Source organism: Flavobacterium sp. W20_MBD1_R3 (genome assembly GCF_052119725.1).
Lineage (GTDB): Bacteria > Bacteroidota > Bacteroidia > Flavobacteriales > Flavobacteriaceae > Flavobacterium.
The window spans coordinates 1-57,671 of sequence record NZ_JBGQOR010000006.1 but is presented as its reverse complement, the minus strand read 5'-3'; the positions used below and the strand labels follow the sequence as shown (position 1 = coordinate 57,671).

The following is a 57,671-nucleotide window of genomic DNA, read 5'->3' as shown; positions in this document are numbered from 1 at the left end:
AGTCTTTACTTTTACATTGATAGTAACAAAAAATACCATCAATACAGAGATGCTTACAAAAGCAGGTTAGAAGGATATACAACAGATGATTTAGCCTTTTTAGACAATAATCGATTGATTGCCGGTCAAAAATTTTACCAAAGAAATCGTGATTTATCTGCTCTAATTACTATTGCTTTTTATGCGTTGAATATTCTTGATGCCAATGTAGATGCCGCTTTATTACAATTTAATGTAGATGAGAACTTATCGCTAAGACCAGTACTTTATCCGAATAATGTAACATTAAAGACGAATGTGGGACTAACCTTTAACTATAGTTTTTAGTGTCTAAAGCTAGTTTGAAATATTAAATAAAGAAAATAAAGCAGTATGTCATTAATAAACAGAATTGGGAAGAAAAATTTTTTTATTGGAATTACAGTTTTATTGCTTATCACTTTAGTAAATTATTCCGAAAATAAGACATTAGATCCAATCCGAATGAATTCCTTCTTTTCAGGATTCTTTGCTGGATTTTTAATCGCACTATTAGTTGCAGGTCTAATTAATTATTCAAAATTCAAAAAATAATACAAATGAAAATTGCGCTTCTAGGATACGGAAAAATGGGACAGGTAATTGAACGAATTGCACTAGAAAGAGGGCATCAAATCGTTTTAAAAAAAGAAGAAAAGAATACTTTTGAAGGCCTTGCAACTGCTGACGTAGCTATTGATTTTAGTGTTCCCACCGCGGCCGTTGCTAATATATCAAGCTGCTTTCATGCTAATGTCCCCGTAATTTCGGGAACAACAGGATGGCTAGAACATTATGATGAAATGGTTGCTCTTTGCAATCAACAAAAAGGAGCTTTTATTTCGAGTTCTAACTTTAGTTTAGGGGTAAATATTTTCTTTGAGCTGAATGAATATCTGTCTAAAATCATGTCAAAATTTGACACGTACACCGTTGCAATCGAAGAAATTCATCACACTCAAAAACTGGACGCACCAAGTGGAACTGCTATTTCATTAGCTGACGGAATACTTGCAAATAGTTTCTATACCGGCTGGACTTTAGAAAAACAGGAGAAAGAGCATTTGATCGCCAGCACATCATCAACACAAATTCCAATTGAAGCTAAAAGAATTGGATCCGTTCCGGGAACACATACCGTCACTTATAATTCAGCTGTAGATGCCATCGAAATTAAGCACACCGCACACAATCGCGAAGGTTTTGCATTAGGTGCAGTAATTGCAGCGGAATGGATTGTAGGAAAGCAAGGCGTTTTTACGATGAAAGATGTATTAGAATTAAAATAAAATTATTAGTCTGCTTAAGGATATAATTTCAAACGAGATGACCTTAAACTAAAAACTTTAAACAAAAAAAAATGTCAGTAATTCAATGGTTTGTGTTTTTTATGCTTGTCCAAATAGTTCACTTTTTAGGAACTTGGAAATTATACGAGAGCGCCGGTAGAAAACGCTGGGAAGCCGCTATTCCTGTATATAATGCGATTGTTTTAATGAAAATTACAGGTCGGCCTACATGGTGGACTATTTTATTATTTATACCAATTATCAATTTGATTATTTTTCCAGTACTCTGGGTAGAAACACTTCGAAGTTTTGGAAAACGATCCGGTTTAGATACTTTTTTAGCTATAATTACTTTTGGATTCTATATTTACTACGTTAACTACACCCAAAAACTAGAGTACATTGCTGACAGAAGCCTAAGACCTGAAAACAAAACGGCAGATACGGTTAGCTCTTTACTTTTTGCGGTAATTGTAGCCACAATCGTGCATACCTATTTTATTCAACCCTACACAATTCCAACTCCTTCTTTAGAGAAATCTTTATTAGTGGGTGACTTTCTATTTGTGAGCAAAATGAATTACGGCGCCAGAGTTCCCATGACAACAGTCGCGCTTCCTATGGTTCATGACTCTATTCCTTTGACAAAAAGTAAATCATACATCAGCTGGCCACAATTGCCATATATGAGATTGCCAGGCGTTCAGAATATTGACCATACGGATATTGTTGTTTTTAACTGGCCAGTAGATACCGTCTATATGTTTTTTGACACGTCAAAAAGACGCGCATACAAGCCTGTTGACAAAAAGTCGAATTATGTAAAAAGATGTCTGGGTCTTCCAGGAGATAGCTTATCGATAAAAGAAGGATTCGTGTACATAGATGGTAAGCTGTTGCAAATGCCAGAAAGAGCCAAACCACAGTTCTCCTATAAGGTGGCATTAGACGGAAAAACACCTATTGATTTTGAATATTTATTCAAGGAAATGGACATCACTGATCCTGCAGGTTTTTTAGATCAAACAAAAAGAGATACTATTTTATTGAGTGCTTTGACACAAGCTGGAGCGGACCGATTAAAAAACGTTCCTGGTATCACGGCTGTGATCCGCCAAATATCAAAAGAAGCTGACAACACTATATTTCCACACATCAATAAATGGAACCGTGACAATTTTGGACCTGTTTACATTCCAGAAAAAGGAAAAACTGTCGCATTAACAATTGAAACGCTACCATTCTATAAAGCAATCATCACTGATTATGAGATGAATGACGACGGAAAAACAAATGATCTAAAGGTTACAGGAAACGAAATAAGATTGAATGGTGCGGTTGTACAAACATACACCTTCAAACAAAATTATTACTGGATGATGGGTGATAACCGTCACAACTCAGAGGATAGTCGCTACTGGGGATTTGTACCGGAAAATCATATCGTAGGAAAACCTGTTTTTATATGGTTGAGTATTGATCCAAACGGAAAAGGACTAAACAAGGTCCGCTGGGACAGAGTTTTTACAACAGTTAGCGGTGAAGGGCAACCACAGTCCTATTTTAAATTATTTCTACTTGGATTAGTAATTTTCTTCGTAGGAGAATATTTTTGGAAGAAAAGAAAAGAGAGTAAAGGTTAAATAAAAAATGTTTAAGGTTTAAGGTTCAAAGTCACAAGACAACCTTAAACTTTAAACTTAGAACCAAAAAACAAATGAACATTCTCCTCCATCCTACTTACTTTCCTTCAATTAGTCACTTCGCAGCGATCGTACAATCTGAAAATATTACTTTTGAAATAGAAGATAATTTTCAGAAACAAACCAATCGCAACCGAACTTATATTTACAGTCCTAACGGCATTCAGTTATTAAATATTCCGGTAAAGCATTCGAAAGAAAGTCATCAAAAAACAAAAGATATTAGGATTGAAACCGATTTTGACTGGCAAAAACAGCATTTCAAATCACTGGAAGCTGCTTATAGAAGCTCGCCATTTTTTGAATTTTTTGAAGATGACATTCGACCTATTTTCGAAAAAAAACAAGACTTTTTATTGGATTTGAATTTCGAAGTACTGGCAATTCTGTCCAAATGTTTCCGCATGAAACTGGATTACGCAACAACCACAGAATACTTTCATGAGGTCAATACAACTACAATAATCGATTTTAGAACTTTGGTCAACGGAAAAAAAGATCTTTCGGTATTTGAAAATTACACACAGGTTTTTGATGATAAACACGGTTTTATCAACAATTTGAGTGTTTTAGATTTACTATTTAATGAAGGGAAATACGCGATGGATTATCTAAAAACACAAGTTTTGATTACCAAAGAATAGCATTAATAGCCTATTAATCATAGGACAATCGTGCCATGATAGGAAAATGATCCGAATTTATAAATTCAGGAAAATTTTCAAATTTTTTAACTGACATTTTCTCATCGGCAAAAATATAATCAATTCTTGCTGGATAATATCTGAATTTATAGGTTTCTCCAAATCCAGATCCCGCCTCTTCAAAACTATCTTTCATATTTCCTTTTACGCTTCTATAAACATAGGAAAAGGCACTATTGTTCATGTCGCCACAAATAACAATAGGATAAATACACTTCATTTTGTGTTCTTTGAAAATTTCTGCTTGTTGTTGTTGTTGTTTGAATGCTTTACTGATTCTGATAAAAAGCATTTGTGATTTTTGTTGATTAATAACATCTATATTTTGATCAATCTCATTAACATCAGGAGAAATTTTAATGGATTGCAAATGCATATTATAAACCCTGATTACGTCTTTTCCCTTTTTTATATCTGCATAAATCACGTTATTGCTAGAGTTAGGAAAAATGATGTTTCCCTGATCCAATATAGGGAATTTAGAAAAAATAGCCTGGCCTGTTTTGATTTGGTCACCATTCATATAAATATAACGATATGGATATACTTTTAAATCAATATGAGCTGAAGCTGAGAATTCCTGAAGACACACTATATCAGGATTTTTGTCATTTATAAAGTTCAAAATATCAGCAGGTACGTCATCTCTATCAATCCACTTGAACACATTTAGCAACCGAACGTTGTAACTCATCACAGTAAAATCTTTTTCCTCCTTGATTGATTCTGTAGATGAAAATTTATAAAATTTATTTATAAAAGTAATCCCAATCAATAAAACTAAACCAGAAACAATTAGCTGTTTTTTAAATTGTATAGCCCAATATAGGAAAAACAAGCCATTCAAAATAAAGAAAAACGGCATAAACAAAGTTAAAACTGAAAGAAGAGGAAAAGATTTAGGTGCTAGAAAAGGCAAAACGTAAGCAATAAAAGTGACCAAAGTTAGGACAATGTTCAAAAAAAATATCCCTTTATTAAACCACGAAAGATTTTTCATTTTTATATATTTTTTTATTTTGGTAAAAGCTAAAGCGCTACAAACCTATTTACCAACTTTGAACAAAAATTCCTTTTCCTCTTTAGACAAACTATCGTAACCGGACTGACTAATCTTATCTAATATTTCATCGATCTGTTGCTGACCTTTATCTTTTTCAATAATTTTTGAAGCACTTTTTTCGACAGGCTTATGGTAAGTTTTGTGTACTTTTTTGAACGGTGTGGATGCTTTCTTTTGGAACAAATTTGTAAAAAGAGCAATAGTCTGAGACACCACCGTGCTCATATCTGATCCGCTTTGAAGCAATTTAATAAAAATAAATCCAAAAAGAGCACCCGAGAGGTGAGAAACGTGTCCCCCCATATTTCCAGAACGAAGTTGCATCAAATCAACAACAATAATTACAGCGGTGATGTACCATAATTTGACATTGCCAATAATCAAAAGCTGAACATTCATCAAAGGGTAATAGGTTGTAACGGCTACTAAAATAGCCATAATTGCTGCAGAGGCACCTATAATTGGCGCATTAATATTTAAAAAATAAAATACAAGAATATAACAAAGTCCCGCGAAAATTGCACTTAAAACATATAACCCCAGCAATTGTTTAGCATTAAAATAAGTCATAAATAATCTACCAGAGAAGTTTAAAACAATCATATTAAAAATAATATGCATGATGCCGCTATGAAAAAAAGCATACGAAAGCAATGACCACGGCTTCCATAACAAATTAGCAGGATTAGAAGACAAACTTACATATTCCATGTAATCAATATCAATACCCAACACGGATATTATAGCGAAAAACAACCACGGAAACACAAATAACGACACGTTCCAAAAGATTAATCTCAGGACGAGGCCTCCCATTTTGTATTGTAATTTCAGATCATCGATAATATTCATAAGTGATTTAGGATTTAAAATCGGTTATTGTAATTCTAACACAAAAGTGCGCATCCAGATTCTAATTCCAACGATTTTTATTGAACTGATTTTTTTTCCAGTACCACATAATTATAAAACCAAATAAAGCTCCACCTACGTGTGCAAAGTGAGCAATGCCGCCACCTCCAAAAATTGATTTTCCTGAAATCCCTAAATACAAATCGATTAGTACTAAACCGGGAACAAAATACTTTGCTTTTATTGGCACAGGAATAAACATTAAAGACAATTCAGCATTAGGAAACATGAAGGCAAAAGCCACAATTGTACCATATATAGCACCCGAAGCGCCCACTGCAGTACCTATAAAGGCGCTTGTGAAATTCTGAAAATCAGAAACAGACAAAATCTCTTGCCAGCGTGTATCAATCTTACCTTCATTTAAGATTTGTACAATTTCTTGTTTAGAAAACCCATTAGCCATCAACGTATTTAAACTATCCTGAAAATAGTAATAATTGACTCCAGTATGCAATAAAGCTGCTCCTAATCCACAAGAAAGATAAAAAAACAAAAACTTTTTGCTTCCCCAGATTTGTTCTAAAGCAGATCCAAAAGAATACAAGGCAAACATATTAAAAAAAATATGCATAAAACCACCGTGCATAAACATGTGAGTAACAGGTTGCCAAACTTGAAAACCTTCATTTTCTGGAAAATACAAAGCTAACAATCTATAAGCAGGTTCTTTTAAAATCAGTGTTCCAACAAAAAACAAAACATTGATTATAATTAATTGTTTTACGGTTTCAGTTACGTTTCTCATATTGCAAATTTTTTATCTAAATCTTCTACACGCATGGTGATGAAAGTGGGTTTATGAAATGGGGAAACATTTGGCTCCTTGCAGGCAAAAAGCCCATTGACCAAGTTTTCCTGTTCTTTTTCTGTAAGGTGTGTTCCTGTTTTTACGGCCAGACTTTTAGCCATTGATTTAGCTATAGTGTCGTTTTGACTAAAACTACTCTCTGGAATACCGTTATGCAAATCACTTAATAATTGTTCTAAAACCAATGAAACTTCACTCTCTGTTACATTCACAGGAATACCGGAAATAACAATGTGATCCGTACTATTTTCTTCAAAAACAAATCCAGTATTCCTTAATGACAATTGTAATTCACCGATAAGTTCCATTTCGCTTGACGAAAAAAACAAATTAAGAGGGAATAATAATTGTTGACTTGAAGCCTGACGAACGGTCATATTGACTAAAAATTGCTCGTATAATACACGTTGATGTGCCCGCTGCTGATCTACAATTACCATTCCTGATTTTATCGCTGAAACAATATATTTTTTATGTATTTGATAGGTTTTTTGCACAGAATGCTCCACTTCTTCATCATTAAATAAAGAGGAAGTGACCTCTTCATTTTCAAAAGTCAAGTTTCCTATTTCATCTGTATCTTGTTTTAAACCTACATATAAACTTTCCCAATTAGCAGTTGGTTCCGGTTTTCTATAACTGGAAAACTGTTTGCTGGGTTTTTCTTCAGAGAAAGGATTAAAGTTACCATTAACCTGAATTGTTGGCGTTGCACCTTCTAAATCCTTATAATGATACGGCGTATCTAAATTAGAATCGCGATCAAAATCTAAAACTGGAGCCACATTGAACTGACCCAAACTATGCTTTATAGATGCCCTTAAAATGGCGTATAATGCATGCTCGTCATCAAACTTAATTTCTGTTTTAGTAGGATGAATATTGATGTCAATAGTATTTGGCGGCACTGATAAATATAAAAAATAACTGGGCTGGGCACCATCCTTCAGGATTCCGTCATAAGCAGCCATAACCGCATGATGCAGATATCCGCTTTTTATAAATCGGTCGTTGACAAAGAAAAATTGTTCGCCCCGATTTTTTTTGGCAAATTCTGGTTTGCAAACAAATCCCTGAATTGTCACAATTTCAGTTTCCTCTTGAACTGGAACTAATTTTTCATTTGTTTTACCTGAAAAAATATTCACAATTCGCTGTCGAGAAGTAGCTGGTGGCAAATTAAACATTTCACTGCCATTGTGATACAAAGTAAAATGTATTTTGGGATGAGCCAAAGCCACACGCTGAAATTCATCCATGACATGGCGATATTCTACCGTATCTGATTTTAGAAAATTACGTCGCGCTGGAATATTAAAAAACAAATTTTTGACTGCAAAGGAAGTTCCTTTAGGTAAAACTGCCACATCTTGCGATACAAATTTGCTACCCTCAACTACAATATGCGTCCCCAAATCTTGTTGATCCTGCTTGGTTTTCATTTCCACATGAGCAATCGCTGCAATAGAGGCTAATGCTTCGCCACGAAAACCTTTAGTATGCAGTGAAAATAGATCTTCGGCCTGACGGATTTTAGATGTAGCGTGACGTTCAAAACACAAACGAGCATCAGTAATACTCATACCCAGACCATTATCAATCACTTGTACTAATACTTTTCCAGCATCTTTAATAATTAATTTAATATCTGTTGCCCTAGCATCAACGGCATTTTCAAGCAATTCTTTGACAACCGAAGCTGGTCTTTGAACGACTTCTCCAGCAGCAATTTGATTGGCAACATGATCAGGAAGTAATTGAATTATACTCGACATTAAAAAGTTTAGGTTTGAAGTTTAGCCCTTCGACTGCGCTCAGGGTGATAATAGTTTATTGTAAAACCAAAAGGTACAAATTTAATGAATTTCTACGGGGAATGGTAGTGCCTTTAATCATAAAAAAAACAAAAAACCTATACTATTTGTAGAACAGTATAGGTTTTAAAATAATAAATCTTATTTCTTATTCTTCTAATCCTAAAGGTAGGTTTTCAATTTTTAAAGCCCCGGAAGACAGTAATTGTTGGTTGCTAAACTGATGACTTAAAGAAGATTGTTGTCGGATATAAGCCATTTTTATTGCAGCAATTGCGGCTTCAATACCTTTGTTTCCGTGAATCCCTCCACTTCTATCAATGGATTGTTGCATCGTATTATCAGTAAGCACACAAAAAATAACTGGAATATCCGTTTGCACGTTCAAATCTTTAATTCCTTGCGTAACCCCTTCACATACAAAATCAAAATGCTTGGTTTGCCCTTGAATGACGCAACCTATAACGATTACTGCATCCACATTTTGAGTTTGTAACATTTTCTTAGCTCCATAAATAAGTTCAAAACTTCCTGGAACATTCCAGCGAATGATTTGACCAAAAGGAACCTCGTTTTCTAACAATGTCTTGAATGCCCCGTCAAAGAGACCTTCTGTGATGGTGTCATTCCATTCTGCAACAACAATTCCAAAACGAAACTTTTTCGCATCAGGAACAGAACTTTTATCGTAATCAGATAAATTTTTATTTTCGGTAGCCATTTGATTTTAAAATTTTGATTTTCAGATATTAAAGATAGCATTTTGAACTCAAAATTCTACACTATTAAATATCCAATCTTATATCATTTTTTACTATTGCGCTAATCCTATCAAAACATCAACAGAAGCAGCTTCTGGAACACCTTCATAATTTTCTTTGATATCAGTAAAATATTTCAAGGCATCTGCTTTATTTCCTAAAGCTAATGCTGTTTTTCCAGCCTTTAACAAAAAACGTGGAGTTGTAAAATCATTTTTATTTGATCCTGCCGCTTTTACATAATTCTCTAAAGCTTCTTTGGGTTGATTTTTTTGAGAATAAGCATCGCCTATTGCTCCTTTAGCCAAAGCACTTAAAACAATATCGTCTGAATTAAATTTGTTTAGATAATCAATTGCTTCTGTATATTTTCCAGTATTCAAAAATGCAATTCCAGCGTAATAATTCGCTAAATTCCCTGCATCAGTTCCAGAATATTCATCTGCAATTTTCAAAAAACCAAATTTCCCTTCTGAACCATTCAAAGATAATTTGTACAATGAGTCAGTAGCTACGCCATCTGTTGCTTTTTGAAAATTTTGTTGGGCTACAAACATTTCATTTGCGGCTTCATCTTCTAACGGAGCGGCAACAAATCTTTGATACGCTAAATATCCAATGGTAAATAAGGCTGCAAAGGCAACAAACCCAATAATAATTTTCTGATTTTTAGCAACCCAATCCTCTGTTATTGTTGCAGTTTCATCTAATTTAGAAAAAACTTCAGCAGTAGTACTGTCTTTTTCGTCAACGATAACTGTTTCAACTCCATCTTTTACTTCTTTTTCTTTGGGTGCTTTATATCCTCTTTTATTGTAAGTAGCCATTTAAATTTAATTTAGTGAATCGCAAAAATAAAATTTTTATTCAAACCCACACAAGAAATATGATTTTATATTCAAAAAAAATATGCAATGCGGCCCATTGTTTCTTTAACCAAAATAATTCTCAGAGAAAAAACAGAAAAGATGATTTTATCGATATTTTTCAATAATTTGCACCCACTTTGAAAAACCCGTTCAAAAACAGCAAAGATCTCAATACCAGCAAGCCTTACTCATGTATTTAAAAAAGATTTCATTATTCAATTATAAGAATTTCTCCGAAGCCAATTTCGATTTTGATACAAAAATAAATTGCTTTGTAGGCAGGAATGGCATTGGAAAAACAAATGTGCTTGATGCAATTTATCATTTATCCTACGGAAAAAGCTATTTCAATCCGTTAGCGGTTCAAAACATCAAACATGGTGAGGAATTTTTTGTCATTGATGCTGAATTTGAAAAGAACGACCGAACAGAACAAATTGTTTGCAGTCTTAAAAAAGGACAAAAAAAAATCTTAAAACGCAACGGCAAAGCCTATGATAAATTTTCAGATCATATTGGGTTTATTCCTTTAGTAATTATCTCGCCTGCAGATAGGGATTTAATTGTGGAAGGTAGCGAAACCAGACGAAAATTCATGGACAGCGTGATTTCGCAACTGGATTCCCATTACTTGCAGCAACTCATTCAATACCAAAAAGTAATGAACCAGCGCAATGCTTTGCTGAAATACTTTGCTTTGAACCATGTTTTTGAAACTGATACGTTATCAATATATAATGAGCAACTAGACGGTTTTGGCTGCTATATTTTTGAAAAAAGAAAAGAATTCATAAAGCAGTTCATTCCTATTTTTAATACGCACCATCAAGCAATAACGGGCTCACAAGAAACGGTGCAACTCGAGTATGAAAGTCATCTATTTCAAAAAGATCTACTCACTTTACTACAGGAAAACATCAACAAAGACCGAGCACTACACTATACGAGCGTTGGGATTCACAAAGACGATTTGGCTTTTAATATTGACGGACATCCGATTAAGAAATTTGGCTCACAAGGCCAACAAAAATCATATTTAATCGCTTTAAAATTAGCACAATTTGAATTTTTAAAAAACCAAAGTGGCGTAAAACCAATCCTTTTATTTGATGATATTTTTGACAAATTAGACGAAAGTCGCGTTGCCAAAATAATAGAAATGGTCAATAGCGATACTTTTGGTCAGCTCTTTATTTCGGACACGCATCCGGAGCGCACGGAAATTATTGTAAAATCAACCCATCAGAGCTATCGAATTTTCAACTTATAACTTTTATTTAATAAAATTCCACGTTCGAAAATTGAAAAAATACCTAAATTAGCCTATTCAATTAAAAATCAAATTACGATGAAATTTAACTCTATAATTCTTATAATTATTGCTTTTGTTTTTATATCCTGCAATGGGCAAACTAATTCAGACAGCAATACAATCGATGCAAAAACATTTGCCGAAAAAATTGCAGCAACACCAAATCCTCAAATTCTGGATGTACGAACACCTGCAGAATTTTCGTCAGAACACATTGATGAAGCCGTAAATGTAGATTGGTTAGGAGACAGTTTTGCCGCAGGAACCGAAAAATTAGACAAAACAAAACCAATTTTTGTATACTGCAAAAGTGGCGGAAGAAGTCAGAGTGCTGTTGAAAAACTAGAAGAACTTGGCTTCAAAAACGTATATCAATTACAAGGCGGAATATTAAAATGGGATGCTGCAGGACTATCTAAACCAAGTAACAAAGTATCTGGAATGACTGTGCAGGACTACAATAAATTAGTAGATTCAGATAAAAAAGTAATGGTTAGTTTTTACGCAGAATGGTGTGCCCCTTGCAAAAAAATGACTCCTTACATCACAAAAATGCAAACTGAACTTGCAGATAACGTAACCATCATACGATTAGATGCCGATAAAAATAAAACCTTAATGTCCGAGATGAAAATCAGCGAACTTCCTACCGTATTAGTGTATGAAAAAGCAGCAGTAAAATGGCGAAAATCCGGTTTTATTAGTGAAGAGGAATTAAGAAAACAAATACAATAATTCAAGCATGCTTTCAAAAGATACCTTACAATTTCTAGATGATTTAAAAGCCAACAACAACCGAGATTGGTTTCTGGAAAACAAAAAACGTTACGAAATTTTCAAGAAAGACTATCAACAATTAGTTGCTGATTTGCTAGACGCCATGAAACCGATGGATCCTTCGCTGGAAATGCTCGAAGTCAAAAATTGTACGTTCAGAATCAATCGTGACATTCGGTTTTCTAAAGACAAAACCCCGTACAAATCGCACTTGGGAATTTGGCTTTCGGCCGGAGCCAAAGGACTGAATCGTTCTGGATATTACATTCATTTAGAAAAAGGAGCCAGCTTCATTGCCGGTGGGTTGTATTGCCCCGAGTCAGAAGATTTAAAAAAAATGCGTAAGGAAATTGCTTTTTTCTACGAAGATCTGGAAGCTATTCTTGTGGAAAAAAATTTCAAAAACGAATTTAATGACTTTGATCGGAATGAAAAAAACACTTTAAAAAACCCACCACGAGGTTATGAAAAAGAACATCCGGCTATTGATTTATTAAAACTAAAAAGTTTTGAGTCATCACAGAAAATTGAGTTTTCAGCTGCTGCAAAAAAAGATTTTGTTGCCGTAATGAGTAAAAAACTGATTGCGCTAAAACCTTTGAACGATTTCATCAACCGCGCCTTAACGTCGGAGTAATACAATGAAAAAAAGGAAAATACTTTTTCTTGGAGAATCCTACAGAGCCGATGCCATCACTTGGATGAACGGGCTCAAGGAATTTGGTAATTTTGACATCATCACTTGGGAATTAAAAACACCCAGCGATTGTTTGAAAAACCGAATTATGAGGGTTTTCGAATTTGAATTGGCTATTTTCAAAATTAGAAAACTAATCCAGTTGCAGAAACCAGATATGGTTATAGCGGAACGAACCACCAGTTATGGTTTTCTTGCTGCGTTGTCTGGCGTAAAACCAGTTGCAATTGCGCAACAGGGAAGAACTGATTTGTGGCCGGAAAAATCTATTACATTACCACTAAAAAAAATAATTCAACATTATGCTTTCAAAAAAGCCGATTTAATTCATGCTTGGGGTCCCGTAATGACGGTTTCTATGAAAGAAAATAAAGTTGACATGAATAAGGTTTTGGTATTGTCAAAGGGAATTGATTTGGTGAAATTTGGCAATCAAAACACTGCTAATCCCACAAAAATTAGCGCTATCGTCACCCGTTCTTTATCGCCTGAATACCGCCATGATATTATTTTAAAAGCATTTGCTATTTTAAATCAAAACGGGATAGATTTTGATCTTACGATCGTAGGAGACGGATCACAACTTGCAAAATTGAAGAATTTAGCAAAAAATTTAGGTGTCGCAAATAAAGTTAATTTTACCGGACGTATTCTGAATACGGCATTACCAAAGCTATTGCAAGAAGCTAATATTTATATCGCTATGCCAATAACAGAAGGTGTTTCGGCATCCCTATTTGAAGCTATGGCTACAAATTGTTATCCTATAGTAAGTGATATTCCGGGAAATCAAAGTTGGATTACACATCTAAAAAATGGTCAATTAGTTCCCGTTGACGATTTTGAAAAATTAGCTGCCGAAATAATTTGGTCCTTTGAAAACAAAGAATATCGAGCAGAAGCCGTTTCTAAAAATCGCGTTTTTGTTACTAAAAACATGGACTACGCCACTAATATGAAGCTCATTGCTAGTAAATATCATGATTTAATTAACAAATCAAAAGCAGAACACCCTTTAGTTTAGCCTGCAGCATTTGCATGATAGTCTGGAATCACAAATAATTAATGTGTACTTTTGATGCAGCGTAAAAAAATTCAAAAAGCACTTTCTTTTATGGACATAGTATCTGATTTCTCTTTAAAAAAATACAATACTTTTGGCATTGAAGCCACAGCAAAACAGTTTGTAGCGGTTCATTCTACAAAGGAATTAAAAACTATTTTACTAGAAAATAAAGCACAGAAAAAATTTATTCTGGGTGGCGGAAGTAATATGCTTTTGACAAAAGACATCGATGCGCTTGTGATTCATATCGATTTGAAAGGCAAGAAAATTATTGACGAAAATGATGATTTTGTATGGGTAGAAAGTCAGGCTGGTGAAAACTGGCATGAATTTGTGCTTTGGACTATTGATCAAAATTTTGGCGGATTAGAAAACATGTCACTTATTCCGGGAAATGTTGGTACGACTCCCGTACAAAATATTGGAGCGTATGGAACCGAAATTAAAGACACTTTTGTTTCCTGTGAAGCCATGACGATAGAAAATCAGCAAATAAAAAATTTTATAAAAGAAGATTGTAATTTTGGATATAGAGAAAGCGTTTTCAAGAACGAAGCCAAAGATCAATATATTATTACTTCGGTAGTTTTTAAATTGACAAAAACGAATCATAAGATCAACACTTCTTACGGAGATATTTTGGCCGAATTAGAAAAAAACAACATCTCAAATCCAACTTTAAGAGATATCAGTACTGCTGTAGTTGCTATTCGCAAAAGCAAATTACCCGATCCGAAAGTACTGGGTAATAGCGGAAGTTTTTTTAAAAATCCAATTTTATTAAAAACCGATTTTGAAAAAATACAGCAAAAATTTCCTGAAATGAAATACTTTGATATTTCTAAAACCGAAGTAAAAGTTCCCGCTGGCTGGCTGATTGAGCAAGCTGGTTTCAAAGGAAAACGTTTTGGTGATGCTGGAATTCATAAAAACCAAGCATTAGTTTTAGTGAATTACGGCAATGCAACCGGTCAAGAAATTTTGAATGTTTCTAAAAATATTCAGGAAACTATTTATAAAATGTTTGGTATTCATATTGAGGCTGAGGTAAATGTGATTTAGGTTTTGGGTATTTGACAACTACAATATCTCAACATCAAGATGGTAAAAATGAGCGAATCATTAGCGCTAAACTAGAAAACCAGAAAAATTAAGGCCATTATTTCGCAGATAAAAACAAGAAATGCACGAGATAAATTCTTTTGAAATTTAAAATTAAAATTTTATAATTCTATCCTTACCTTTGCCGATATTTTAAAAAGAAGAAACGCTTATATGTTGACCATTACTTTTTACTCGTTTATTGCGATAGTTGCCATTCAGCTATCGTATTACTTAGTTATTTTTGGGAAATTTGCTTTCGCCAAAGTCCAAAAAATAACGCCAAAAAAAATACCTATTTCAGTTATTGTTTGTGCTAAAAATGAGGAAGAAAACGCAACTAATTATATCCCATTACTCGCAGAACAAAACTATCCGGATTTTGAAATCGTCCTGATTGATGACGCATCAAGTGATGCCACACTAGCTATTTTTGAAGGTTTTGAAAAACAATATCCTAATGTTCGTTTGGTCAAAGTACAGAATAATGAAGCTTTTTGGGGCAACAAAAAATACGCTTTAACGCTGGGAATAAAAGCCGCTAAAAAAGAATATTTATTATTCACGGATGCGGATTGCTACCCAACTTCAAAAGAATGGATAACCGCAATGAGCTCTCAATTTACAATGCAAAAAACAATTGTTTTGGGTTATGGCAAATATGAAAAAATAAGCAAATCATTTTTGAATAAAATAATTCGCTTTGAAACTTTACTCACTGCAATTCAATATTTTTCTTGGGCTAAAATTGGACACCCGTATATGGGCGTTGGCAGAAATTTAGCCTATAAAAAAGAAGAGTTTTTCAATGTAAATGGATTTATTGAACACATGCAAATTCGTTCTGGTGATGACGACTTATTTATCAATCAAGCAGCAAAAGCGAAAAATACCACTATTGCCTTCACACCGGAAAGCTTTACATATTCTAAACCAAAAACAACTTATAAAGACTGGTTCATTCAAAAAAGACGACACGTTGCTACTGCCAATTATTACAAAACTTTTGACAAATTACAGTTAGGCTTGTTTTATTGTTCTCAATTGCTGTTTATTTTAGTACCAATTGTATTACTGATTTTTCAATTTCAATGGATCATAGTCCTTTGTTTAATTGCTCTTCGATATCTTGTAACTTGGATTATCATTGGGTTTTCAGCAGGCAAATTAAAAGAAAAAGATGTTGTATATTGGTATCCAATTCTTGAATTGGTATTATTATTTACGCAAATCAATATTCTTGTTACAAATACATTCTCAAAACCGGTACATTGGAAATAAACAAACAGATAGAAAAAGCAAAACAAGGTGATCAGGTTGCCTTCACTTTTCTATTGAATTATTACTGGAATGAGGTTTATGGTTTTATGTTGAAACGCACCCAAAATGAGGCAAACGCAGAAGATATTACTATAGAAACGTTCTCAAAAGCTTTTGACAAAATAGCGAGCTACAACTCAGAATTCCAGTTTAACACTTGGCTAATCGCTATTGCAAAAAATGTACATATCGATTTATTACGCAAAAAAAAATCAAGCCTTTTTGTTGAAATAACTGATGAACACGGTCACCAAGCTTATAATATTGCCGATACTACCCCATCTGCGGAAGATGAATTGATTACCGAACAAAATCTTTTTCGCTTGCTGCAATTCATCAAAGAACTGAAACCTCATTATCAAGAAGTAATTCAACTGCGTTATTTTCAAGAAATGAGTTACCAGGAAATCGCAAACAAAATTAATGAACCGTTGAGTAATGTAAAAGTCAAATTGCTTCGTGCAAAGAAATTATTAGCAGAAATTATTCAAAGCAAAAGATAAATAAGCAATAAGAATAAAACAATGTTGCATTTTTTTTTACCATATAAGTCATGTAAGTTTAAGTTTCAATTGTGTTAGCCTTATGTAACTTAAACAATCATAAGGTCATTTAAGGTTTAATTCTTATATGACTTATATGTTAAATATTATTTCACTCATTTGTTAGTATGACATTAAATAGGTCCTTCTACTTACAATGCAACTGCTTGATTGCTTTAAAACAAAAAAAGCGATCCAAAATAATTTCAGATCGCCGGATACAATTATTTTACACTAATCTACCTGCTAACTCTTTCTGGATAATTTGTGATTATTCCGTTTACTTCCAAATTTTGTAAACTCTTAATATCTGAGGGTTCATTGACTGTCCAAGGATATATTTTGAAATTATTAGCTTTCATGATCGCAACGTTTTCAGCCGTTAAAGTTTTGTAGTACGGATTTATTGCTTGTACATTAAGTTCTTTTCCTATTTTAACACTTTGCTCAATAGGCTCTTTGTAGGTAAGCAATCCTATCGCTAGTTCCTGACTTAAAGAGCGCATCGTTTGTAATTCTTCAACTCGAAAACTGGAAATAAAAAAATCTTTATTTCTCCATCCTTTGTTCTTGTATTCTTCAATTATTCGGTACGTATCTGCTGCAGTATTAGTTCCCTTTAACTCAATGTTAAGGACCAATTTTTTATCTATTGTCTCAATAACCTCCTGTAGCGTTGGAATCTGATGTTTTCCGTCAACCAATACTTTTCGTAATTCTTCAAACGTGTATTCCTCAATTTTTCCTTTTGCATTTGTGATTCGGTCTAGATTATCATCGTGAAAAACAACCATCTCACCAGTTTTAATTTTGAAAACATCAATTTCTAACATGTCAGCCTTCAACTCCATTCCCTTTTTTATAGATGCTAATGTATTTTCGGTTTCATGTCCCATTGCACCTCTGTGACCACAGACAATAAACTTATTTGAAGTACAATTTAAAAATAACAAGGCTAAAGAGGAAGCCAGCAACACTTTTGTAAATTTCATAATTTTATTTAAATTTTGATGCAAAAATAGCATCAAGTAAAGTTTCTGTGATTAAGTAAGCATTAAGGTAAGAATATTTAATCTGTTTAATTAAATATTTCAAACAATGAACTAAACTCCTGGTAAAACCATCAAAATGATTTAAAGTATTACAGCCACTTGTTAGTTATTTCTATTTAATTTTTAACCAATAAATAGATATTGCGCCATTGTTTGAAATAGTATTTTTCGGTATTTAGATTAGAAAAACAGCAATTATTGTTTCAAAAACAGAAAGCAAGGCGGCAATTTCCTTATAAAAGCAACAGTAATGCAGCTTAACTATTCATTTCTCTTTCTTTAAATAAACAAGCAAACGAATCTCCAAATAAACTCTATTCCTTATCTTTGTACTTTGAAAAATTAATTATGGAAACAGTTTTAGAAAATACTTTACCAACTGCAAAGCCAAAATGGTTGAAGGTAAAATTACCAATAGGAAAAAAATATACTGAGCTTCGAAGCTTAGTCGACAAATATAGCTTGAATACAATTTGCGCCTCTGGAAGTTGTCCAAATATGGGGGAATGTTGGGGCGAAGGAACAGCTACTTTTATGATTCTGGGAAACACTTGCACCCGTTCATGTGGTTTTTGTGGCGTAAAAACCGGAAGACCAGAAACAGTAGACTGGGATGAACCGGAGAAAGTAGCGCGTTCCATCAAAATCATGAATATCAAACACGCAGTAATTACTAGTGTAGACAGAGATGATTTGAAAGATGGAGGTTCCATAATTTGGATAGAAACCGTAAAAGCTATTCGAAGAATGAATCCCAATACAACATTAGAAACACTTATCCCTGACTTTCAAGGAATTGAAAGAAATATTGACCGTGTCGTTGAAGCTAATCCTGAAGTAGTTTCTCATAATGTAGAAACAGTTCGTAGACTGACCCGTGAGGTACGTATTCAGGCAAAATACGATCGCAGCTTGGAAGTATTGCGTTACTTAAAAGAAAAAGGAATTAAAAGAACAAAATCAGGTATTATGCTTGGTCTTGGTGAGCAAGAAGAAGAAGTTTTTCAAACCATGCGAGATTTACGGGAAGTTAATGTGGATATTGTAACCATAGGCCAATATTTACAACCCAGTAAAAAACACCTACCGGTAAAAGAATTCATAACGCCAGAGCAGTTTGCTATATACGAGGCCTTTGGTTTAGAATTAGGTTTCCGCCATGTTGAAAGTGGACCTTTAGTACGCTCGTCTTATAAAGCACAAAAACACATCTTATAAATAGGCTATTTGTTTAATCGGTTAATCGGTTAACCAAATAAACGATTAAACTAATACAATTGAAAACAAGAATTGCTATAAATGGTTTTGGAAGAATTGGCAGGAATTTATTCCGATTACTTTTAAACCATCCGTTAATAGAGGTCATAGCTATAAATGACATTGCAGATAAGAAAACAATGTCCCATTTAGTAAAATATGATAGCATACACGGCGTTTTGCCGTTCAATGTGGCCGCTGATGCAAAAGGAATTCTTGTTGATGACAAACATTACTTATTTTTCCATGAAAAGAACATTTCAAACCTAGACTGGAAATGTCTAGATATTGATTACGTAATTGAATCAACAGGTAAGTATAAAACTTTTGAAGAACTGAATTCTCATATACTTGCAGGTGCCAAAAAAGTGATTCTCTCAGCACCATCAGAAGTTGACACGATAAAAACGGTAGTACTTGGGGTGAATGATTATATACTTGATGGTACCGAAACTATTATTTCAAATGCCAGCTGTACCACAAATAATGCCGCACCGATGATCAAAGTCATCAACGAACTTTGCGGTATAGAGCAAGCTTATATCACCACAATTCACTCCTACACTACGGATCAAAGCTTACACGACCAACCCCACAAAGATTTACGTCGCGCTCGTGGTGCAGCTCAATCTATTGTTCCTACTACAACTGGTGCTGCGAAAGCTTTGACCAAAATTTTTACTGAGTTTGAAGGTAAAATTGGGGGTTGCGGTATTCGCGTTCCCGTTCCTGATGGATCTTTGACAGATATAACATTCAATGTAAAGCGTGCAGTAACAATCAATGAAATAAATACTGCCTTTAAAATTGCTTCGCAAACTACCTTAAAGGGAATTTTAGATTACACAGAAGATCCCATCGTTTCTGTTGATGTAATTGGCAATAAAAATTCTTGTATATTTGATGCGCAACTCACCTCCGTTATTGATAAAATGGTAAAAGTAGTGGGCTGGTATGATAATGAAATTGGTTATTCCTCAAGAATAATTGATTTAATCCTATTTACAAAACATAAAAAATAACCACAAAAAAAATTCAAATACAAATGAATTATTTTTTCGTTTTTATTGTTTTTTTTTACTCTTCCCTATTTTCTCAACCTGCAGAGAAAATGGACAGCATCATGTATTATAGTAGGTTAAGTAATTCAAGCATTCAAACAAACAACTATAAAGATGCCTTGTTACACACCCAAAAAGCAATACGTTTTGCTATTCAAAACAAAAGTATACAAGATCAGGCACATCAAAATTACAACCTTGGAAAAATTTATTTCGATATAAGACAATATGACGATGCCATAGAAACTTTCTCTAAAAGTGCTCTATTATTTTCTAATGTAGACCCGAATATTGATCTTGTCTCTGTTAATTATCATCTGGGTCTTTGCTACAGTGAAAAACAAGATTTTGCTACTGCAGCACTCTATTTCCAGAAAGCAGAAACCATTAACGGGGTATTAAAAATTCCTGATACGGCCGAACTATTTACATTACAAAAAGGATTAATTTACAAATCAAAAAATAACGTAGATCAAGCCTCATCCCTTTTTAAAATTATTATTGCAAAACCTGATTCTCCTGCATTATTGAATACAAAAGCGGAGGCCTTGTATCAAATAGGAACTATTGAAGCAACAAAAAACAGAAATAATTTAGCTTTAAATTATCTCAATAAAGCACTAGAATTAAATCTGCTAAATGAAAATCTCGAACAAAAATCAAAAATATTGCTCGCTTTAAGCACGGTGTATGAAAAAACATTGGACAGAAATAATGCTTATTCGTACTTAAAACAGCACCTGAATTTAAAAGAGCGTATTGCTATTTTAGATAATGAACGTCTCGGCGTTGATGATTACAAGAAATTCAAAGAATCGGAACGATTAAAAGAAATTCAACAAATTAATGATGATATTACTGAACAGGAAAAAGCTACTAAATTTTCAAAACTCATCAGTATTCTCGCCATTGCATTAATCTCTATTTTATCTTTATTGAGCTTATCCTTATATAAAAATAACATCATTAGAAATCAATCTAATTTATTACTACAAGAAAAAAATAAAGAATTAGAAATTGCAAAAGACAAAGCTGAAAAAGCATCTAAAGCCAGATCCGAATTTTTATCCACTGTAAGCCATGAGCTTCGAACTCCATTGAATGCCATCAACGGAATCACCCATTTATTATTAGTAGAGAATCCAAAGAAAACTCAAATGGATTATTTATCTTCACTAAAGTTTTCTGGAGATTATTTAACAAAATTTATCAATGAGATTTTAGAAATCAATAAAATTGATTCTCATAAAATTGATATAGAATACACCACCTTCAATCTAAAAGAACTACTGGGAAATATTCAAAATTCATTGAAAGAATTAGCAGCGGTCAACAACAATCACTTTAGCCTAGAAATTGACAATGCGATTCCCGATTATTTAATTGGTGATCCTACGAAATTATCACAGATAACACTGAATTTAATTAATAATGCCTTGAAGTTTACAAAAAATGGGGCAGTAAAGGTACTTGCTAAATTGAATTCCTTACAGCATGAAAATGCAACTTTATACTTTGAAATTACAGATACTGGAATTGGCATCCCAGAAGACAAACAAGTAAGTGTTTTTGATAGTTTTTCACAAGGTTCGATTGAAGTAAATCGTAAATATGGAGGGACTGGCTTAGGATTGACAATCGTAAAAAAACTAATTAAAATATTAGGTGGACAAATCAGACTTAAAAGTACTGTAGGCGAAGGATCTACATTTTCATTCTTGCTGGACTTTAAAATAAGCGAACAACCCCTGCTGGAGGAAATCAAACCGCAAGCAAACTATGATTTAAAATTAGCGAATAAAAAAATACTGTTGGTCGAGGACAATAAAATCAACCAAATGATTACTAAAAAAATGCTCAATAATAAAGGAATAATTTGCGAATTAATTGATAATGGCGAAGATGCCATTGATTTAGTTCGGAAAAATACCTTTGACTTAGTTCTGATGGACGTTCACCTACCGGGAATCAACGGTACAGTTGCTACAGAATTGATCCGAACATTTGATAAAAATACGCCAATCATAGCCCTTACGGCAATTTCATTACTAGAAAACCGTGAAATGCTGCTGTCTTACGGCATGAATGAAGTTATTACAAAACCATTTGTCCCAGAAGATTTTTACCGTATAATAGCAGAGTATATCTCCTAAACTAATACTTTAAAATCAATTCCTTGATAAGATTCCGCACTTGTGGCTCCGCTTTTTTTGCGGCTTCCAAGACTTCATCATGAGAAATAGTTCCAATACTTTCTTCATTTCCCATATCAGTAATTACAGAAACTCCAAAGGTTTCCAGATCCATGTGTCGCGCCACAATTACTTCGGGAACGGTTGACATTCCTACGCAATCTGCTCCCAGAATTTTGACCATTTTGTACTCAGCCAAAGTTTCAAAAGTAGGTCCTTGTAAACCCAAATAAATCCCTTCATGCACCTCAATATTCAATTCCTTAGCTAATTCAGTAGCTTTTAGAATCATTTTTCTTGAATAAGGCTCACTCATATTTACAAAACGAGGTCCAAAACGCTCATCATTTTTCCCGCGCAAAGGATGTTCCGGAGTCATATTGATGTGATCCGTAATCATGACAATAGAACCAACTTTGTACGATGGATTTACACCACCTGAAGCATTTGAAACTATTAATTTATCAATGCCTAAAAATTTCATCACACGCACCGGAAAAGTAACTTCGGTCATCGAATAGCCTTCATAAAAATGAAAACGTCCCTGCATTGCAACGACTTTCTTGTTTCCTATTGTTCCAAAAACTAGTGCGCCTTTGTGACCTTGAACCGTCGAAACAGGAAAATTTAGTATTTCGTTGTAGGGCAATGTATATTCTACTTTCATTTCATCTGTAAAACTACCTAGTCCTGATCCTAAAATCACGCCGTATTCTGGCATGAAATCAATTTTTCCTCTAATATAACTAACGGTTTCTTGTACTTGTTCCCACATAATCTATTATTGTTTTATCAAAATTTTCACTCGCAGAAATAAAGGTACTTTTTATAGGCAGATAAAAGAGTTGTTCATTGGGTAAACTTCCTTTCAATCGCATATAATCTTTTTCGGTAGTGATAATAATGTTGTTTTGAGCTGAATTTTTAATTTCTAAAATATCTTTATCTGTAAAATTATGATGGTCTGGAAAAGACAAAAAAGCATCATTACTATTTTTCAAGTACGTAAAAAACGGTTCTGGTTTTGCAATTCCTGCTACCAATAATTTAGTAGCAGCTTTAATTTCGTTTACATTTATTTTTTGGTTCTCACCGTAAATAAATTCTTCATACGCTATAAAAGTAAAATACAATTCTTGATTTTCAGCAACTTTTAATCTCTTTTTAATATCATCTTGCTCGTCGGGAGAAAGATCATAAGGACATTTAGTCACAATAATCACATTAGCTCTTTTAGCTCCACTCCCACTTTCGCGTAAATTTCCGGTTGGTAACATAAAATCATCCGAATATAAATCGCCGAATGAAGTGAGTAAAATATAGAAACCAGCCTTAACTTTTCGATGTTGATAAGCGTCATCGAGCAAAATCACTTTTGGTTTTTCTTTTTGCAAAAGCAATTGCTCAATTCCGTTTTTTCTATCGGCGTCGACCGCCACTTGTATAGAAGGAAATTTTTTAAAAAACTGAAAAGGTTCATCACCAATAATTTTTGCATTTGAATCGGCTTGCGCCAAAAGAAAACCGCTAGATTGTCTTTTATAACCGCGACTTAATGTAGCAATTTTATATTTATCAGAAAGCAGCCGTATCAAATATTCAATTTGCGGGGTTTTTCCGGTTCCACCTACACTAAGATTTCCAACAGCAATAATAGGCAAATCAAAAGAATATGATTTCAAAATACCTATATCGAAAAGAAAATTGCGAATACTTGTTATCAAACCATATAATAAGGCAAACGGAAAGAGTATTTTGCGGAGTAAATTCATTTTACGAAAGTAGAATAAATTATCTTTGAAATAAAAATCTAACACAGATTTCACAAATCTTCACAAATTAAAAATAACTTTGGAAGCTTGTGTAAAATAAAATCTGTGAAAATCAGTGTCAAAAACATGAAAATCAAAGAAATAATTTCCGTACTTGAAGAAATGGCGCCACTCGCCTATGCTGAAGATTTTGACAATGTAGGTCTATTGGTTGGAAATCAAGAAACAGAGGCAACAGGGATTTTGGTTTGCCATGATGCTTTAGAAAATATAATTGATGAGGCAATCGCTAAAAAATGTAATTTGGTGGTTTGTTTTCATCCCATTTTATTTTCTGGTTTGAAAAAAATTACTGGAAAAAACTATGTGGAACGAGCCGTTATCAAAGCCATAAAAAATGATATTGCCATTTATGCTGTTCACACCGCTTTAGACAATCACCAGGAAGGTGTTAATAAAATATTCAGTGACGCATTAGGGCTTATAAATACTAAAATCCTGATTCCGAAGCAAAACTTCATTCGGAAATTAGTGACTTTCACCATTCCAGAAAATGCGGAAGAAGTTAGAAACGCACTGTTTAATGCTGGTGCAGGAACTATTGGCAACTACGAAAACTGCAGTTTTAATTCAAAAGGAATTGGAACGTACATGGGAAATGAGCGTAGTAATCCACAAGTGGGAGAGCGATTTGAGTTTGTGCAAGCCGATGAAATCAAGATAGAAGTTACTTTTGAAAAACACTTAGAAAATAAAATCCTAAAAGCCTTATTCAAAAGTCATGCTTACGAAGAGGTGGCTTATGAAATTTATGAGTTACAAAATCAACATCAAAATATTGGTTTGGGAATGATTGGCGAATTAAAAAATCCACTTGATGAAATAGAATTTTTGCTTTTTGCAAAAGATAAAATGCAATGTGGTGGCATTCGTCATTCGAACTTTATTGGAAAAAAAATTAAAAAAGTAGCCGTCCTGGGCGGAGCGGGAAGTTTTGCAATAAAAAATGCAATTCAAGCAGGAGCCGATGCTTATTTGACTGCTGATTTAAAATACCATCAGTTTTATGAAGCCGAAAATAACTTGCTTTTGGTTGATATTGGACATTTTGAAAGCGAACGCCATACAAAAAATTATATTGTTGAGTATCTTCGGAAAAAAATCCTTAATTTTGCAGTTATTTTATCAGAAGAAAATTCAAATCCAGTTAAGTACTTATAGAATATGGCGAATACGAAAGAATTAAGTGTTGAGGACAAGTTAAGAGCAATTTACGATTTACAACTTATTGACTCTAGAATAGACGAAATTAGAAACGTAAGAGGAGAACTTCCTTTAGAGGTTGAAGATTTAGAAGATGAAGTTGCCGGTTTAAGCACTCGTTCAGAAAAGTTGAAAGGGGAACTTGAGGTTGTTGAGGATCTAATCAAAGTAAAAAAGAATGCTATTGATGAGCACAAAGAGTCCATCAAAAAATATACGAAGCAACAAGAAACGGTTCGTAACAACAGAGAATTTAATTCGTTAACTAAAGAAATTGAATTTCAAGAATTAGAAATTCAATTGTCAGAAAAACAAATTAAAGAAATGAAAGCGTCTATCGAACACAAGAAAGAAGTTATTTCTAGTTCTAAAGAAAGATTAGAAGCTAAATCAAATCATTTAAAACACAAGAAATCAGAGCTAGATGCAATCATGGCCGAAACGGCTAAAGAAGAAGCTTTCTTAACTGAGAAATCAGAAGAATATCAGGCCTTAATTGAAGAAAGATTGTTAAAAGCATATACAAGAATCAGAACTAGTGTTCGTAACGGCTTAGCAGTAGTTTCTATTGAAAGAGGCGCATCAGCAGGATCGTTTTTCACGATTCCTCCACAAACACAAGTAGAAATTGCTTCCAGAAAAAAAATCATAACAGATGAACACTCCGGAAGAATATTAGTCGATAGTTCATTAGCCGACGAAGAAAAAGAGAAAATGGAACAATTGTTTTCTAAATTCTAATTATATTTAAGTCCCGATTCACATCGGGACTTTTTTTTATGAAAAAACCACTCTATTATTTGTTCACCAAATCTGTTGGTGCCTACGTAAATTTGTTGAGTTACGTATTTCCTGACAAGGCGACCCAACTTGCTTACACCCTTTTTAGCGAACCTAGAGATGGAAGACTTACAAGGGCAAAGCTTCCTAAAATACTACAGGAAACAACTCCCGAAACATTTGAACATAACGGAACCGATATTCAAACCTACACGTGGAAAGGAAATGATACCGTCATACTACTCGTGCATGGATGGGAAAGTAATGCCTCACGCTGGAAAAAAATGTTGCCCTATTTAAAAAAATCCGGTAGCACAATTATAGCAATTGATGCCCCTGCACACGGATTATCAAGTGGCAAAGAATTTAATATTCCGCAATACGCCAAATCAATTGATTTTATAGTTCAGAAATTCAAACCACAATACCTCATAGGTCATTCTTTAGGAGGAAAAACCTGCTTGTATTATCAATCCGTTTATCAAAATACTAGCATTGAGAAAATGGTGATTTTAGGATCTCCAAGTGATTTCAAAATCATTCTTAATAATTATGTCGCCATGTTGAGTTTAAATTCTAAAATTTCAAAAGGACTAGAAGCGCATTACCTACAACATTTTAATCTAAAACTAGAAAAATTTTCGGCAAAGGAATTTGCCTCTGAAATAAAAATAAAAGGACTAATTGCCCACGATACAGATGATACCGTTGTTTTATTTGAAGAAGGAAAAAAAATAGCTAGCGCCTGGAAAGACTCAATTTTTATTGAAACTAACGGCTTAGGTCATAGCATGCATGATGACAAATTATATAAAAAGGTCATCCGATTTTTATTTGAAACAGAATAATAAATCATTCAATATTTTCATAATACGCTTCGCTTAAGAGAACCCAATTTATTCCTAAGAGGCATGCTTTTACTATTTCATGTAAAATCTAATCTAAAGTTAGACAAAATGATCGAAAAAAGTAATTTCCCGTGATTGGATATAACAAAGATTTTATAAAATTCTGATAACCATTTCCAAATTCATTACTTTTGCATTATGGAAGAAAATTTAAAACGACTCAATAAATTCATAGGAGAAACTGGCTATTGTTCCCGTCGAGAAGCAGACAAACTCATTGAAGAAGGTCGTGTAACCATTAATGGTACTGTTCCAGAACTTGGCACAAAGGTTTCCCAAAACGATGAAGTGCGAATTGACGGTAAATTAATTCGTGAGAGCCATGAAAAACCAGTTTATCTGGCTTTTTATAAACCTGTAGGAATTGAATGCACCACAAACCTTGATGTTCACAATAATATTGTAGATTACATCAATTATCCTACACGTATTTTCCCAATTGGAAGATTGGACAAAGCCAGTGAAGGATTAATTTTTATGACTAACGACGGTGACATCGTCAATAAAATATTAAGAGCAAGAAATAATCACGAAAAGGAATATACCGTAACCGTAAACAAACCTATTACTGATCGTTTCATTGAAAGAATGGGAAATGGCATCCCGATTTTAGACACCATTACCCGAAAATGTAAGGTGGAACAAATTAGCAAATTCATTTTCAAAATTATTTTGACGCAAGGTTTAAACCGCCAAATTCGCAGAATGACGGAATATTTAGGATATGACGTTACAGCGCTAAAACGCATCCGAATCATCAATATTTCATTAGATATTCCTGTAGGTCGCTACCGTGATTTGACTGATGCCGAAATAAAAGAACTCAACGAATTGATCGAACCTTCTAGCAAAACTGAAGAAGCCAGTTTACCTAAAACAGAAGCCCCAAAAAGAAGAACAGAATTCATAAAGAGAGATGATCCAATGTTTAAAGGAAGAAACGATTATTAAGCAACCAAAAATCCCATTTTCAATGGGATTTTTTATCTCTATTATTTTTCAACCTTTATAAATTCATAATACAACGCTTTTGACAAAAACGAATTAGATTGATAGCGGCTAATCTCTTTGTCTTTTGAAATTTCAATAGATTGACCATCCAAATTATTTTGCAAAAAATAGTCTCTGCGCAGATCATCGTTGTAGTTTAATCCCGATAAAAATATAGGCTCTACCCCTTTCTTTACTGAAATATTATACATCGTAATTAGATTTCCCCAATTCACAAAACTGCATAAAAGAATCATTCCGTAAAAATACCAAATCATTTGACTGAAAAGATAGGCATTCGTTTTTTGATTTTTAATTTTTAAAAAAGTGAATCGTAACCCTATAATTGCCAAAATCAAGAAGGCATAAACACCCAATCTTTTGTAAGTTAAACCAAAATTAGAAACATATTCTGAATTTTTGATAAACGCGCTACTAATTAAAACTATATTTAAAAGAATCCAAACTTTAGCTAATCGTTTCAAATTATTCGCTTTTTCATCAAAATTGAAACCTCCTTTAAAATAAAACAAGAGTACTCCAACAGCCATGATGATTGAAAAAATAACACCAGTTACTCTTTCGTGTGTATCAGAACTTAAGTTTGATTTTTTGACCACTTCAAAAAACTGTTCATAATTATAAGTTGCAATAAAAATCAAGAGCAATACATTTAAAAGAATCAGCGTAATCACGCCACTTCTTCTTTCAAAATTAATATCTAAAAACGAAAATGAGTTTTCATTTTGCATTTTGGCCTCTTCCTTAAAATCATTATCAAGTAAATCATTCTTTTCATAACAAATCTCAGGAATCCAATAATTCCAGAAAGTGAACGAAATAAAAAATCCTAAAGCGGTAAGCACAAATGCTTGCCACGCATCAATATCTAAATAATAACCTGTAAACAAAGACGAAAAAAGATCGCTTCCAAAAGAATATACGATTAAAAACAACCCAAGAAAAACAACTGGAATAACAAAATAAGCAATCACTTTTTTAGCAAAACCGTTATTGACTTTTCGCTTAGGAATATATTGACTGAACATCAATATGCGACCTAACGAAGCGACCCCGTTGATAAACACAAGAGGAATAGCCTGTAACAATTTAAGTTTTGGCTCCTGCGTTTTGAATTGTAAAAAGACAATTGACAAGGCCATGGCTAAAAATGACGAAAAATCTCCATACCACGCAAACGAAAAACAAGATAAAATAGATGTAACCACTAAAATCAAGTGTAATCTAATGGTAACCTTCTCTTGGAAGAAATAACATATTAAGCCGGTTTGTAGCATCCCAAAAATAGCCCAATTGAGACCCAACTCCTCGTTGTAAAAAAGCAGTGTAAAAACCAAACTGCTGGCCAAAATAAGATGTAGTTTTTTCATAATTAAAAATTTAAAAGTACTTTGTATTTCAAAGTAAAAGCTAAAAAAAAGGATTATTTAGATTTGATTAATTTTTCAAGACTATTCAAGTGGGAAACAAAAGCAACTCTACCCATATTGGTAACTCGATATGATGTTTTTGGTTTTTTGCCAACAAACTCTTTCTTTATTTCTATATATTCGGATTTTTCTAGGGCTGAAGAATGACTTGCTAAATTACCATCAGTAATATTCAATAAAGATTTCATTTCGGTAAAATCAATCCAATCGTTGACAATCAGAACAGACATGATACCTAATCTGACTCGACTTTCGAAATCTTTATTTAATTTGTCAATAATTCCCATTTCTATTTGTATTTTTTGAACACAATTATTCCGTATAGGATGTGCAAAATTCCAAATCCAAAAGCCCAAAAAACAAGTCCAAAACCAAGATAAAAAAGTGAAATACATCCTAAAGTAACCTCACATATACCCAAATATCTAATATCCGAAAAAGTATATTTTCCAGCATTAATAAGTGCTAAACCATAAAACAATAAAGTAACAGGAGCCATCAGAGCAAATAACTGGTGGTATAAAAGTGCTATGCAAAACACGCCTCCAACTAGCAAAGGAATCGCTAGATTCAGTAGCATTTTCTTTGTAGTAGTTGTCCAAACTGGCAAACCAAACTTTCTGCTTTTTCTCAAAGTAAAAAAAACACCGGATCCAAACGCTAAAACCAAAATCGCTAAAGCAATAAAAACTAATTCGATAATTAAATCATAGTTAAATGTCTTTTGTAAACCGTCAAAATATTCAACACCATTATTTTTAAACAATTGATAGGCATAAAATGAACCTGCCAAAGCAAATAAACCAGCAAATACTCCGGAAAGACCGCTTAACGAAATAAATCTTGAAGAGCGCTCCATCATGGAACGAATATGGGATAAATCTTCGTGATGTTTTTGACTCATAATTAAAGTACTTTGAAACGCAAAGCTAATCCTTATTTTTATAATTTTAAAAAAAAATGAATTTAATTTTGATCAAATTTATCAATTGGAAATAGCTTTCGCAAAAAGAGAAGTGTCAAAGATTTTGATTTTTCAAATCCTATTTTGAGCCAGCTTCCCAACCTCTTTTGAAAGAACCAATAGTAGAATCCCAATCATAGATTGTTTGCATGATAAAAAAAGCAGCAAATCCTAAGAAAAATATTTTTATGTCTCTGTTTGAAATTTTCATCGTATTGTATTTAATAATTTGGCTAAATATATAAAAACTATTCTATCAAAGACATACAAGAAGTAGAATTATAAAGAATAGTGACATTATTCTTTTTATAATACTTATTCGATGTCGCTCGTCAACATACAAAAAGAGATTACCAAAAATTAACTTTTAATAATCTCCTTTTACAGTACCATTTATTTATCTATTTTACTTTTGCAGAAACCGTTCCTCCTTTGGCACTAGAAACTTTAACTGTTGCTCCTGACGGGTTTCCTTTTACAATCCATCTTACTTTTATATTACCCATGCCCTCAATATTAGGCACTGCTATTGTTTCCGGACTGAAATTTTGTTCTGTAAAAAGGTTCAAATCTTCATTTTGAACGGTCATCCCTGCTACTACTGCACTTCCAGTTAAACTAATGTAATTGGGACGCTCTATTTTATTTTTCACATCATGTCGTGAATGGGTTGGAATAATCCTCGTATTCATAATGGTTGCAGTCACGGCAATTAAATCCTCTGAAAGCTTTTCCGTTGCAATGCTTACAATCTCTAATTTTGGTGTTTGATAAGCATGATACAAGGAGAACGCCATATTTCTGTGTGCATCTTCTTGGATCATAAACCCTGGATGATTCCGAATATAATTCTTCTTTGGGCCTCCTATTTCGATATCGCCAAATTGTGGATGATTGAATGCTTTCCATTCTACATAGCCATCACCAAACAATAGGTATTTATCAAACTCATTGAATTCATCATTATCCCATCGTCCTGTAGTACTCTTTTGGTTAAATAGCTTATACGAATTCATGAGTTCATTACTGAAAGTAAATATTCCGCGAGTTAGGGACAGAAAATCGATTTCTCCGCCATAAACCGTGTACAAGTCCTTGTGAATTACAAAATAATTATAACCTGGAATCATCTTTTCTCCTAACTTGCCAATATTATCGTACACTTCGATATCTTGAGGAGCAAATAAAGAGTCATCTTCTGCAGCACCTGGACCTCTTAGAAACATGCCACCAAAATTGTGATAGCTCTGCGCTCCAGCTATATTAGGATGATTGATAATAAAGGCTTTTATAGCACGCGTCTCAGGAAGTGTACCTGGATAAAATAAGGCACCGTTTTGAACATAATTAGGTTGCCAGTTCCATCCCCAATCACGATTAGGATCATACGTTCCAATCAAATCTTCGTTGACTAAACCATCGTTATCATTATCTATACCTTCATACCCTAACATTTCATACTCGCCTATTTCATCTCCTTTGACCTGAAACATACGGGTAGGATATTTAGGATCCACTTTAAAACGTCCTGTTTTCGATTTTCTGCGCATCATTACAATATTCCCATCGTCATCTAAATCATCCAATGTATCTTCATTCACGAGACCATCACCGTCATTGTCAAAAGGGCGCATTCCTGAACGAGAAGTATTCGAGTTATTTGGTTTATAAATAAAATTTTCCCTACCATCCGGACTAATAGTCATAACAATATAGAACACCTTTTCTTTTAATAATGTATTGATGAATTTAATAGTTTGAAAACTCTCTGCTAAATACCACGCGGTGTACATAGCGACCTCAACACCTTGCATTTCATTAGCATGAATGCCGCCATCTATATAAAAACCCGGCTTATTCTCGACTTTGTCTGAGTCAAAATCAGAAATGGTTAAAACCCAAAGATCGCGACCTTCATAAGATTTACCAACAGATTCCATTTTAACTAAATTAGGATATGCTTTTACCAAATCTCTTCCCAGTTGGGTAACCTGTGCATAATCGTGGTAATTATCCCAACTCATTTTTACTTTAGGATTAGCAGGAGAACCAATAGCACGAATACCATTTAAATCTTGTGGAGCAATTCCGTTTTTTTGCGCATTAGCAACCCAAAAAACAAGACTAAGTAAACTGAGTAATATATATTTTTTCATTTCATTAATTTTTATCGGTGAGGATTCAACATCCCTTTTTATTATTTGAAAGTCAATCTATTATTTTAAATCAACGAGCACTTCTTTGAATCCTGCAGTGGCACAACCTGTGGTGATCGTCACGGTGCCTTTTCCTGAAATCAACCAAGAATACTCCTCTGATTCATCTGCTTGCATATTATTCCGAATAAAATATTTTCTGCCAGAAACCATGAATTGATTTTTTTGAAGTACAATTTCTGTTTTCATTTTAGATATAAATCTGATTTTATCCCCTATTTCAGTATAAGTTGGCAGTAATCCTTTATTAGCAACTTTTATAGTGACACGATATAAATTATCATTTATCTTTTTTATTTCGGGAATATTTGTTTCAATTTTGGGCATGGCAGCTAAAAATTCTTCAATAAAAAACAAATGTTTAGTAGCTGCTTCCGCTAAGAAATTTGCGGGTGGATTATTCAAAGCATAAGGTACAAAACCTCCCACTTCGACTTTTTGATTTGGGAAATCAAGATGCTTAATGACTGACCAGTTAACAAAAACATCATTTACGTTTTGGCTATCCGCCCATTTTAAAAAAGAGATTTCTGCGTTCACTTCTTCTTTATCTTTGTCTTTAGGCTTTTCAACTTTAGAATTAATCGAATCTTTTTTAGCCTCCACTTTAGGAATCCACCATCCCGGCGTTGAAAAACTGAATCTTCCAGCGTGAAAATATGCGGTTTGTGCAAAATTCCCTTTGGTCATTGGCATTTTGGGACCGTCCTTAATAGCTGCTTTTTGTGTGTATAATTTAGAAACTTGCTCAGCTGCTTTAACGTCTTTTTCTAACCATCCCTTGACAATTCTAGAACTAGTTAACTTACTATCATACTTAGGAGTTTCAGATAAATTATTATGCATCCCAAAAGTAAGTACTCCATAAATATTCTGATTCAAATATAAAAAATCAAGAAGCGCCCTAGTTTCTGGTTCTGAAGCGGCGTAGACTCCTGCACCTTTTTCAAAAGCAGGATAGTCAAACGTAAAATTTTTATCGATGTTAACTCCTTCTGAAAAATCTTCATTAAACAGTCCATCTTTATCCGTATCAATTCCTTCTGAAATCACCAGATACTTACCCACCTGATTTTTAGTTGGATCGGCTTTTATTAAAACACGAGAATCTTCTGGGCTTTCAATAAAACTTCCTGTTACATCTTCAATCCGAAGCTGCGTAATTAAACCATCTTTATTTAAATCTTCAAAAGGGTCTTCTCCTGATTTACCGTCTCGGTCATCATCTGTTTTAGTGTCGTTACCGCGCTTTTCCATTTTTAAAGCGGCAAAAGCTGCATCAATAGCATCTGGATTTGCAGCTGGAACAAAATAAAGTGTTTTTTCTTTTAAAATAGCGGCTAATTTATCGTCATTCAATAAACTTTCAATCATTTTAATAGTAATCAGCGTACCAGCACGGTGTTTTCCGTCAAGTCCAGCTGTTATAAGCAAAGCTGGTTTTGCAATCATCGATTCAGAAAGTGTCAACATCCAAATTTCCTTTCCTCCACTACTTTTTCCAATTGATTTTACAGTGCAATACTTATTTTTGGCGTCAAGCGCTTTTAAACTTTTAGAAAGATTTTCATAGCTCAGGTAGTCCGTTTGTGCGTGCGTGATACCAAAACAGAGTACGAATAAAAACAGTATTTTTTTTCTCATTAGACAGTAATTTCTTTGAGAAATAAATGTAGTTTATAAATTTGGCCTATCCTAAATTCCGCTAAAAATAGTTATACCGTTAAAAAACTACTTAATTCTGCTTTCAAAAAGGCTAAATTAAAAGAATTATACTATTAATTTTTATGGCTAAAAAAAGGATTTAACTTGTGTTGAAAATTTGATTGAAAACAAAAATTAAAATCAATTCTTAGTTGAAGAAACTGAAAAAAGAAAAATAACAATCTGCTTTATAGCAATCATTTTAAAAGTAAGTACCAAAAAAAGTCTAGAAATATAAACTCAATTTTCACTGCAGGTAAGATCTAGTTTATGGAACGCATTCCTTATCGGCAAACTGATAATCAATAGTGGTACCCTCCGCATTTGAGGTGTTTTTAAACCAAAAAAAAAGCCTTAAACTAGCATTTTAGGCTTTTAATCAACACTATTTTTTCTTATTTCTTTCTTTTCAATTCCCTTGCTAAAAGCGTATTTTTTAACAACATGGCAATTGTCATGGGTCCTACTCCACCCGGAACCGGAGTAATAAAAGCCGCTTTTTTACTTACGTTTTCAAAATCAACATCACCCGTGATGATGTATCCTTTGGGATGTGAAGCGTCATCTACTCTGGTAATACCCACATCAATAACAACAACACCCTCTTTGACCATATCTGCTTTTAAGTAATTAGGGACCCCTAAAGCGGTAATGATAATATCAGCATTTCTAGTAAATTCTTCTATGTTTTTAGTTCTGCTGTGCGTAAGAGTTACCGTTGAATCCCCAGGATATCCTTTGCGACTCATCAAAATACTCATTGGTCGACCCACAATATGACTGCGTCCTATAATTACTGTATGTTTACCTGCAGTTTCTACTTTGTAACGCGCTAATAATTCCATTATTCCATAAGGAGTTGCAGGCAAAAAAGTTTCCATTTCTAAAGCCATTTTGCCAAAATTAGTTGGATGAAATCCATCTACATCTTTATCAGGATCAATAGCCATCAGGATTTTCTGCTCGTCAATGTGCTTCGGCAAAGGCAATTGAACAATAAAACCATCTAAATCATCATCTTCATTGAGTTCTTTGATTTTTGCCAATAATTCCACTTCCGTGATGTCTTCTGCCAGAGAAACCAATGTAGACTCGAATCCAATTTGTTGGCATGATCGTACCTTGCTGCCAACATAAGTTAAACTCGCACCGTTAGATCCAACAAGAACCGCTGCTAAATGCGGTACTTTTTGCCCGTCAGCTTTCATTTTCTGCACTTGCACAGCAATCTCATTTTTAATATCCTCCGAAGTTTTTTTTCCGTCTAGTAGTTGCATTTTTATTTAGTTTATAATCATAAAGTCAAAAGTCTTAAGATCATTACAACCTTAAGACTTTCGACTTTTGACTTATTTTTATCTCATTCCTGGCATTCCGCCTTTCATGCCACCCATCATTTTCATCATGTTTTTTCCTCCAGGGCCCTGCATCATTTTCATCATCTTGCTCATTTGCTCAAACTGCTTCATCAATTGATTGACTTGTTCAATTTTGGTTCCAGAACCTTTAGCAATTCGGGCTTTTCTTTTTACATCTATCAAAGCCGGCTTGCTTCTTTCAATTGGCGTCATGGAGTGAATAATAGCTTCAATGTGTTTGAAAGCGTCGTCTTCTATCTCCACATCTTTCATGGCTTTTGAAGCACCTGGTATCATTCCTACCAAGTCTTTCATATTACCCATTTTCTTTACTTGTTGAATTTGAGAAAGGAAATCATCAAAACCAAATTCGTTTTTGGCAATTTTCTTTTGGATTTTTCGTGCTTCTTCTTCGTCAAACTGCTCTTGAGCTCTTTCGACTAAAGACACAACGTCTCCCATCCCCAAAATTCTCTCAGCCATACGAATTGGATAGAACACATCAATGGCATCCATCTTTTCTCCTGTACCTACAAATTTAATAGGTTTATTAACAACTGATTTAATTGAGATTGCTGCTCCACCCCGTGTATCACCATCCAATTTAGTTAAGATTACTCCATCAAAATTTAACCTTTCGTTGAAGGTTTTCGCTGTATTTACAGCATCCTGACCGGTCATGGCATCTACAACAAACAATGTTTCATGTGGTTCGATGGCTTTATGAACGCGTTCAATTTCGTTCATCATTTCCTCATCAACAGCTAAACGACCCGCTGTATCGACAATAACAACATTAAATCCGTTTGCTTTTGCATGTTTGATTGCATTTTGCGCAATTTCAACGGGATTTTTATTTTCTGGCTCTGAATAAACCTCAACACCTATTGAATCTCCTACGACATATAATTGTTGAATCGCCGCAGGACGGTAAATATCACACGCTACTAATAATGGTTTTTTATTTTTCTTTGTTAAAAGATAATTGGCTAGTTTTCCTGAAAAAGTAGTTTTCCCTGAACCTTGCAAACCTGCCATCAAAATAACCGATGGATTTCCAGAAAGATTAATTCCGGCTACATCACCACCCATTAATTCTGTCAATTCATCTTTTACTAACTTCACCAATAACTGTCCTGGTTGAAGTGTTGTCAAAACATCCTGACCAATTGCTTTTTCTTTTACCTTAGTGGTAAAATCTTTCGCAATTTTAAAGTTAACATCCGCGTCAAGTAATGCTCTACGAACTTCTTTTAGCGTTTCGGCTACATTTATTTCGGTAATTTTACCATGCCCTTTTAGTATATGAAAGGCTTTATCTAGTTTATCGCTTAAATTGTCGAACATAGTATTGATTTATTTTGAAATGCAAATTTAAGCATTTGGTTTTGAAGTTGTATTCATAATATTATAAAAAAAACAGCCTTTTTTGAGACTGTTTCAAAGTTGTGTTTGATCTTTTAACTTAATGAAACTAATTCTTTTCAAAAGTCAAATAATTCGTCTCACCCGAACTACTATTCACGCAACGCAATCGTAATTGTGTTGCTGTTATGTTGACAAGATTCCAGTGTTCGGCTAATTCAACAAAAGCAATTGGGCTTGAAAATGAAATTGCAATATTAGTATTGGAATCTTCCGCAGTAACACCAGTTCTGGTCACAAGCCAATGTCCGGTGTAATCAGCACTTACACCGTTAGCGATTAAAATATCATTTGCTCCAAAAGTAAATTTATACCCTAAAAAAGAACTCGTTTTATTGATTTTAGCATCAAAAAAATAAGAAATTCCCCAGGTTCCTTGATTTAATATATTTCGTACACTATCCGGACTTTTAGCAACAGCAACTATGGCTATTGTATCATCATCGCAACACGTACTGGCCGTATTTAGTAAAAACAGGCACAGCAAAACCAAGAAAAAAAACGCTTTTTTCATAATAAATCAGTAATTTCATCTAAAATTACTAAATATATTATTGTTTTCAGAATAAAACAAAATTTAATTTACATTCTCTCCGGAACATTAATTCCCAACAACTTAAATGCTGCTGCAATCGTATCGGCTATTTTTTTAGAGAGTTGAACTCTGAAAATTTTCTTTTCTAGATCCTCTTCTCCTAAAATAGGAACCGCTTGATAGAATGAATTGTATTCGCGAACTAAATCATAAGTAAAATTTGCCAGCAAAGCAGGACTGTGATGTTGTGCTGCACTTTGAATTACTTCAGGAAACAACTCTAATTGCTTCACTAATTCTTTCTCTTTTTCATGTAGCGATGTTGTTTTTGCGATATTCGAATAATCAAAGTTAGCCTTACGAATAATCGATTGAATTCTGGCATAAGTATATTGAATAAACGGACCCGTATTTCCGGCAAAATCAACTGATTCTTCTGGGTTAAAAAGGATTCGTTTTTTAGGATCAACTTTTAAAATATAATACTTCAAAGCTCCTAAACCAATGGTATTGTATAATTTTTCTTTTTCGTCAGCAGAATAGGTGTCTAACTTTCCTAAATCTTCGGCTATTTTCTGTGCAGTATCCGTCATTTCTTGCATTAAATCATCCGCATCAACAACTGTTCCTTCACGGCTTTTCATTTTTCCAGAAGGTAAATCAACCATTCCGTAGGACAAATGAAATAGATTTTTAGACCAGTCAAAACCTAATTTTTTCAAGATAAGAAACAACACTTTAAAGTGATAATCTTGCTCATTTCCTACCGTATAGACCATTCCACCTACATCCGGATAATCCTTTACACGCTGAATGGCAGTACCTATATCTTGGGTCATATAAACGGCAGTACCATCGGAACGCAATACAATTTTACGATCTAAACCTTCATCGGTTAAATCAATCCAAACGGAACCGTCAGGATCTTTTTCGAAAACACCGCTGTCCAAACCAATCTGAACAACATCTTTACCTAATAAATACGTATTACTTTCATAATAAAAACAATCAAAATCGACTCCTAAATTTTTATAGGTGGTGGCAAAACCATCATAAACCCATTGATTCATGGTTTTCCAAAGCGTGATCACTTGCTCATCGCCTGCTTCCCATTTCAATAGCATTTCCTGAGCTTCCAGGATAATTGGCGCTTGCTTTTTAGCTTCCTCTTCGGTTTTACCAGCGCTCATTAATTGCGCTATTTCTTCTTTGTAGGCTTTATCAAAAGCAACGTAATAATTTCCAACTAATTTATCTCCTTTTAAACCTGTAGATTCTGGCGTTTGTTCGTTTCCAAATTTTTGCCAAGCCAACATTGATTTGCAAATATGGATTCCTCTATCATTAATAATTTGTGTTTTGTACACTTTTTTACCAGAAGCTTTAATAATTTCTGCGACTGAATACCCCAAAAGATTATTTCGAACGTGGCCTAAATGCAATGGTTTATTGGTGTTTGGCGAAGAATACTCCACCATTACCGCTTTGTCTTCTGGATTTGGAGTAACGAAACCAAATTTAGCATCATCTTTAATTTTTCCAAAGAAGTCCAAATAATAATCATCTGAAATAACAATATTCAAAAATCCGGAAACGACATTAAACCGACTCACTTCAACCAAATTTTCGACTAAATAATCCCCTATTTTATTTCCTAATGCTACAGGATTACTTTTTACCACTTTCAATAATGGAAAAATAACCATCGTGATATCCCCTTCAAATTCCTTACGAGTGGTTTGAAATTCTACTTTATCAATGGTAATGTCAAATAAAGCTTTTACAGCTTTTTCAATAGAGGGCGTAAGAATTTGTGGTAATGTCATGATGTAAATTTAAAAATGCAAAGGTAATTGTAATTCCTTAACATGGTACTAAAAATTACTCAATTACGTCTTAAAAACACTAATAAATCAAAAAAAATAGCGTTGTTCTCTATTTAAGATTGAGTTAACATAATTTTATCATTTTTTAAAAATAGTGTTTCAATTTTTACTATTTTTGATATGAAACTAATAATCTGAGACATGAAAAAGGCACTTATTTCTATACTTTTTATGGTTTTTTATAGCGGTTATTCACAATCCGTAACCGTAAATACAACGAAATACACCGTTGATCAGTTGGTCAATGAAGTACTCGTGAATTCGCCTTGTGTTGAGGGCATCAATGTTAATTCGAGAACAGGAACAACTTACGGATCTTCAAACGGAATAGGATATTTTGAAAACACCAATGCGGCATTTCCTTTTGCCAATGGTGTTGTTTTAACCACCGGTGACGTGAACAAAATAATTAGCCCCAACAACAGTGTTCTTAGCGATGGTATTCCAGCCTGGCAAGGTGATTCGGATCTGGAGGCTAATTTACTTGCACAATCCGGAATAACAATTAATTCGATTAATGCGAGTTACATAGAATTTGATTTCCAACCCAAAACACCCAATTTTGACTTTTCGTTTCTTTTTGCTTCTGAAGAATATGGAACTTCACAATGCAATTTCTCGGATGCTTTTGCTTTTCTATTAAAAGATGTGACCGATGGTGGCTCTAATGTAAACCTGGCGGTAATTCCAGGTACAGCTATTCCAGTTTCTGTTGAAACTATTCGTGATATGGCTTTTAATCCAAATTGCTCTTCGGAAAACCCAAACTATTTTGGTGCTTTTAATGGAGGTGGATTTGGTCCTGCCATCAATTTCAACGGACAAACAATTTCAATGACTGCATCGGCAGTTGGTTTAGATATCACCCACGTGTATCGGATTAAATTAGTTATTGCAGATGGAGGAAACAATACCGGATATGATTCTGCTATATTTCTGGAAGCCAACAGTTTTAATATTGGACAAGATGTTTTAGGGCTGGATTACACTCAGGCAAATAATGCTGCAATATGTCCGGGAAGTTCTTTGCCAATTCTAACTGCGGCAGGTTTAGAATCCGGAACTACTTTTATTTGGAAAAAACAAGGAATTGCTTTTTCACCAGCACAAACGGGGGAAACATTAGATTTAAATAACATTTTTCCATTAGTGAGTTCTGGAATTCATACATACAGTGTGGCCTATAAAGAACCTGGATGCATCGAGGTTACAGATGAAATTACAATCGAAATCTATCCTAAAATTGGCGTCATTGTAACCGTTCCTAACATTTATGCCTGTGATTCTGGAACGGCCTCTTATGATTTTGATTTAAATAAAAATAGCACCATCATTAGAGCCGGCGTCAACCAATCAACGAACTCAACCGGCATTTTAGATGATTTACCCTCCGACACTATAATCACTTATCACTTATCTGATGCCGATGCCAGAGGAAATACAGCGGCAATAGCAATTCTTCAGACGATTTCAAGTACCGAAAGTGGAAGACAAATTTTTGTTAGAATTGAAAATCCAAATACGTTATGCTTTGAAATTAGGTCTTTTCAACTGCTAATTGTTGCGCCACCGCAAATTGCAAATACCCCTGCAGCTGCAACATTGTGCTCTCGTAATTTATCTGAAAATCCGCTAAAAGCTACTTTCAACTTAACTTCACAAATTGCGTCTATTATTGGTTCTCAAAATACTTTGTACAACCTACTTACTTTTCACTCCTCAGAAACAGGAGCTAATGAAAATACCAATAGTATCACTTTAAATTCAGGCAACCAATTATTATCGCCAAACGCAACGCTGTGGGTACGAGTACAAAATAGTTCCAATAGTACTTGTTATGTAGTTACTAGTTTTAATTTGATTGTCAATCCTTTGCCAGAAGTAGATATCTTGCAAGATGTATTTGTATGCACCTCCTACACGCTCCCTCCATTAACAAAAGTTGGAGCAGAATATTGGACTGGAAATAACGGAACCGGAACTCAACTTTTTGCAGGAGAGGCAATAACAATTACCACACTGAATCTTTATGTTTTTAATCGATCCGGAGTGTGTACCAATCAAGATTCTTTCAATGTAACGATCGCTGATTTAGACTCAATAACACCAGTTTCAGCAACCTATTGTACGCAATACAAACTCCCAGCTTTGCCGTATGCCAAATATTTCACTCAAAGTGGAGGCCCTACAACTGCAGGAAATACCCAATTAGCAGCGGGATTTACTGTCAATACCGAAGGAGTAAATAGGATATATGTATGGTTTGAAGACACTACTGTTACCCCAACGTGTACACAAGAAAAACCATTTGATATAACGATCATATCCTTTACTTCATTACCCAATTATGCCAATCAATTTGGATGTGCTTCTTACACGCTGCCAGTTGATCCCAATAATGGTACTTATTATACGGGAAGTAATAAAAGCGGAACTCTTTTGACCGCAGGAACCGTAATTAATTCGACAAACTTAATTTATGTTTATAAAGAAAGTGCTACAGGTCCTCCAGTAAATTGTTCCGACGAAAAAACCTTTAGAGTTTTTATTGGATTAGCAAGTATTACTCCTCCAACGGATGTAAACTCTTGTTCTGCATATAAACTTCCTACATTGATAGTAGGAGAATATCGAACTGCTGCTGCAGGCGGAGGAAATGTTATTCCTCCTGGAACATTTATTAATGCAACTACTGTACTTTGGTTTTATGTTCCAGGACAAAACTGTACCGATAATCTAGATTTTACGGTGACAGTAAATATCGCTCCTTTACCTGAAATACTAGACACTGCGCCACAATGTGATGTATATTATTTACCAGCTGTTGCACATTCAGGAAATTATTTCACGGGACCTTTGGGAACTGGTAATCTACGACCTGTAGGATATCCGGTAACTACAACACAACTAATGTATTTCTATGATAAAGCTTCCACTGGTCCTTGTTATGTTGAAGAAGAATTCGTGATTACAATCACTAAATCTCCTAAAATTGATGCAAAACCTGTGGAAGTGATTCGATGTGGTCAAAATTATATTTTAGATGATTTAATAAATGGGGAATATTATGAATTTGCTGGCGGACCTTCTGCTACGAATCCTATTTTACCAGCCGGTACCGTTTTGACGACCTCAAAAACAATCTATGTTTATGCCGCAGCAGTAGCACCCAACACCTGTATTTCTGAATACAGCATAGACGTTTTAGTTACTTTTGTAAATGACATACCCGATCAATTTGCTTGTGACAGTTTTAATTTACCAACTATCGTAGGCATGGGAAGTTATTACACCGCTCCTAATGGTCCCAATGGAACAGGCGTACAATTATTACCTCCTTATTCCCCAATAACGGCCACGACAACACTTTACGTTTATGTAGAAAATAACAATCGAGTAACCTGTATTGATGAAGATCCTTTTATTGTCACCATTTACAATACTCCAACGATAACTCCTATTGCTCCGGTAACCAGATGTGAATCTTACGAACTTCCTGCCTATATTGCTCCTGTAACCAGATATTTTACCAATGCGGGCGGTCCGGGAAGTAGTAACATCGAAAAATTTCCTGGAGATTTCATCACCGTTTCTACCACCATATACGCGTATGCAGAAGCAGGTACGTCAGCAACGGTCATTTGTCCTGTTGAAAAACCAATGGTAATTACTATTACCGAAAAGCCAAAACCACAACTCATTGTTCCTACTATTTGTGTTGATATTGATACCGGAATCACCACCGATGCTTTTATTGAAAGTGGCTTTACTGCCCCGCAATATTCTTTTGAATGGAAAAGCGAAGACGGAACTTTAGTAAGCACTGCTGAAAATTTTTCAACAAACCAACCTGGAAACTATACACTGACAGTGACCAACTTATCCATTTTTGGTTGTACGTCTAACAGTGTTCCTTTTACGGTTATTGAATCTTCAAAACCAGCAGATGTAACCTATACAACAAGCGGATGGTTTACAGACAATCAAACTATAACCGTAAATGCAGTTCCATTTATAGGCGATGGAAGTAATTTTCTATATTCATTAGATGGAAGTGCCCCACAAGTCAGCAATGTTTTCACTAATGTAAGTTCTGGTATTCATGAAATATCAGTTAGCGACGCTAATTGCGGAACCTTTACTGTTCCAGTTACAATCAAACTTATCAACAGTCCAAAATTCTTTACGCCAAATGGAGATAACTATAACGATACTTGGAACATCACCGGATTACCGAATAGTGAAAATTTAAAATTATATATTTTTGATCGCTATGGAAAACTGCTCAAAGAACTATTTCCTAACGGTTCTGGTTGGGATGGAACTTTTAATGGATATGCACTCCCGTCTGATGATTATTGGTTTTCGATTTCTTACACAGAAGACAATATCGTAAAAGAATATAAATCACATTTTTCATTGAAAAGATAAATACTAACGTATTCTCTAAAAGGGTTTTCTTAATCGAAAGCCCTTTTTTTTGTTATTTAAATAATAAAAAGCAAAAATACTTGTAACAAACTAGCCTTTAGTTAGTCTACTATAAAGCAAAAGAAATACATTTTAATAGTTTGTTACCAAAAGAAAAACCCGGAGTATGCCAACTCCGGGTTTTTTGATTTAAAACTTTTCTATAAATTATAAATATGCTTTTAGGGCTTTAATTTCCTCTGGATTTACTAGTTCACCCATACCAATTACCGCGGAAGAATGATAAAAAATAGCTTTTGTCTTTTCTTTTACCAATCCAATATTTGATGAGCGCAAGCCTCCACCTGGCATTATTACAATTCTATTATTAGCCTTTTCTACTAATGTTGCCAAAACATCGCTACCGTCAATTACGTTTGTTATTTTTCCTGAAGTCAAAATGGTCTTAAAACCACATTCGATTAGCGATTCAAGTGCTTGAAATTTATTTTCAATCCCATCAAAAGCACGATGAAAAGTACACGGAAGTGGATTTGCCAAAGCTACTAAATCCTTATTCTGTTGTTCATTGATTATGCCGTCTTGGTTTAAAATTCCAAAAACAAAACCATCCACATGAAGTTTTTTTAATGTTAAGATTTCTGATTTCATTTGTTCGAATTCAAAATCAGAATAGACGAAATCTCCGCCACGAGGCCGAATCATAACATTCAAATCGATCGTTATTTTTTTTCGAACAGTTTTAGTAAGTTCAAAATCTGGCGTTGTTCCCCCCACTGTTCTATTGGAGCATAATTCTACTCTATCAGCACCATTTTCTTGTGCAATAACAGCTGATTCTAAATTGAAACAGGCAATTTCCAGTTGTGCTTTTTTCATTTATTTTAAAAAATAATCGGCATCAATTAATTTATTTCCAGTTACATCGTGGACAGCGTAATTAAAACCACCCTGAATACAATACGAACCATATTCTCCTTTTTTATTTAATGCAATGAAACCAACTTGTATATCTTTTAGATTTTTATTTCTTTTTCGGGTCAAATTCACGATTCGCTCTACCGCTTCCTCACAGGCTTTTTGTGGTGATTTTCCTTGTCGCATTAACTCCACAACCAAGTGACAACCGGAAATCCGAATCACTTCTTCTCCATGTCCTGTGGCTGTGGCGGCGCCAATTTCATTATCTACATACAATCCAGCGCCAATGATAGGCGAATCACCTACACGACCATGCATTTTGAAAGCCATTCCGCTTGTGGTACACGCACCAGAAAGATTTCCGTCAGCATCCAAAGCAATCATCCCAATGGTATCGTGATTTTCAATATTAGCAATCGGTTTGTACTGACTCGTTTTCAACCATTCCTTCCATTCTTTTTCGGATTCTTCCAATAATAAATTTTCTTTTACAAAACCTTGTGATAACGCAAATTGCAAAGCGCCATCACCAACCAACATGACATGCGGCGTTTTTTCCATCACAGCACGAGCCACGGCAATGGGATGTTTTATAAATTCCAAAGACGCTACTGAACCAATATTGGCGTTTTCATCCATAATGCATGCATCTAGCGTAACGCGACCATCGCGATCCGGCCTTCCGCCATAGCCTACGCTTCGCTCCGTTGGATCGCCTTCAGGAATTTTTACTCCTGCTTCTACAGCATCTAAGGCTCTACCGTTATTTTTTAAAATTTCCCATGCGGCTGCATTCGCTTGGATTCCAAAATTCCATGTCGAAAGCACAATGGGTTTCGCTCCTTTTTTAGATGAAAAATCATTTTCTTCCTCTGGTTTCCCTTTGAAGGAATGTAACGCAAAAGCTGCGGAAGCTAAAGCTGCTGTTTTCAAAAAATTTCTACGGTTTGTCATTTTGATTGGATTAGTATTTGGATGCATTAATTTTGAGCTATAAATATAAAGGTTCACTTTTAAATAAAAAACCTGCGCAATAATTTGCGCAGGTTTAGGCTTTTTATAGAAAAAAAAATGGAATCGGTATCCGATTAATCGAACTACTTTTTACCATTTAATAATTGCGCTTCCCCAAGTAAAACCACTTCCAAATGCTGCCAAAACAACAGTATCTCCTGATTTTATTTTGCCTTGTTCCCATGCTTCAGTCAATGCAATTGGAATAGAAGCGGCGGTAGTATTTCCGTATTTCTGAATATTATTATAGACCTGATCATCTGTCAAGTTGAATTTCTTTTGGATAAACTGTGAAATTCTTAAATTTGCCTGATGCGGAATCAACATATCAATATCCGAAACCTGTAAATTATTCGCTTGTAATCCTTCATTAATTACTTCGCTGAAACGAACTACGGCATTTTTAAATACAAATTGTCCGTTCATGTACGGGAAATAACTTTCATCATTCGGATCATTATCCGCTAAAATATCAGTTACCCAACGGCCTCCCATTCCCGGAGCTTTTACAATTAATTCCTCAGCATGCTGCCCTTCAGAATGTAAATGTGTAGATAAAATCCCTTTTGTCAAATCTTCTTCTCTACTCAAAATAGCAGCTCCTGCCCCATCTCCAAAAATTACCGAAACACCTCTTCCTCGAGACGTCATATCTAATCCTGAAGAATGAACTTCTGATCCAATAACCAATACGTTCTTATACATTCCGGTTTTGATGTATTGATCTGCAACCGATAAAGCATAAATAAATCCAGAACATTGATTTCTTACATCTAATGCACCAACGGTTCTTAATCCCAGATCACGTTGTACTAAAACTCCAGGGCCAGGAAAATAAAAATCAGGACTTAAGGTTGCAAAAACTACAAAATCAATATCTTCCTTAGCAACACCAGAACGCCCAATTGCAATTTTGGCTGCCTTTACACCCATAGAAGTGGTTGTATCTTCTCCCTTAATAATGTGTCGTCGCTCTTGTATACCTGTTCTTTCCTGAATCCATTCGTCATTGGTATCTATAATTTTGGATAAATCGTCATTAGTCACTACGTTTTCGGGAACATAATATCCTAATCCTGCTATTTTTGAATGATACATATACTATTGTTATTTTATTAAAATACGAGGGCAAATTTAAAACATACTTGAAAATATAAGCTCACAAATTACCACTTTTTTAGCAATTTACAACTTTTATGATTTTTAGCGCAATTTACTGCTACACTTACAAAACCAATCTAGTGAACCGCTCAAAAAAGATAGTATTACGATCTGCTAAGAACCTATTTCAAACGTTAAAAAGAAGTTTTTATATTCAAATGTAACAACATTGAATTATTTTAGACCAATTATTACTAGAACCACTGCTAATTTAAAATCATTCAAATTATGAAATTAAAAATCCCATTTTATTTATTTCTTGGACTAAGCTTAACCACTTTTGCACAAGAAAACCTAAACTACCAAAAACCATCTCAATCCATATTGAAATTGGCTGACTATGAAAGAGCACCTTCGGTATCAATGGATACCAAAAAAGAATACATGTTGCTTACGTATAGAAACACCTATAAATCACTGGACGATTTAAACCAAGACGAATTGCGTTTGGGCGGATTGCGGATTAATCCAACAACTAATATTTCGAGTTCTGTTACCTATGTAAACAACCTGAAACTGCGTAAAATAAAGGACAAAAATGAAGTACAGGTTGCAGGTTTACCAATGAATCCTCGTATCAGTACTATCGCTTGGTCACCAAATGATAAAAAAATCTCATTTTCCCACACCACAGCTTCTGGAGTTGAACTTTGGGTTATCGATGTTGCTTCGGCGAAAGCCACAAAATTAACAGAGGCTACTGTGAATGCGAATATTGGAAATCCGTTCAGCTGGATGAATGATAACGAAACTATATTGGTAAAAATGTTACCAAAAAACAGAGCAGCGCTTCTAGATGCCAAAAAAGATTTGCCTGCTGGTCCGATAATTTCGAATGCTGACGGAGTGAAATCACAAAACAGAACGTATCCGGATATGTTGAAAAACAAGAATGATGAAATCAATTTTGAGAACATCATGACTTCTGAATTGTACAAAGTAAACCTCAACGGGACAGCTACTTTGTTCAAAAAAGCTGATATGTATGCTGGAGAAAGCTTCTCTCCTGATGGAAATTATTTGATGCTGACTACCATCCAAAAACCATTTTCATATATTGTTCCATTGAGTCGTTTTCCATCCAAGTCAGTTGTTTATGACAATTCTGGAAACGAAGTAAAAGTAGTGAATGAAGTGCCGCTTACTGAAATAATCCCTAAAGGTTTTATGGCCGTTCGAAAAGGAAAAAGAAACATGAGCTGGAGAGCTGATAAACCGGCAACATTAGCGTATGCTGAAGCTTTAGACGGCGGAGATCCTGCAAACAAAGTGGAATTCAGAGATGAAGTTTTTCTTTGGAACGCACCATTTGATGCAGCAGCCACTTCATTGGTAAAAACACCTCAACGTTACGACCGTATGATTTGGGGGAATGACAATGTTGCCATTGTTTCAGATGAATGGTACGATACCCGTAATACCAAAACGTATATTATTAATCCATCGAATCCAAGTCAGGCTCCAAAAGTAATTTTCGATAGAAATTCACAAGATGTGTATGCTGATCCGGGAAATTTTGAAACTAGAAAAAATGAATACAATAGATATGTTTTGGCTATTGAAAATAACAATGCGTATTTACTTGGCGATGGTTTTACTAAAAACGGACAATTCCCTTTTATCAGTGAATTTAATTTGAAAACAGCACAAGCAAAACGTTTGTATACCTCAGCCTACACAGATAAAAAAGAGGATATTTTGGAGATTGAAGATTTCAAGAAAGGAACTGTTTTAGTACAAATCCAGTCTAAAAATGAATATCCGAATTATTACCTTAGAAACATCAAACAAAAAAATAAACTAACGCCAATCACGGCATTCAAAAATCCTTTTGAAAGTATCAAAAACGTGAGTAAGGAAGTGATTAAATACAAACGTAAAGATGGTGTTGCATTATCCGGAACTTTATATTTACCGTTGGGCTATGACAAGGTTAAAAAAGAGAAAATGCCATTGTTGATTTGGGCCTATCCAGCAGAATACAAAGACAAAAATTCAGCGGGACAAAGCACACAAAATCCGAACGAATTTACATTTCCTAGTTATGGTTCGTTTGTATATTGGGTAACCAAAGGGTATGTAGTTCTTGATGACGCTGCTTTTCCTATCATTGGCGAAGGAACAACGGAGCCAAATGATAATTTCATAACACAATTAGTTGACAATGCAGAAGCAGCGATTAATGCCGTAGATGCTCTAGGATACATCAACAGAAAAAAAGTAGCCGTTGGAGGTCACTCGTATGGTGCTTTTATGACTGCTAATTTATTGACACATTCCAATCTTTTTGCTTGCGGAATTGCTAGAAGTGGTGCTTATAACAGAACATTGACTCCGTTTGGTTTCCAAAGTGAACAGCGCAATTACTGGGAAACTCCTGAAGTATACAATACAATGTCACCATTCATGAATGCGGACAAAATGAAAACACCAATGCTTTTAGTACACGGTGAAGCCGATAATAATCCGGGAACTTTCACATTGCAAACTGAACGCTATTTTCAAGCTTTGAAAGGTTTAGGCGCTCCTGCAAGAATGGTGATCCTTCCAAAAGAAGCACACGGTTATGTCGCCAAAGAGAATATTCTGCATTTGCTATGGGAACAAGATCAGTTCTTAGAAAAGTATTTAAAGAATTAACGCTGAAAGTAGTGACCCGTTAAGAAATTGTCAAAAAGATAAACATAGTACAAAACCCCGAGATCAATATGATTTCGGGGTTTTGCTTTTTTGCTAAAAAACTGTTGTCAAAGTTAAAAATAATTTCGGGTTCCAAAGCCAAAACTCTGGCCAGAGCTACTCGCTGCTGCTGCCCTCCACTTAGGAATTTCGCTTTTACTTTTGCGAAAGCGGTCATTTCAACCATATCCAATAAATCTTGAACACGAGCTTTTTTCTCCTCAGGATACATATTCGACAAGAACTTGCCAATATTTTTTTCAACAGTTATGTAAGGCATTAAATCGAAATCCTGTGCTAAATATTTAATGTAACCAATTGCGTCTAGTTGGTTTTATGAAAATTTTCGTGATTTGAGTGATTTTCTCCCAAAGTTTGAGTGATACAATTCTATTGGAGATTTGAAAATTAATATTAAAAACAGTTCTCAATACATTTTTTGTTTAGATTTATTCTACAAAAAAAATTTAAACTGGCTTTTTAAATAATTGCACTCAAGGGATTACCGTAATCTTCTTCAATTCTTATCTTGTATTTGGGATTCCAAATTTGGGAACTTGGCCTCGAAAGTTAATACATCATGAGATGCATTGTAATCTACATCGGAAAAAGAAGGAAGTGTAGTCAGACTTCCTCCCGTTTGCTCAATCATATTTGAATTGGTCATGGTAAGGGCTTGACTAATAGTTTTATCCGTGTTGAAAATACCGTTTACTAAATAAAGATTTTCATTTATAGTCTGACTTGTCGTAAGCACAACACCTGCTAAGTTATTGATAACTATATTCTTAAGTACAGTAGCTGAGGATTGGATAGGATTGTAACCCCGTGGGGAGGCATAACCATAAATAGTTTGTTGGGCCTCACTAGTACCTTGGTAGACCTGATTGATTTTCCTGTCCGGCCCCGAATTCTTAAAAAAAAAGCGCTGATTAGTGGCGCGATTTAATACAATACGGCTTTCAAAATTTTGTTCTCCTTTTCCGACAAAATAGAAACCTGAAACGGCCCCATAAATGCCCACCATATTTCCGCCATTTAAATACATGTCTCCCTTAAAGTGTAAATAGGCGATACGCCTAGTGGTTGAGCAAAGCTGAAAATTACCCTCGTTAAGTGTAAAGTTACCGCCAACAGCGACTAAATGTGGCTTTGCAGTATTGTTAATTATCAAAGAACCCGTACCAGTACTGTTAACTGTAAAATCACCTTTTATTTCAGTAATTCTAAAATCGGATTGATTGTCAGTTTGTCCCGCTCTGTTGTATTCAACATTCCCGAAAGACTGATTTAAATTGCTGTAAGCAATAAATCCTCCTGGATTTAAAAATTTTAAAGTTGCATCAGTATTCCAGCTGGCTACAGGAATAACAACAGCAGCAACAGTTGTAACATTAGGACTTGAGGAAAGCTCACAAACTGATCCCCCATTGAAATTTATGGAAGCATTACTATTTTCTGTTTTTATGGTTCCGGAACCTTCAAGCCGAACTATTGATCTGGAATCAATATATAATGACTGGTCTTGTGATACTACCACGTTACCATTTCCTTTAAGAATTAAAAGAGGAACCGACATAGTACCGCTTTTATTCCAATTTACGGTATGTCCATCTAGAATAGTAACCGTGCTGTTGATTGATGATGGAGCAACTGAAGCGCCAACCCAAGCCGTACCGTCATATTTTTCCCACGTACTCGTGTTGCTCCAATTTCCATTGGAGAGGGACCGATAGCCTCTGTTTACCTGGCCCCAGATTGTGGTGCTTACACTAAAAAATAAGATCAAAAAAAACACACCTTTACAATATAAAATTCGTTGAAGGCATTGGAAATGTGATGTCATAATTTAAAAATTATTTTGTTATGTCATCCAAGGTTGTGTGTGATTTAAAAAAAATCTCGGAACTAATCCGCTAACTGGAAGTGTTTTGACAAATTTACTTTTGAATGAATTTTAAAATATCATTTAAGTTTCTCCTAAGATATTTGTTTGTCTCCTAAATAAATATATTTATCGACAACCAACCTATATATCTGCTGAATGACATTATTTAACAATTCAAAAAAAATGGCACTAGTCTTAAAACTATCGTGGAAGACTTTGAAAAAATCAAGAAAGTAATCTCAGGAAAATGAAATAAATCACAAAAAAACACAGGTCTATTAAAGTTTTACAGAATGTCGCTTATCCATAAAAAACCCCGAAATCATAATAATTTCGGGGTTTTGTATTTTTAAGATAACATCAAGAACACTTCCTGATTAAGTTCTAATTCCGAATCATGGTCGAAGAAAATCGCTCTTTTTTCATAGGCTGCTTTGACTAAATAATGACTCCCTTTGAAATAACATTGTTTGACAACCGCTTTCATGATTCCGTTATCAACCACTTTTAATTGATGCGGATACAATAAAAGCGTCGTATCCTCATCTCCCTCAAGCGCTATCAATTGCGACAATTGCAATTCATTGACTTCTCCAAAAAGAGAGGCAATGTATTTAGTAGAGGGATTTTCATACATGGATTTCGAATCTCCTTTTGCTACGACTTTCCCGTTTTGAATTACAATTGTTTCATCAGAAAAAGACAAAGCATCGGTACTATCATGTGTGGCAATAATACAGGTGATGCCTTTGTCTTTTAAGTATCGGAATAAATTCCTACGCAACGAATTCTTTCTGAAAGAATCAATTTGGCTAAACGGCTCGTCGAGCAAAATAATTTCGGGTTCCAAAGCCAAAACTCTGGCCAGAGCTACTCGCTGCTGCTGTCCGCCACTTAGGAATTTCGCTTTTACTTTTGCGAAAGCGGCCATTTCAACCATATCCAATAAATCTTGAACACGAGCTTTTTTCTCCTCAGGATACATATTCGACAAGAACTTGCCAATATTTTCTTCAACAGTTATGTAAGGCATTAAATCGAAATCCTGTGCTAAATATTTAATGTAATCTTCTCCCGGCACTAGGTTGTGTTTGGGTCCCAAAATAGGTTTGTCATCATAGGTTATGGCGCCTTTATCCAGATCATATAATCCGTATATGAGTTTTAGCAACGTACTTTTGCCGCAACCACTTTCTCCAATAATGGCCATGTTTTGCCCTTTGGCAATAGTGAAACTAACATTTTCAATAACGGGTTTGTCAATGTAAGTAAACGATATGTCTATAATCTCTAGCATCATCTTTATTTAAAGTTGCAAATTTACGACGTTTAATTCATATTTAGACACAAAAAAAGGCTGCTTCTTAACGAAACAGCCTTTGTTTTTATGGTAATTATTGCTTAGTTTTTCACTTCAGCTTCTGCATCTTGAATCATTTTTTCATTTGCAGTAATAGCAAATTCAACACGACGGTTTTGGCTTCTGCCATCAACTGTTTCATTAGAAGCAATTGGATCAGCAATTCCTAAGCCAGTAACTTGAAATCTGCTTGAAGATACCCCTTTGCTCGCTAAATAATTTCTAACAGATGCGGCTCTTTCTCCAGATAATTTTAAGTTATACTCTGCTGGACCAGTACTGTCTGTATATCCGTAAATTGTAATATTAGTATCTGGATATTCAGCAAAAACAGGAACTAATTTGTCTAAATTCGCTTTTGCATCAGCAGTCAAAGAAGATTTATTAGTATCAAAACGTACTGCATTTTCGTTTAAAACCAGTTTAATTCCTTCTCCAACACGAACTACTTCAGCTCCTGGCAATACAGCGTCTATTTCTCTTGCTTGTTTGTCCATTTTGTTACCAATAACACCTCCGGCAACGCCACCAACAACGCCACCAAGTACTGCTCCCATTGCTCCATTACCACCTTTTCCAAGGTTGTTTCCAAGAACACCTCCAAGAACAGCTCCAGCAACCGCGCCTATTCCTGCGCCTCTTTGTGTTTTATTGGTGTTTTTGATTGCTTCACAACTAGTAAACATGGAACCCATAATCATTATTGTTGCCATTGCAACTATCGAAATCTTTTTCATAATCTATATTTTATTAATTAACTTTTTGAAATTGGTATACTACATCAGTCATTTTTCCTCCAACATCAATTTTATCAATCAATTGAAAAGAGGTTTCGGATTGGTTAGCCACATACAATATATAGCCGTCTCTCACTTTTCTAGCTTTTTCACCAGCATCAAGAACTTTAAGAATAAATTGACCATCATTATTTACATACCACGTAATTGGGGAACTAAACGCAACACAATTTGCTTTAGTCAAAGCCATTTCACCTTTGTTGTTATTTGAAACAAATTTCCAAGTACTTCCTACAAAACACTCTGAATCTGCTAGTTGAAACGTATTCACTTTTATGTATTGTGAACCAGGATAGGTCACAGAACTGATTACCCAGTTGCCTTTCATCATCACCTGAGCTTTTCGGTCCGTATTAGTACTTGTTACCGATGTTGATTTACATGCTAACATTAGAATCGCTAATGTGCATAATAAAATGATTTTTTTCATTTTTTAGAAATTTAACTAATTAATATTTTAACAAAGATACAAAGCAACAAAAACAAATAGTTTCAAAATTAAATTATTTTATATCATAATTAACGCCTGCGACAATTTGTCACTTCAACGAAAATTGGTACTCTATTTGAAACGGTTTGTTAGATCAAAATAAACTAAAAAAATTCAAAATATGACAACAGGTAAAATTAATGTTTCGGTAGAGAACATCTTTCCCTTAATTAAGAAATTCCTATACAGCGATCACGAAATTTTCTTGCGTGAATTGATTTCGAACGGAACTGATGCGACACTTAAATTAAAACATTTAACCAGCATTGGCGAAGCCAAAGTAGAATACGGAAACCCAATTATCGAAGTAAAAATCGACAAGGAAGGCAAAAAACTACACATCATCGATCAAGGTTTAGGAATGACGGCTGAAGAAGTAGAAAAATACATCAACCAAGTAGCATTTTCTGGAGCGGAGGAATTTTTGGACAAATACAAAGATTCTGCTAAAGACTCTGGAATTATTGGACATTTTGGTCTTGGTTTTTATTCTGCTTTTATGGTTGCCGAAAAAGTGGAAATCATCACTAAATCGTTCAAAGAGGAACCTGCTGCACACTGGACTTGCGATGGAAGCCCGGAATTTACACTAGAACCAGCTGACAAAACTTCTCGCGGAACAGAAATTATTTTGCATATCGCCGAAGATTCTTTGGAATTCTTGGAAGAAAACAAAATCAAAGAACTGTTGAATAAGTATAATAAGTTTATGCCTATTCCAATTAAATTTGGAACCAAAACAGAGAAAATAGAGCAAAAAAAGGGTGAAGAAGTTGCTGAAGAAGATAAAGACAAAACTTTCACGGAAGTTGAAGTAGACAACATCATCAACAACCCAAATCCGGCTTGGACAAAACAACCAACAGAATTATCTGCGGAAGATTACAAGAATTTCTACCATGAATTGTACCCAATGCAATTTGAAGAACCCTTATTCCACATTCATTTAAATGTAGATTACCCGTTCAACTTAACCGGTATTTTATATTTCCCAAAATTAGGTTCTGACTTACAAATTCAGAAAGACAAAATCCAATTGTACCAAAATCAAGTGTACGTAACGGATAATGTAGAAGGAATTGTTCCTGAGTTTTTAATGATGCTGAAAGGTGTTGTAGATTCACCGGACATTCCATTAAACGTATCGCGTTCTGGATTGCAAGCAGATGCTGCGGTTAAGAAAATCTCCAATTACATCACGCGTAAAGTTGCCGATAAATTAAAATCATTATTCACTGAAAACCGTGAAGATTTTGAACAAAAATGGAACGACATCAAAATCGTTTTAGAGTACGGAATGCTTTCTGAAGATAAATTTTACGAAAAAGCAGGTGCATTTGTTTTATATCCAACAGTTGACGGTAAATATTACACGCTTGAAGAATTAAAAGAAAACCTTGCTGCTAATCAAACGGACAAAGACGGGAAATTAGTAGTTTTATACGCTGGAAATAAAGAAGCGCAACACTCTTACATCGAAATTGCAAAAGACAAAGGATATGAAGTTTTATTGCTAGATTCTCCTATTATCTCGCATTTAATTCAAAAAATTGAAGGCGATAACAGCAACATGACTTTCGTACGTGTGGATTCAGACCATATTGATAATATAATCAAGAAAGAGGAAACAACTATTTCTAAATTATCTGAGGAAGAACAAACCAACTTGAAAACAGTTCTGGAAGCGATCGTACCTAAACAAACGTATTCAGTTCAACTGGAAGCTTTAGACAGCAATGCGTCACCATTTATCATCACGCAACCGGAATTTATGCGTAGAATGAAAGAAATGAGTCAATCAGGCGGCGGCGGAATGTTCGGAATGGGAAATATGCCTGAAATGTACAATTTGGTAGTAAATACTAACTCTGAATTGGCGACAAACATCCTGAACAACAAAAACAAAGAAGCTCAGGAAAGTTTGATAAAACAAGCGCTTGACTTAGCTAAGTTATCACAAAACCTATTAAAAGGAGAAGCATTAACGGCTTTCGTAAAAAGAAGTTTTGAAATGATTAAATAAGATTATTAGACTTTTAGATCGTTAGATTATTAGAGTAAACCTGCAAGCGAAAGTTTGCAGGTTTTTTTTTGGAGCACAACGATTGTTTTTCAGAACAACTTCCCTCCCGCTATGCGCTGCAATCTTTGCTTTTGGCTACCGCCACAGCAAAGGATTTTCACTGCTATCGGGGCTATTTAGAGCATTTTACGGTTATAACGTCGTTTAGCAGCAGAAATAAATAAGTACTATTTTGTAAAGAATTATTTATATATTTGAATTAATAATAAATTCTGACGTTTGTCAGACAAAGCGACCCAATTTAGGATGTATAAGTCTGACATAGTCAGACCTATCTACTAGTTAGCGGTCAGCAGTGTTGGAACCTAAAAAAGAATGATTAAAACATTTTTTTATAAGCAGAAAAATTGTGTTAAATTTAACTTGCTTCATAAGTTTTATTAACATTTTTTAAACCGAAATAATATATGTTTGCCGTGAACAATAAAACTAATATTATGAAAAAAAAGTACTTAATCATCGCAATGTTATTTTCGTTTTTTGCTGTTAATGCGCAAAATGATATCCCACAAAATGAAAAACAAAATGAAGTGAAAGTGAATGTATTGTCGCCTTTAGCTGGAACTTTCGAAGCTACCTATGAAAGAAACTTAAACAATAAATCATCATTAGGTATTACTGGATTGTTTGTGTTTAATAACAAAAATTCAAATGAAGACACAAATTATATGATTACACAATATTACAGAAGATACTTTGGTAAAAAATACGCTTCAGGTTTTTTTGCAGAAGGATTTGGAATGTTAAGTTCAATTGATGGAAAAAAAATATATGATACCAGCGATAATTTGACATTTACTAAAGGGTCTGATGTAATTGACTATTCACTTGGTATAGGTTTAGGTAGTAAATGGGTTACAAAAAGAGGCATTATCATTGAAGTTAATGCTGGTTGGGGAAAACTCTTGTTTAATTCTGATAAAACTGACCACGATCAAGTTGCAAGATTTGGTCTTCAATTAGGTTATAGGTTTTAAAAAACAACTAAATTTGGAATAGACAATTGAAATATATTGGAATGGACATACGTAATAAATAAACTGCCGAACCGCTAACAGCAGTTTGCAAAAATGGCGGGTTTTGGGCTTAATTTAAAGTTGGTTTTGTACTTGCAAAGCAGTGTTTAACCGAAAGTTTAGGCTTCCTTAATCCGCCACTTCTGCAAGCTGCAAGACGTCAGGCTGTGAAAAAACCTCATTTTCTGATAATTTCACAAAGAATACATACTCATAAACGGCACTATAGTCCTCCTACTGCAAGCTATTTTTTAGGCC

General features: G+C 34.4%; 49 protein-coding genes and 1 pseudogene (1 of these 50 running past the window's edge). 23 read left to right on the top strand and 27 right to left on the bottom strand.

Annotated elements, in window-relative coordinates:
• The 5 genes from ACEN2F_RS09870 to ACEN2F_RS09850 form a co-directional block, all read left to right on the top strand.
• Positions 1–327, top strand: the 3' portion of a protein-coding gene (locus ACEN2F_RS09870; RefSeq protein WP_441738501.1) for a DUF5683 domain-containing protein. It extends 228 nt beyond the left edge of the window; the window shows 327 of its 555 coding nt (coding positions 229–555); its start codon lies off the left edge, out of view; the stop codon is at positions 325–327.
• A 45-nt stretch (positions 328–372) separates the two neighbouring features.
• Positions 373–573, top strand: a complete 201-nt coding sequence (locus ACEN2F_RS09865; protein ID WP_441738500.1) for a hypothetical protein — start codon at positions 373–375, stop codon at positions 571–573.
• Positions 574–578: 5 nt separating this feature from the next.
• Positions 579–1,307 (top strand): 4-hydroxy-tetrahydrodipicolinate reductase, encoded by a 729-nt coding sequence (gene dapB / locus ACEN2F_RS09860; RefSeq protein WP_441738497.1) that lies wholly within the window; start codon positions 579–581, stop codon positions 1,305–1,307.
• Positions 1,308–1,378: 71 nt separating this feature from the next.
• Positions 1,379–2,950 carry a signal peptidase I gene (gene lepB / locus ACEN2F_RS09855; protein ID WP_441738494.1) on the top strand — a complete coding sequence of 524 codons (1,572 nt, stop codon included), beginning with the start codon at positions 1,379–1,381 and terminating at the stop codon, positions 2,948–2,950.
• 74 nt (positions 2,951–3,024) lie between these two features.
• On the top strand, positions 3,025–3,654 hold the full coding sequence (locus tag ACEN2F_RS09850) for a WbqC family protein (RefSeq protein ID WP_441738492.1): 630 nt from the start codon (positions 3,025–3,027) through the stop codon (positions 3,652–3,654).
• Between the two features lie 13 nt (positions 3,655–3,667).
• Here ACEN2F_RS09850 and ACEN2F_RS09845 read toward each other — a convergent pair whose 3' ends face one another.
• The 6 genes from ACEN2F_RS09845 to ACEN2F_RS09820 all read right to left on the bottom strand — a co-directional run bounded on the left by ACEN2F_RS09845 (position 3,668) and on the right by ACEN2F_RS09820 (position 9,902).
• Positions 3,668–4,714, bottom strand: coding sequence for an endonuclease/exonuclease/phosphatase family protein (locus ACEN2F_RS09845; RefSeq protein WP_441738490.1), 1,047 nt, complete (start codon positions 4,712–4,714; stop codon positions 3,668–3,670).
• A gap of 45 nt (positions 4,715–4,759) precedes the next feature.
• A complete protein-coding gene (locus ACEN2F_RS09840) occupies positions 4,760–5,629 on the bottom strand; it encodes a rhomboid family intramembrane serine protease (protein WP_441738487.1) in 870 nt (289 codons plus the stop codon).
• 61 nt (positions 5,630–5,690) lie between these two features.
• Entirely contained in the window at positions 5,691–6,437 is a 747-nt protein-coding gene (locus ACEN2F_RS09835; RefSeq protein WP_441738485.1) for a rhomboid family intramembrane serine protease, read from the bottom strand.
• Entirely contained in the window at positions 6,434–8,275 is a 1,842-nt protein-coding gene (gene mutL / locus ACEN2F_RS09830; protein ID WP_441738483.1) for a DNA mismatch repair endonuclease MutL, read from the bottom strand. Before mutL ends, ACEN2F_RS09835 begins: the two co-directional genes overlap by 4 nt.
• Positions 8,276–8,462: 187 nt before the next feature.
• Positions 8,463–9,035, bottom strand: a complete 573-nt coding sequence (gene ribH, locus ACEN2F_RS09825) for a 6,7-dimethyl-8-ribityllumazine synthase (protein ID WP_441738481.1) — start codon at positions 9,033–9,035, stop codon at positions 8,463–8,465.
• 93 nt (positions 9,036–9,128) lie between these two features.
• Complete coding sequence (locus ACEN2F_RS09820; RefSeq protein ID WP_441738478.1) at positions 9,129–9,902, bottom strand: tetratricopeptide repeat protein; 774 nt, start codon at positions 9,900–9,902, stop codon at positions 9,129–9,131.
• A gap of 232 nt (positions 9,903–10,134) precedes the next feature.
• On the opposite strand from ACEN2F_RS09820, the gene recF reads away from it, so the two are divergent.
• From recF to ACEN2F_RS09785, 7 genes are all read left to right on the top strand, one after another.
• Positions 10,135–11,214 carry a DNA replication/repair protein RecF gene (gene recF, locus ACEN2F_RS09815; RefSeq protein ID WP_441738475.1) on the top strand — a complete coding sequence of 360 codons (1,080 nt, stop codon included), beginning with the start codon at positions 10,135–10,137 and terminating at the stop codon, positions 11,212–11,214.
• A gap of 78 nt (positions 11,215–11,292) precedes the next feature.
• The gene (locus ACEN2F_RS09810; RefSeq protein WP_441738472.1) at positions 11,293–11,991 is read left to right on the top strand and encodes a thioredoxin domain-containing protein; all 699 of its coding nucleotides are present in this window, start codon (positions 11,293–11,295) and stop codon (positions 11,989–11,991) included.
• A 7-nt stretch (positions 11,992–11,998) separates the two neighbouring features.
• Complete coding sequence (locus ACEN2F_RS09805) at positions 11,999–12,670, top strand: DUF2461 domain-containing protein (RefSeq protein WP_441738469.1); 672 nt, start codon at positions 11,999–12,001, stop codon at positions 12,668–12,670.
• A gap of 4 nt (positions 12,671–12,674) precedes the next feature.
• Positions 12,675–13,754, top strand: a complete 1,080-nt coding sequence (locus ACEN2F_RS09800; RefSeq protein ID WP_441738467.1) for a glycosyltransferase — start codon at positions 12,675–12,677, stop codon at positions 13,752–13,754.
• 90 nt (positions 13,755–13,844) lie between these two features.
• Positions 13,845–14,858 (top strand): UDP-N-acetylmuramate dehydrogenase, encoded by a 1,014-nt coding sequence (gene murB / locus ACEN2F_RS09795; RefSeq protein ID WP_441738465.1) that lies wholly within the window; start codon positions 13,845–13,847, stop codon positions 14,856–14,858.
• A 213-nt stretch (positions 14,859–15,071) separates the two neighbouring features.
• Positions 15,072–16,178, top strand: coding sequence for a glycosyltransferase (locus tag ACEN2F_RS09790; protein WP_441738462.1), 1,107 nt, complete (start codon positions 15,072–15,074; stop codon positions 16,176–16,178).
• Positions 16,169–16,720 carry an RNA polymerase sigma factor gene (locus ACEN2F_RS09785; RefSeq protein WP_441738460.1) on the top strand — a complete coding sequence of 184 codons (552 nt, stop codon included), beginning with the start codon at positions 16,169–16,171 and terminating at the stop codon, positions 16,718–16,720. Before ACEN2F_RS09790 ends, ACEN2F_RS09785 begins: the two co-directional genes overlap by 10 nt.
• A 278-nt stretch (positions 16,721–16,998) precedes the next feature.
• On the opposite strand, the gene ACEN2F_RS09780 is transcribed toward ACEN2F_RS09785, so the two are convergent.
• Complete coding sequence (locus ACEN2F_RS09780; protein ID WP_441738457.1) at positions 16,999–17,751, bottom strand: glycerophosphodiester phosphodiesterase; 753 nt, start codon at positions 17,749–17,751, stop codon at positions 16,999–17,001.
• 408 nt (positions 17,752–18,159) lie between these two features.
• Here ACEN2F_RS09780 and lipA point away from each other — a divergent pair, with 408 nt between their 5' ends.
• From lipA to ACEN2F_RS09765, 3 genes are read left to right on the top strand one after another with little or no spacing between them, the layout of a single operon-like run.
• A complete protein-coding gene (gene lipA, locus ACEN2F_RS09775) occupies positions 18,160–19,029 on the top strand; it encodes a lipoyl synthase (protein ID WP_441738456.1) in 870 nt (289 codons plus the stop codon).
• 59 nt (positions 19,030–19,088) lie between these two features.
• The gene (gene gap, locus ACEN2F_RS09770; RefSeq protein ID WP_441738453.1) at positions 19,089–20,090 is read left to right on the top strand and encodes a type I glyceraldehyde-3-phosphate dehydrogenase; all 1,002 of its coding nucleotides are present in this window, start codon (positions 19,089–19,091) and stop codon (positions 20,088–20,090) included.
• 23 nt (positions 20,091–20,113) lie between these two features.
• Complete coding sequence (locus ACEN2F_RS09765; protein ID WP_441738450.1) at positions 20,114–22,282, top strand: ATP-binding protein; 2,169 nt, start codon at positions 20,114–20,116, stop codon at positions 22,280–22,282.
• 1 nt (position 22,283) lies between these two features.
• Here the strand turns inward: ACEN2F_RS09765 and ACEN2F_RS09760 are convergent, their stop codons facing one another.
• Positions 22,284–23,096 carry a purine-nucleoside phosphorylase gene (locus tag ACEN2F_RS09760; RefSeq protein ID WP_441738447.1) on the bottom strand — a complete coding sequence of 271 codons (813 nt, stop codon included), beginning with the start codon at positions 23,094–23,096 and terminating at the stop codon, positions 22,284–22,286.
• Entirely contained in the window at positions 23,068–24,093 is a 1,026-nt protein-coding gene (lpxK, locus tag ACEN2F_RS09755) for a tetraacyldisaccharide 4'-kinase (protein ID WP_441738444.1), read from the bottom strand. Before lpxK ends, ACEN2F_RS09760 begins: the two co-directional genes overlap by 29 nt.
• A 126-nt stretch (positions 24,094–24,219) precedes the next feature.
• Between lpxK and ACEN2F_RS09750 the strand changes: the two genes are divergently transcribed.
• From ACEN2F_RS09750 to rluF, 4 genes are all read left to right on the top strand, one after another.
• Positions 24,220–25,314 (top strand): Nif3-like dinuclear metal center hexameric protein, encoded by a 1,095-nt coding sequence (locus ACEN2F_RS09750; RefSeq protein WP_441738441.1) that lies wholly within the window; start codon positions 24,220–24,222, stop codon positions 25,312–25,314.
• A 3-nt stretch (positions 25,315–25,317) separates the two neighbouring features.
• Positions 25,318–26,097: a zinc ribbon domain-containing protein gene (locus ACEN2F_RS09745; protein WP_441738438.1), complete on the top strand. Its 780-nt coding sequence runs from the start codon at positions 25,318–25,320 to the stop codon at positions 26,095–26,097.
• 38 nt (positions 26,098–26,135) lie between these two features.
• Entirely contained in the window at positions 26,136–26,984 is an 849-nt protein-coding gene (locus tag ACEN2F_RS09740; RefSeq protein WP_441738435.1) for an alpha/beta fold hydrolase, read from the top strand.
• A gap of 198 nt (positions 26,985–27,182) precedes the next feature.
• Positions 27,183–27,995: a 23S rRNA pseudouridine(2604) synthase RluF gene (gene rluF, locus ACEN2F_RS09735; protein WP_441738432.1), complete on the top strand. Its 813-nt coding sequence runs from the start codon at positions 27,183–27,185 to the stop codon at positions 27,993–27,995.
• A gap of 41 nt (positions 27,996–28,036) precedes the next feature.
• On the opposite strand, the gene ACEN2F_RS09730 is transcribed toward rluF, so the two are convergent.
• The 10 genes from ACEN2F_RS09730 to argS form a co-directional block, all read right to left on the bottom strand.
• Positions 28,037–29,425, bottom strand: coding sequence for a DUF4153 domain-containing protein (locus ACEN2F_RS09730; protein ID WP_441738429.1), 1,389 nt, complete (start codon positions 29,423–29,425; stop codon positions 28,037–28,039).
• Positions 29,426–29,478: 53 nt separating this feature from the next.
• On the bottom strand, positions 29,479–29,772 hold the full coding sequence (locus tag ACEN2F_RS09725) for a winged helix-turn-helix domain-containing protein (RefSeq protein ID WP_441738427.1): 294 nt from the start codon (positions 29,770–29,772) through the stop codon (positions 29,479–29,481).
• 2 nt (positions 29,773–29,774) lie between these two features.
• Positions 29,775–30,389 carry a hypothetical protein gene (locus ACEN2F_RS09720; protein WP_441738424.1) on the bottom strand — a complete coding sequence of 205 codons (615 nt, stop codon included), beginning with the start codon at positions 30,387–30,389 and terminating at the stop codon, positions 29,775–29,777.
• Positions 30,390–30,528: 139 nt separating this feature from the next.
• Complete coding sequence (locus tag ACEN2F_RS09715; RefSeq protein ID WP_441738421.1) at positions 30,529–30,660, bottom strand: hypothetical protein; 132 nt, start codon at positions 30,658–30,660, stop codon at positions 30,529–30,531.
• A gap of 190 nt (positions 30,661–30,850) precedes the next feature.
• Complete coding sequence (locus tag ACEN2F_RS09710; RefSeq protein ID WP_441738418.1) at positions 30,851–32,605, bottom strand: M14 family metallopeptidase; 1,755 nt, start codon at positions 32,603–32,605, stop codon at positions 30,851–30,853.
• 60 nt (positions 32,606–32,665) lie between these two features.
• Positions 32,666–34,309 (bottom strand): M14 family metallopeptidase, encoded by a 1,644-nt coding sequence (locus ACEN2F_RS09705; RefSeq protein ID WP_441738416.1) that lies wholly within the window; start codon positions 34,307–34,309, stop codon positions 32,666–32,668.
• Positions 34,310–34,764: 455 nt separating this feature from the next.
• Positions 34,765–35,646, bottom strand: coding sequence for a bifunctional 5,10-methylenetetrahydrofolate dehydrogenase/5,10-methenyltetrahydrofolate cyclohydrolase (locus tag ACEN2F_RS09700; RefSeq protein ID WP_441738413.1), 882 nt, complete (start codon positions 35,644–35,646; stop codon positions 34,765–34,767).
• A gap of 78 nt (positions 35,647–35,724) precedes the next feature.
• On the bottom strand, positions 35,725–37,074 hold the full coding sequence (ffh, locus tag ACEN2F_RS09695) for a signal recognition particle protein (protein ID WP_441738410.1): 1,350 nt from the start codon (positions 37,072–37,074) through the stop codon (positions 35,725–35,727).
• Positions 37,075–37,201: 127 nt separating this feature from the next.
• A complete protein-coding gene (locus ACEN2F_RS09690) occupies positions 37,202–37,666 on the bottom strand; it encodes a hypothetical protein (RefSeq protein ID WP_441738408.1) in 465 nt (154 codons plus the stop codon).
• A gap of 68 nt (positions 37,667–37,734) precedes the next feature.
• Positions 37,735–39,513 carry an arginine--tRNA ligase gene (argS, locus tag ACEN2F_RS09685; protein WP_441738405.1) on the bottom strand — a complete coding sequence of 593 codons (1,779 nt, stop codon included), beginning with the start codon at positions 39,511–39,513 and terminating at the stop codon, positions 37,735–37,737.
• 201 nt (positions 39,514–39,714) lie between these two features.
• Here argS and ACEN2F_RS09680 point away from each other — a divergent pair, with 201 nt between their 5' ends.
• Positions 39,715–44,004: a choice-of-anchor L domain-containing protein gene (locus tag ACEN2F_RS09680; RefSeq protein WP_441738402.1), complete on the top strand. Its 4,290-nt coding sequence runs from the start codon at positions 39,715–39,717 to the stop codon at positions 44,002–44,004.
• Between the two features lie 207 nt (positions 44,005–44,211).
• On the opposite strand, the gene ACEN2F_RS09675 is transcribed toward ACEN2F_RS09680, so the two are convergent.
• The 3 genes from ACEN2F_RS09675 to ACEN2F_RS09665 all read right to left on the bottom strand — a co-directional run bounded on the left by ACEN2F_RS09675 (position 44,212) and on the right by ACEN2F_RS09665 (position 47,037).
• Positions 44,212–44,883, bottom strand: a complete 672-nt coding sequence (locus ACEN2F_RS09675; RefSeq protein WP_441738399.1) for a copper homeostasis protein CutC — start codon at positions 44,881–44,883, stop codon at positions 44,212–44,214.
• Positions 44,884–45,879, bottom strand: a complete 996-nt coding sequence (locus ACEN2F_RS09670; protein WP_441738396.1) for an isoaspartyl peptidase/L-asparaginase family protein — start codon at positions 45,877–45,879, stop codon at positions 44,884–44,886.
• 150 nt (positions 45,880–46,029) lie between these two features.
• Positions 46,030–47,037 carry a 3-oxoacyl-ACP synthase III family protein gene (locus ACEN2F_RS09665; protein WP_441738393.1) on the bottom strand — a complete coding sequence of 336 codons (1,008 nt, stop codon included), beginning with the start codon at positions 47,035–47,037 and terminating at the stop codon, positions 46,030–46,032.
• 291 nt (positions 47,038–47,328) lie between these two features.
• On the opposite strand from ACEN2F_RS09665, the gene ACEN2F_RS09660 reads away from it, so the two are divergent.
• Positions 47,329–49,740 carry a prolyl oligopeptidase family serine peptidase gene (locus ACEN2F_RS09660; RefSeq protein WP_441738390.1) on the top strand — a complete coding sequence of 804 codons (2,412 nt, stop codon included), beginning with the start codon at positions 47,329–47,331 and terminating at the stop codon, positions 49,738–49,740.
• Between the two features lie 118 nt (positions 49,741–49,858).
• On the opposite strand, the pseudogene ACEN2F_RS09655 reads toward ACEN2F_RS09660, so the two are convergent.
• The 5 genes and pseudogenes from ACEN2F_RS09655 to ACEN2F_RS09635 form a co-directional block, all read right to left on the bottom strand.
• A pseudogene (locus ACEN2F_RS09655) lies at positions 49,859–50,092 on the bottom strand (ATP-binding cassette domain-containing protein); the annotation flags it as partial.
• A 204-nt stretch (positions 50,093–50,296) separates the two neighbouring features.
• Complete coding sequence (locus ACEN2F_RS09650) at positions 50,297–51,625, bottom strand: hypothetical protein (RefSeq protein ID WP_441738387.1); 1,329 nt, start codon at positions 51,623–51,625, stop codon at positions 50,297–50,299.
• 391 nt (positions 51,626–52,016) lie between these two features.
• Positions 52,017–52,964 (bottom strand): ABC transporter ATP-binding protein, encoded by a 948-nt coding sequence (locus ACEN2F_RS09645; protein WP_441738761.1) that lies wholly within the window; start codon positions 52,962–52,964, stop codon positions 52,017–52,019.
• A 104-nt stretch (positions 52,965–53,068) separates the two neighbouring features.
• Positions 53,069–53,764 carry an OmpA family protein gene (locus ACEN2F_RS09640; protein WP_441738384.1) on the bottom strand — a complete coding sequence of 232 codons (696 nt, stop codon included), beginning with the start codon at positions 53,762–53,764 and terminating at the stop codon, positions 53,069–53,071.
• 13 nt (positions 53,765–53,777) lie between these two features.
• Entirely contained in the window at positions 53,778–54,254 is a 477-nt protein-coding gene (locus ACEN2F_RS09635) for a lipocalin family protein (RefSeq protein ID WP_441738381.1), read from the bottom strand.
• Positions 54,255–54,435: 181 nt separating this feature from the next.
• On the opposite strand from ACEN2F_RS09635, the gene htpG reads away from it, so the two are divergent.
• The gene (htpG, locus tag ACEN2F_RS09630) at positions 54,436–56,337 is read left to right on the top strand and encodes a molecular chaperone HtpG (RefSeq protein ID WP_441738378.1); all 1,902 of its coding nucleotides are present in this window, start codon (positions 54,436–54,438) and stop codon (positions 56,335–56,337) included.
• Positions 56,338–56,834: 497 nt separating this feature from the next.
• Positions 56,835–57,374, top strand: a complete 540-nt coding sequence (locus ACEN2F_RS09625; protein WP_441738376.1) for a DUF3575 domain-containing protein — start codon at positions 56,835–56,837, stop codon at positions 57,372–57,374.
• Positions 57,375–57,671: the final 297 nt, after the last annotated feature.

Excerpts from the sequence above, each read along its gene's own strand:
- ACEN2F_RS09820 (WP_441738478.1), bottom strand. The coding sequence starts at position 9,902 with ATGGCTACTTACAATAAAAGAGGATATAAAGCACCCAAAGAAAAAGAA.
- lpxK (WP_441738444.1), bottom strand. The coding sequence starts at position 24,093 with ATGAATTTACTCCGCAAAATACTCTTTCCGTTTGCCTTATTATATGGT.
- ACEN2F_RS09675 (WP_441738399.1), bottom strand. The coding sequence starts at position 44,883 with ATGAAAAAAGCACAACTGGAAATTGCCTGTTTCAATTTAGAATCAGCT.
- ACEN2F_RS09700 (WP_441738413.1), bottom strand. The coding sequence starts at position 35,646 with ATGCAACTACTAGACGGAAAAAAAACTTCGGAGGATATTAAAAATGAG.
- ACEN2F_RS09725 (WP_441738427.1), bottom strand. The coding sequence starts at position 29,772 with ATGGGAATTATTGACAAATTAAATAAAGATTTCGAAAGTCGAGTCAGA.
- ACEN2F_RS09720 (WP_441738424.1), bottom strand. The coding sequence starts at position 30,389 with ATGAGTCAAAAACATCACGAAGATTTATCCCATATTCGTTCCATGATG.
- mutL (WP_441738483.1), bottom strand. The coding sequence starts at position 8,275 with ATGTCGAGTATAATTCAATTACTTCCTGATCATGTTGCCAATCAAATT.
- ACEN2F_RS09680 (WP_441738402.1), top strand. The coding sequence starts at position 39,715 with ATGAAAAAGGCACTTATTTCTATACTTTTTATGGTTTTTTATAGCGGT.
- ACEN2F_RS09750 (WP_441738441.1), top strand. The coding sequence starts at position 24,220 with ATGAAAATCAAAGAAATAATTTCCGTACTTGAAGAAATGGCGCCACTC.
- ACEN2F_RS09845 (WP_441738490.1), bottom strand. The coding sequence starts at position 4,714 with ATGAAAAATCTTTCGTGGTTTAATAAAGGGATATTTTTTTTGAACATT.
- ACEN2F_RS09840 (WP_441738487.1), bottom strand. The coding sequence starts at position 5,629 with ATGAATATTATCGATGATCTGAAATTACAATACAAAATGGGAGGCCTC.
- argS (WP_441738405.1), bottom strand. The coding sequence starts at position 39,513 with ATGACATTACCACAAATTCTTACGCCCTCTATTGAAAAAGCTGTAAAA.
- ACEN2F_RS09790 (WP_441738462.1), top strand. The coding sequence starts at position 15,072 with ATGTTGACCATTACTTTTTACTCGTTTATTGCGATAGTTGCCATTCAG.
- ACEN2F_RS09710 (WP_441738418.1), bottom strand. The coding sequence starts at position 32,605 with ATGAAAAAATATATATTACTCAGTTTACTTAGTCTTGTTTTTTGGGTT.
- ACEN2F_RS09765 (WP_441738450.1), top strand. The coding sequence starts at position 20,114 with ATGAATTATTTTTTCGTTTTTATTGTTTTTTTTTACTCTTCCCTATTT.
- murB (WP_441738465.1), top strand. The coding sequence starts at position 13,845 with ATGGACATAGTATCTGATTTCTCTTTAAAAAAATACAATACTTTTGGC.
- ACEN2F_RS09660 (WP_441738390.1), top strand. The coding sequence starts at position 47,329 with ATGAAATTAAAAATCCCATTTTATTTATTTCTTGGACTAAGCTTAACC.
- ACEN2F_RS09625 (WP_441738376.1), top strand. The coding sequence starts at position 56,835 with ATGAAAAAAAAGTACTTAATCATCGCAATGTTATTTTCGTTTTTTGCT.
- ACEN2F_RS09760 (WP_441738447.1), bottom strand. The coding sequence starts at position 23,096 with ATGTGGGAACAAGTACAAGAAACCGTTAGTTATATTAGAGGAAAAATT.
- ACEN2F_RS09740 (WP_441738435.1), top strand. The coding sequence starts at position 26,136 with ATGAAAAAACCACTCTATTATTTGTTCACCAAATCTGTTGGTGCCTAC.
- ACEN2F_RS09745 (WP_441738438.1), top strand. The coding sequence starts at position 25,318 with ATGGCGAATACGAAAGAATTAAGTGTTGAGGACAAGTTAAGAGCAATT.
- ACEN2F_RS09665 (WP_441738393.1), bottom strand. The coding sequence starts at position 47,037 with ATGTATCATTCAAAAATAGCAGGATTAGGATATTATGTTCCCGAAAAC.
- ribH (WP_441738481.1), bottom strand. The coding sequence starts at position 9,035 with ATGGCTACCGAAAATAAAAATTTATCTGATTACGATAAAAGTTCTGTT.
- ACEN2F_RS09670 (WP_441738396.1), bottom strand. The coding sequence starts at position 45,879 with ATGACAAACCGTAGAAATTTTTTGAAAACAGCAGCTTTAGCTTCCGCA.
- dapB (WP_441738497.1), top strand. The coding sequence starts at position 579 with ATGAAAATTGCGCTTCTAGGATACGGAAAAATGGGACAGGTAATTGAA.
- recF (WP_441738475.1), top strand. The coding sequence starts at position 10,135 with ATGTATTTAAAAAAGATTTCATTATTCAATTATAAGAATTTCTCCGAA.
- ACEN2F_RS09810 (WP_441738472.1), top strand. The coding sequence starts at position 11,293 with ATGAAATTTAACTCTATAATTCTTATAATTATTGCTTTTGTTTTTATA.
- htpG (WP_441738378.1), top strand. The coding sequence starts at position 54,436 with ATGACAACAGGTAAAATTAATGTTTCGGTAGAGAACATCTTTCCCTTA.
- ACEN2F_RS09780 (WP_441738457.1), bottom strand. The coding sequence starts at position 17,751 with ATGAAATTTACAAAAGTGTTGCTGGCTTCCTCTTTAGCCTTGTTATTT.
- ACEN2F_RS09705 (WP_441738416.1), bottom strand. The coding sequence starts at position 34,309 with ATGAGAAAAAAAATACTGTTTTTATTCGTACTCTGTTTTGGTATCACG.
- ffh (WP_441738410.1), bottom strand. The coding sequence starts at position 37,074 with ATGTTCGACAATTTAAGCGATAAACTAGATAAAGCCTTTCATATACTA.
- ACEN2F_RS09635 (WP_441738381.1), bottom strand. The coding sequence starts at position 54,254 with ATGAAAAAAATCATTTTATTATGCACATTAGCGATTCTAATGTTAGCA.
- ACEN2F_RS09850 (WP_441738492.1), top strand. The coding sequence starts at position 3,025 with ATGAACATTCTCCTCCATCCTACTTACTTTCCTTCAATTAGTCACTTC.
- ACEN2F_RS09865 (WP_441738500.1), top strand. The coding sequence starts at position 373 with ATGTCATTAATAAACAGAATTGGGAAGAAAAATTTTTTTATTGGAATT.
- ACEN2F_RS09835 (WP_441738485.1), bottom strand. The coding sequence starts at position 6,437 with ATGAGAAACGTAACTGAAACCGTAAAACAATTAATTATAATCAATGTT.
- ACEN2F_RS09805 (WP_441738469.1), top strand. The coding sequence starts at position 11,999 with ATGCTTTCAAAAGATACCTTACAATTTCTAGATGATTTAAAAGCCAAC.
- ACEN2F_RS09645 (WP_441738761.1), bottom strand. The coding sequence starts at position 52,964 with ATGCTAGAGATTATAGACATATCGTTTACTTACATTGACAAACCCGTT.
- ACEN2F_RS09715 (WP_441738421.1), bottom strand. The coding sequence starts at position 30,660 with ATGAAAATTTCAAACAGAGACATAAAAATATTTTTCTTAGGATTTGCT.
- ACEN2F_RS09650 (WP_441738387.1), bottom strand. The coding sequence starts at position 51,625 with ATGACATCACATTTCCAATGCCTTCAACGAATTTTATATTGTAAAGGT.
- ACEN2F_RS09800 (WP_441738467.1), top strand. The coding sequence starts at position 12,675 with ATGAAAAAAAGGAAAATACTTTTTCTTGGAGAATCCTACAGAGCCGAT.
- ACEN2F_RS09640 (WP_441738384.1), bottom strand. The coding sequence starts at position 53,764 with ATGAAAAAGATTTCGATAGTTGCAATGGCAACAATAATGATTATGGGT.
- lepB (WP_441738494.1), top strand. The coding sequence starts at position 1,379 with ATGTCAGTAATTCAATGGTTTGTGTTTTTTATGCTTGTCCAAATAGTT.
- ACEN2F_RS09730 (WP_441738429.1), bottom strand. The coding sequence starts at position 29,425 with ATGAAAAAACTACATCTTATTTTGGCCAGCAGTTTGGTTTTTACACTG.
- rluF (WP_441738432.1), top strand. The coding sequence starts at position 27,183 with ATGGAAGAAAATTTAAAACGACTCAATAAATTCATAGGAGAAACTGGC.
- lipA (WP_441738456.1), top strand. The coding sequence starts at position 18,160 with ATGGAAACAGTTTTAGAAAATACTTTACCAACTGCAAAGCCAAAATGG.
- ACEN2F_RS09690 (WP_441738408.1), bottom strand. The coding sequence starts at position 37,666 with ATGAAAAAAGCGTTTTTTTTCTTGGTTTTGCTGTGCCTGTTTTTACTA.